The sequence below is a fragment of the Nocardia sp. CWNU-33 genome (genome assembly GCF_046764895.1).
In the GTDB taxonomy this organism is placed as follows: domain Bacteria; phylum Actinomycetota; class Actinomycetes; order Mycobacteriales; family Mycobacteriaceae; genus Nocardia.
In genome coordinates this window covers 171,493-229,046 of the sequence record NZ_JBKOQN010000010.1, presented here as the reverse complement: position 1 = coordinate 229,046, position 57,554 = coordinate 171,493, and the positions used below count along the sequence as shown (strand labels likewise).

Here is a 57,554-nt window from a genome sequence, read left to right as displayed (position 1 = left end):
GCGTTTCGCATTCGGTATCAGCACGAATGGGCTGGGGATGTCCGGGATTCGAGTGGGAGGGTCCGTCAGGCGACGGACGTCGACGTAGTACAGGCCGGTGGCCGAGTGGTGCGGAGCGGGTTCGCCATCGGCGGCATTGCCTTCACGAGCGAAAGATAGGTGCTCTAAGTGGCAGGCAAAAGACTGGTCGGTTGATTAAAAGCGTGGAGCATGTGACGGATTGTATCGCAGATTGTGTTGCCTCGCGCGGGGAGTGATCGGCGTAAACGGGGGTACCCACGGTAGACGCGAGTGCAGAAAGAAGGCGATGACAATGCGCGAGCGAACGATCGACCCACGACCGGTACACCGCAGAGGTACTGGGCTGCTGAGCACACTGCTTCTGGTCTGGTTGGCCATCGGCCTTATCGCCGCAGGTCAGCGCCACTATTTCGATAGCGGCCCGCTCAGTTGCGCAGGCTGGGGCACCATTGCCGTCACCGCCCTCGCAGGCCCACTCAACTACGCGGGTTTGAACCCCACGGTCACCGACTGCCTGTTGCCCCAACCCAGCCAGTAGGTGCCGCCGACACGAGCGCGCCCCCAACCGATCGGATGGGGTCGCGGGAGTCTCGTCGTACCTATCCGGAAGCGGCCGGTACCTCAGCCCGCACAAGATCAAAGCTGGACGGAAAGCACTCGGCCCCGCACCCAGGTTCCTGGGTGCGGGGCCGAGCGGTTGTTTCAGGGGCGGTCGGCTCAGCCGACCAGGACCGGCTCCTTGTCCACCCCGACGGACTGCTGCTGCAGTTCACGCAGCTTCGAGCCCTCGACGTCGATGTCGGGCAGGATCCGGTCGAGCCACTTCGGCATCCACCAGGACCACTTGCCCATCAGCACCAGCAGCGACGGGATCAGAATCATTCGGACGATGAACGCGTCGAGCAGCACACCCACCGCGAGCGCGAAGCCGAACGACTTCGCCGTGGCATCGGATTCCAGCAGGAACGAGCCGAACACCGAGATCATGATGACCGCGGCCGCGGTGACCACGCGGGCACCGTGGTGGTAGCCGCTGACCATCGCGTCCTTGGGGGACTTGCCGTGCACGAACTCCTCGCGCATCCGGGTCACCAAGAACACCTGGTAGTCCATGGCGAGGCCGAACACAAGACCGATCAACATGATGGGCAGGAAGCTGATGATCGGGTGCGGGTCGTCGATCAGCCCGAACTTGCCCTCCTGGAAGATCAGCACCGTCGCACCGAAGGTCGCCGCCATGGAGAGCAGGAACCCGAGCGCGGCCGTCAGCGGCACCAGGATCGAGCGGAACACCAGGATCAGCAGCAGGAACGCAGCGCCCGCGACGATTGCGAGATACGGCACGATCTTGCCGAGTAGCACATGGTCGACGTCGGCGAAGATCGCGGTGGTGCCGGTGATGCCGTATTCCATGCCGTACTCGGATTTCAGCGATCCCTCGGCGTCGCGAGCGTCGCTGACCAGATCCTTGGTGGCCTGATTGTTCGGGCCCGACTTCGGCACCCCGTTGAGCAGTGCACCGGCCTTGTCCTCGCCGCTCCACTGCGGCTCGGTCACGTAGTCCATGCCGGAGTAGGACGCGAGCTTGTTGCGCAGTGCGTTGACCGCATCCACGCGGCGGTCGGCAGGCACGTTGGTGAGGTCGGCGGCGACGTTCAGCACGCCGTTGCTGCCTTCCCCGAAGCCCTCGGTGCGCAGCTCGTACGCCTTTCGGACAGTCGAGGTTTTCGGCATGCTGTCATCGCCGGGCAGGCCGAGGTTCAGGCCGGCCGCGGGCGCGGCGAGCAGGCCGAGGACGACGACGCTGAGGAGCAGCGTGACGGCGGGTGCCTTGCCGATGAGCCTGCCGAAGCGCTGGCCGTTGCTGATCGAGGTGTCGTCTTCCGGATCGTGCTTGGCGACGAACGGCAGCTTGGGCTTGAACAGGAACCGGCCGAACGCGCCGAGCAGTGCCGGCATCAGCGTGATGGCGGTCAGCACCGCGAACGCGGCGGCGATCGCGCCACCCAGACCCATGAAGGTGAGGAACTCGACGCCGACGATGCTCAAACCGCCGAGCGCGATGATCACGGTGAGACCCGCGAACACCACCGCAGAGCCTGCGGTGCCGAGCGCAGTGCCTGCGGCCTCTTCCGGCGAATCCTGTACCGCCAGTTCATGTTTGTATCTGGAGACGATGAAAAGCGCGTAGTCGATCGACAGCGCGATACCGATCATCGAGGCGAGGAAGGTGGTGAAGCTCGGAACCTCGATCACCGAGGTGCCGAGGAAAATCAGCGAGGTGGCCGCGCCGAGGCCGACGATCGCGGTGATGATCGGGACGAAGGCGGCGACGATGGCACCGAACGCGACGATCATGACAATGAGCGCGATGCCCATGCCGATCTGCTCGGACTTGCCGCTCGGCCCCTCTTGCTTCGTCGCGATCGAGCCGCTCATCTCGACGGTGAGTCCGGCGTTGCGCGCGTCATCGGCCACGTTGTAGGCCGCGGTGCGCTGCTCGTCGGTGACGTCGGTGAACTTCTTGATCGAGAACGGCACGCTCATGAACGCGACCGAATCGGGCGCGGTCTTGCTCAGCACATTCAGCGGAGCGCCGCTGCACTGCGACGGATCGGGGTTGGCCAGGCAGCCCATCTTCTCGGCCGCTTCGATCGGGTTCGCGACCGGCTTGCTGTGGTCGACGATATCCAGGCCGCTGAGCTTGGCGATGAACGCGTCCACTGCCGCACGGTTGGCCGGGTCGGTCAGCTTCTGCCCGGCGGGCGCGCCGATCACATACGTTCCGGTGACGGCGTCGAACTTGAAGGCGTCGGAGGCGCCGGGAAAGTGCTTGTCGAGGATGTCATTTGCGCGCGCGGACGGTAGCTGCGGCATGCTGAAGTCGTTGCTCATCGGCTCCTTCAGCTGCGCCCCGAGGCCGCCGAGGAGGACGAAGAGGATGAGCCAGACCGGAAGCACTATCCATTTCCGGCGGAAAGCGAACTTTCCCCATCTATACAGATAAACGGACACGAGGGATTCTCCTAGCGATGACTGGGGGCGTGCTGGTTCTCGGCCTGTAGACAACGCTCGCGGGGTGCCCTGCCGCCCCCGCCTCCACTGACGCTTTCTGCCTACCGTGCGGTAGGTAGACTACCTATTGCCTAAGCGGAGGTACAACCTCAATTTTGATGGCAACGTTAGCTCAGCGCACGAGTGATGAGAGGATCAGCCAATGGCAGTCCGTGCCGCGTCCGACACCGTTACCGCAGGTGGAGGGACTAAAATTGCGATTCGCGACGCTGCGGTGCGGCTGTTCGGAGCCAAAGGATTCGAGCAGACGAGCCTGCGCGAGGTCGCAGATGCGGTAGGAATCACAAAGGCATCCCTCTACTATCACTACGCTTCGAAGCTCGATTTGCTCCTCGCGATCGTCGATCCGATCGTCGATCACATGCGCGCGGTCGTCGAAGACATCGACGCGGTGCCACACAATGCGGAGGGCGTGCGCGCCGTGCTGCGCACCTATCTGCGCGGCATGATTCGCAACCGCGACGCCGGGGCGCTGTGCGTGCGCGACACCGTGGCGATCATCAACGCCATGGCCGACCGGTACCCCGACATGATGGATTCGAATCAACGCCTGCGCTCCTGGCTGGCCGGGCCGGACGCGGACGACGAGGCGATGCTGCGCGCCTGCGCGGCGTTGGAAGTGCTCGGGGTGGCCTTGCTATCCAAGGAGTTCGTGCCGGGCGCCGCCGACTCCCTGCTGGAATCGACACTGCTGGACGCGGCCACCTGTGTATTGACTGCTTGCGGTACCGCGTAGATTCGACCAGGTCATCGGAGAGTTCAGGGAGTTGGTGCTGTGCACATCACCGCGAAGGTCGATTACGCGGTGCGGACCTTGCTCGAGATCGCCCGCGCGCCGCGGGTGAGCCAGGCCCAGCGGGCGGCCGTCCCGGCTCTCGATGCGACCCCGCTCGCGCAGGCAGGACCGGTGGTCGCGGCGGCCGCTGTGGTCAAGGCCGATGTCATCGCGACCGCGCAGCGCATTCCACCGAAGGTGCTGGAAACCGTCCTCGCCGAGCTGCGCAGGGCCGATCTGGTGATCAGCAGGCGCGGCCCCGACGGCGGCTACTGGCTGGCCCGCCCGGCCGCCGAGATCTCCATCGCCGACGTGATCAGGGCCATCGAGGGCCCGCTCGCATCGGTGCGTGGTGAGCGTCCGGAAGATGTGAACTATCCGGGCGCGGCCGAGCCGTTGCAGCGGGTGTGGATCGCGCTGCGGGTGAATATTCGCGCGGTGCTGGAAAATGTCTCTATCGAGGACATCGCGCAGGACGAGCTGCCCGGATTCGTCGAGGCACTGACCGAGGACTCCGGCGCGTGGGCGCGCAGGTAAAGCGCACGGAGGCGGTACATTCCCGCAGGTCGATAATCACTGCGACCTGCCTCCCTGTTTGCAGGTAGCCTGCCAAGCATCATGTTGATCAGATTGCTGCGTACATTTCTATCTCCCTACCGGGCGCAATTGACGGGGGTCGTTGTCCTGCAACTGATCTCCGTCATCGCGATGTTGTACCTGCCCAGTCTGAACGCCGATCTGATCGACAACGGTGTCACCAAAGGTGATATCGGCTACATCTGGACCACCGGGCTATGGATGCTCGCGGTGAGCTGTGTGCAGATTGTCGCGTCCGCGTTTTCGGTCTATCTCGGCGCGCAGGCCGCGATGGCCGCGGGGCGAGATCTGCGTGGCGCCGTGCTGCACCGGGTCGGCACTTTCTCCGCCCGCGAGGTCGGGATGTTCGGTGCGCCGTCGCTGATCACCCGCACCACCAACGATGTGCAGCAGGTTCAGCTGCTCATCGTGATGTCCGCGACCATCCTGGTGATGGCGCCGATCATGTGTGTCGGCGGCGTGGTGATGGCGCTGCGCGAGGACCTCGGCCTGTCCTGGCTGCTGCTTATCGCGGTGCCCGCACTCGCCATCTCGATGGGCTTCATCGTCGCGCGGATGGTGCCCGGCTTCCGCGCCATGCAGACCAAGATCGACGAGGTGAACCGGGTACTGCGCGAGCAGATCACCGGTATCCGCGTGGTGCGCGCGTTCGTCAGGGAGCGGCAGGAGACCTGGCGCTTCGGCGTCGCCAACACCGAGCTGACCGACACCGCGCTGCATGTCGGCAGGCTGGCGGCGCTGATGTTCCCGCTGGTGATGCTGATCAGCAATGTCACCGCCGTAGCGGTGATCTGGTTCGGCGGCCACGCGATCGACGCGGGGACCATGCAGATCGGTTCGCTCACCGCGATGCTGTCCTACATCATGCAGATCCTGATGGCCGTCATGATGGCCTCGTTCCTCGCCATGATGGCGCCGCGCGCCGCGGTCTCGGCCGACCGGATCGGTGCGGTGCTGGAGACCGAATCCTCGGTATTGCCGCCGCGACTGCCGCAGCAGTTCAAGGGTGACCCCGGATCGATCGACATCGCGTTCGCCGAGTTCGCCTTTCCCGGCGCCGAGAAGCCGGTGCTGCGCGCCATCAAATTCACGGTGGCACCCGGCACAACCACCGCGATCGTCGGATCCACCGGTGCGGGCAAGACGACCCTGCTCAATCTGATTCCCCGGCTGATCGACGTGACCGACGGCGCGGTCTACGTCGGTGCGACCGATGTCCGTCACATCGACCTCGAACTGCTGCGTCAGCAGATCGGCCTGGTACCGCAAAAGGCGTACCTGTTCTCCGGGACGATCGCCAGCAATCTCCGTTACGGCAATCCGGACGCTACCGACGAGGACCTGTGGCGGGCCCTGGAAATCGCGCAGGCCGACGACTTCGTGCGGGATATGCCCTTGGGGCTGGAGGCGCCGGTCGCCCAGGGCGGCACCACCGTCTCGGGTGGTCAACGGCAGCGTCTCGCCATCGCCAGAGCGCTGGTGAAAAAGCCGCGGATCTACCTGTTCGACGATTCGTTCTCCGCGCTGGACGTCGCCACCGATGCCAGGCTGCGCGAAGCGCTCCGGCCGGAGACCAGGGACGCATCGGTAATCATTGTGGCGCAACGGATTTCCACGATCCGCGACGCCGACCAGATCGTAGTGCTCGAGGACGGTGCAATGGCCGGGATCGGCACCCACGAACAGTTGATGCGTGACTGTCCGGAATATCAGGAAATCGTCGCGTCGCAGCTCAGCGCGGAGGAGGTGCGATGAGGCCAGGAATGCCGAATCCCGGTGCGCCGGATGCCAAGGCGAAGTCCTTCAAGCCGTCGTTGCAACGGCTGCTCGCCCGCCTTGCCCCGGAACGGGTGTACGTCGTGGTGATCGTGCTGCTCGTCATCACCGCGGTGGTGCTCAATACGCTCGGTCCGTACATCATGGGCAAGGCGACCAACCTGGTCTTCGACGGTGTGGTCGGCAAGCAGCTGCCCGAGGGCATCAGCAAAGACCAGGCGGTCGAGTCGCTGCGGGCCAAGGGGGACAACACCTTTGCCGACATGCTCGGCGCGATGGACGTCACCCCCGGTGTCGGCGTCGACTTCGACGCCGTCGGCAAGGTGCTGATCCTGGTGCTGCTGCTCTACATCGGCGCGGCGGTGTTCGGCTGGTTGCAGGGCTTCCTGCTCAACATCGTCATCAACCGCACGGTGAAGCGGCTGCGCAGCGATGTCGAGGACAAGCTGCATCGACTTCCCTTGAGCTACTTCGATTCCGCGCCGCGCGGCGATGTGCTCAGCCGGGTCACCAATGACGTCGACAATGTCTCGACGAGCCTGCAGCAGACCATGAGTCAGCTGCTGACCTCGGTGTTCTCGGTGCTCGGCATCCTGATCATGATGTTCTGGATCTCGCCGCTGCTCGCGGTGATCGCGTTGCTCACCGTCCCGGCGGCCATCGTCGTCACCGCGCAGATCGCCAAACGATCCAAGCCGCACTTCGTGAACCAGTGGAAGTACACCGGCATGGTGAACGCCCAGGTCGAGGAGGCCTTCACCGGCCACGAGATCGTCACGGCGTTCGGTCGCAGCCGCGAGGTCGGCGCCGAGTTCGACAAGCGCAACGACGACCTCTTCGACGCGAGCTTCAAGGCGCAGTTCATCTCCGGACTGATCATGCCTGCCATCATGTTTCTCGGGAACGTGAACTTCGTGCTGGTGGCGCTGGTCGGCGGTCTTCGAGTGGCGACGGGCAACATCTCCCTCGGTGAGGTGCAGGCGTTCATCCAGTACTCCCGGCAGTTCAGCCAGCCGCTGACCCAGATCGGCGCGATGGCCAACCTGTTGCAGTCTGGCGTGGCCTCGGCCGAACGGATCTTCGAGATCCTCGACGCCGACGAGCAATCGCCGGACCCGGTGATGGACAACGCCCGTCCGGTCGATCGCGGCCGAGTGGAGTTCGAGGCCGTCTCGTTCCGCTACGAACCGGAGACCCCGATCATCGAACGGCTGTCGCTGGTCGCCGAGCCGGGACACGTGGTTGCCATCGTCGGCCCGACCGGCGCAGGCAAGACCACGCTGGTGAACCTATTGATGCGGTTCTACGAACTGGACGCCGGCACCATCACGATCGACGACGTCGACATCACCGAGATCACCCGCGACCACCTGCGTGCCCGCATCGGCATGGTGCTGCAGGACACCTGGCTGTTCAAGGGCACCATTCGGGAGAACATCGCCTACGGCAATCCGAATGCGAGCGAGGAGGATATTCTCGCCGCCGCCCGCGCCGCCTACGTCGACCGCTTCGTGCACGCGTTGCCGCATGGCTACGACACGGTGATCGACGAGGAGGGTTCGGGGGTGAGTGCGGGCGAGAAGCAGCTCATCACCATTGCTCGCGCCTTCCTGGCGAAGCCGTCCATCCTGGTGCTCGACGAGGCGACCAGCTCGGTGGACACCCGCACCGAGTCGCTCGTGCAGCACGCAACCGCCGCGCTGCGCCGCGACCGCACCAGCTTCGTCATCGCGCACCGCTTGTCCACCATTCGCGATGCCGACCTGATCGTCGTCATGGAGGCGGGCCGCATCGTCGAACACGGCACCCATGAGCGTCTACTCGAAGAGCGCGGCGCCTACTACCGCCTCTACAACGCCCAGTTCGCAGCGGCCGCCGCCGATGCGTGACCGCCACTGCGTGTGATGTGCCGGACGTGGGGTGCCTCGCCGGTAGTCCTCGCGGACCGGCGGTTATCGTCCGGCCGACGTGCGGCGACGGTCACTCGACGCCGCCTGAGAGGATGGCAGCGTGTCCACACCCGAATCCTTCTCCTTCACCGTCACCAACCGCCTCGATGACGGGCGGCACGGTCGGTCGGGCGTGATCAGCACACCGCACGGCTCGATCGCGACGCCCGCGTTCATCCCGGTCGGCACCAAGGCGACGGTGAAGGCGGTGCTGCCCGAGACCATGAAGGAGCTCGGCGCGCAGGCGCTGCTCGCCAACGCCTACCACCTGTACCTGCAGCCCGGTTCGGACATCGTCGACGAGGCGGGCGGGCTCAGCAAGTTCATGAACTGGCCGGGCCCCACGTTCACCGACAGCGGCGGATTCCAGGTGATGTCGCTGGGGGTCGGCTTCAAGAAGGTGCTCGCGATGGAGGCGGTCGACGTGCGCAGCGACGACGTCATCGCCAAGGGCAAGGAACGGCTGGCGACCGTCGATGACGACGGCGTCACCTTCCGTTCCCATCTGGACGGTGCCAAGCATCGGTTCACGCCCGAGGTGTCGATGGGCATCCAGCATCAGCTCGGCGCGGACATCATGTTCGCCTTCGACGAGCTGACCACCCTGCTCAATACTCGTGGCTACCAAGAGAAGTCGCTGCAGCGCACGCACGAGTGGGCGCAGCGCTGCATCGAGGAGCACGAGCGGCTGACCGCGGCGCGCACCCATCGCCCGTATCAGGCGTTGTTCGCGGTGATCCAGGGCGCGCAGTACGAAGATCTGCGCCGCAAGGCCTGCCGCGAGCTGGAATCGATTCGGGGCAGCGCCGGAACGGGTTTCGACGGCTACGGCATCGGCGGTGCGCTGGAGAAGCACAACCTCGGGGCCATCGTCGGCTGGTGCTGCGACGAACTGCCCGAGGACAAGCCGCGTCACATGCTGGGCATCAGCGAGCCGGAGGACATCTTCACCGCTGTGGAAAACGGTGCCGACACCTTCGACTGCGTGAACCCGTCCCGGGTCGCCCGCAATGCCGCCATCTACGTCGCCGAGGGGCGATTCAATATCAATACCGCCAGGTTCCGTCGCGATTTCACACCGATCGACGACACCTGCGACTGCTACACCTGCGCCCATTACACGCGCGCCTACATCCATCACCTGTTCAAGGCGAAGGAGATGCTCGCCTCGACGCTGTGCACAATCCACAACGAGCGCTACACGATTCGATTGGTCGACCGCATCAGGGACAGCATCGAGGGCGGTTACTTCGACGACTACAAGGCGGCGACCCTCGGTGTCTGGAAGGGCCGCATCGCGACCCCGTGAGCCCCGGCGCCGACCGGCGCCGACGCTGGGGCGACGGGGCGCGAATCAGACGTGCAGCGGGTCGGATTCCCGTGGCGCATAGCTCGGTTCGTGCTTCTTGAGCACTGCGATTGTTCGATAGGTGATCGGCATGACGAGCACCTCGCACAGCGTCTTCCACACGAATCCGACAATGACGTAATTCACGAACTGGCGCCAGCTGTCGATGCCGATCGCGGAGGCCGCGATCGAGCAGAAGATCAAGGTGTCGGCCAGCTCGCCGACGATGGTGGAGCCGATCAACCTGGCCCACAGGTGCTTCTCCCTGGTGCGTTCCTTGATCAAGACCAGCGTCGCCGAGTTGAGCAGCTGGCCGACGAAATATCCGGCGAGGCCGGCGGCCACCAGCTGCGGCGTGGTGCCGATGACGGTGCGGAACGCCTCCTGGTTCTCGTAGAACACCGCGGCGGGCAGCCGGATGGCGATGCTGAAGCACAGGACGGTCAGCAGCAGGGCGCCGAAACCGTAGTAGATGGCCCGGCGGGTGGCGCGGAAGCCGTACACCTCGCTGAGCACATCGCCGAGGATGTAGGCCAGTGGGAAGAGGAAGAAGGCGCCGTCGGTGGAGATCGGCAGTATCTCCACGGGCCCGAGCTGCACCGAATGATCGGTGAAGAACTGGACGCCTTTTGTTGCGCAGATGTTGGAAATGATCAGCGTTGCGGTGAACAACGCCACGATGGGTGCGTAGTAACCCCGCGCGACCTGGGCGAATGCCGCATGGTCGGGCGCGGGGCGCCCAGACTCTTCGTGTTCTTCGGTTTTGCTCGACTCACTCACGCGCTTCATCCAACCAGGTTGTGCACGACGGGCTGCCGACTTCGGCCGGACTGCGTGCGGCTGTACCCATTAGTCTGTAGCAATGACGAATCCCGGCGATTCCGACGAGTGGTGGAAGCAATACGGCGGCGAAGGCGTGTCGCCGGAAGCTGGCGCACCGAGCTCGGTACCGCAATATCCGACCGCTGAACCGTCCGGATATCCGTCGGCTCCGCAGTACCCGCAGCAGTCCGCTCCGCAATATCCGCAGCAGTCGGCTCCGCAGTACCCGCAGCAGCCCGCGCCGCAGCTGACACCGCCGCCGCAGCCGCAGTACCCGAGTTACCAGACACCGCCGCCGGTCGCGCAGCCGTATCCGCAGCCGGCCAACTACGGCTACCAGCCCTACGGCTATCCCCAGCCACAAGGCACGAGCGGTCTGGCCATCGGCGCGCTGATCTCGTCCCTGGCCGGGTTCGTCACCTGTGGCATCGGGTCGATCGTCGGGATCATCCTCGGCGCCATCGCGTTGAATCAGATCAAGCAGTCCGGTCAGGAAGGCCGTGGCATGGCGCTCGCGGGCATCTGGGTCGGTCTCGGCGCCATTTTGCTGTCGGTGCTGTGGTTCGTTTTCGTGATCATCGCAGGTAGCGCCTGAACGTCGAACTCTCCGAAAACGTCAGGGGCGCACCCGCTATCGGGTGCGCCCCTGACGTATGTCGTGGTCGTGCGAGGCGGTGTCAGCTCTTGACGACCTGGGTGCCGCCGGCGAACTTGTCGTGCCAGCCCTGCTTGTTCGGGTCCTGCGAGGTGGAGATGATCATGTAGATGATCAGGCCGAGCGAGATCAGGCCACCGACGCACGGGATGATCGACGCCGCGACGTAGATGTTGCGCTTGAGCGAGGTCTCGGGATCGATCTTCGCCGCACCACCGGGCGCGAGGACCTTGAGTCCGAGCATCTTCTTGCCGAGGGTGGTGCCCTGCGTGGTCTCCATGCCGACGAAGTAGCCGAGCAGTGCCAGCGAAACCACCGCGCCGTTGATGAACTGGCCGGTGTTGCTGAAGCCGAAGATCAGCAGAATGATGATGGAGACCGGGATTCCGACGATCAGGTGGTCGATGACACGGGCACCGATCCTGGTCCCGATGTCACCGGGCTGTCCGCCGTAACCGCCTTGCTGCCCGCTGTACTGCGGCTGCTGCGGATAGGGCTGACCGTAGGGGTCCTGGCCGTACTGAGGCTGCTGGCCGTACTGCGGCGGCTGCTGCTGCCCGTACTGTGGCTGCTGGCCGTACTGCGGCGGCTGCTGCCCGTACTGGGGTGGCTGCTGCTGGCCATAGGGATCCTGGGGCGGCTGCTGCCCGTACTGGGGCTGCTGGCCGTACTGCGGCGGCTGCTGCCCGTACGGATCCGGCTGGCCGCCTTGCGGATACTGCTGCCCGCCTTGCGGATGCTTATTGGGGTCGTACCCACCGCTTGTCATATTCAGTCCTCGTCAGTAGATCGGTCGAGTGCGTACGTTACGGACATCGGCTGCGTTGCAACAACCCATTCTCGTCGAGTATCCACGGTTCGTCGGGCAGATTGGCGGGTGTGAAACCGGTGAGGACCTCGACCGGCGACAACGGCGGATATCCGAGCGAACAGGCCAGCGCCGCGGCGACCTGCTCGGGCGTGTTGCCCAGTGCGAGTTGATCGGCGAGTGTCACCGCGCCGTCGCGTTTGGCCAGCCGAATTCCGTCCTCGTTCAACACCAGCGGCACATGCGCGTACTGGGGAACGGGCAGCTCGAGCAGCGTTGCGAGATACGCCTGCCGCGGTGTGGACGACAGCAGATCGTCGCCGCGCACCACCTGATCCACGCCTTGCGCCGCGTCGTCGACCACGACGGCGAGGTTGTAGGCGGGCGTGCCGTCGCCGCGGCGCAGCACGACATCGTCCACCTGGCCGCGGTAGCGTCCGTGTAGTTCATCGACGATCTCGAACTCCGTCACCGCGGCGCGCAGTCGCAGCGCGGCGGGTCTGCCGTTGGCGTGGTGTTCGGCACGTTCGGTCTTGCTCAGCGCGCGGCAGGTGCCGGGATATGCGCCCATCGGCCCGTGCGGTGCGGTCGCGGCCTGCTGTATTTCCCTTCTGGTGCAATAGCATTCGTACACAAGCCCGGCCTCGGTCAGCCGATCGATGGCCGCCTGGTAGCGGGGCAGCCGCTCGGATTGCCTGATCACCGGTCCGTCCCAATCGAGACCGATCGCGGCCAGATCGGCCAGCTGCCGCGCCTGTGCGCCGGGGCGCACCCGATCCAGGTCTTCTACGCGCATCAAAAACCGCCTGCCCGATGCGCGGGCGAACAGCCAGGCCAGCAGTGCGGTGCGCAGGTTTCCGAGGTGCAGATCGCCCGACGGGCTCGGTGCGTACCGGCCCGCGCCTGTCACTGCATTTGGAAAGCGCACATTTGTCATCGTAGGCGGCGTGGTCAGCCCAGTAGCTGTGGCTTGAGCCGGTCGGCAGGGATCGGCGTTTCGGAATCCAGTTCGACGAGCAGGGCCTCGGCGTGCGCGATCAAGCCCGACCGGTCGATTCCATAGAGCGCGTCGGTATCCGCTTCGCCGCTATCGTCCGGTTGGTAGGCGCTGAGCCGGGTCACGGCGCGGGCGAGCAGCGTACGCGCGCCCTTGGGATTGCCGCGCTGGATGTGCGTTAGACCGACCGCGTATTGCGCGAGACCCTGCCACAGCATCCGCTCGGCGAACGGTCCGTTCTTCCATGCGGCCTCCAATACCTCGTGTGCGTTGAATGCCAGGCCCTCATCCAGCAGTTGCTGAGCGTACGAAAGAGTTTGCTGAGGAGGCAGATTCAGGTCATCCGGAATTCGCGGTATACCGGGGCTGCCAGGGGGTAGCGGGCGCCCGAACCTGTCGCGTGGGCGAGGATTGCGGGCACGACCTGCCTCGTCGCGGGGGCGTTCGACCATGCCCCCATGATCCACGGCCTGTTGCGAAGCTGTCGAGGGAAGGGCGCCCTTGGTGATTAATTGACGGATCACGGAGTAATCACATCGGTGCAAAAGTTAGCGATGTACCTGTTGTCCGAATGAAAGTCACCGACTGGCAATGTCTCCGCAACATTTCATCTTCGCAAGATTGGCAAATGCGATGATTGAACCGGCAAGAGATCGGCAAATTATCGATGAACCTGCTAGTCTTTAGCCCGCGGGGGCAACCCCGGGGGTGTATTCCACCTCGAGCGCAGTGCGATCACGACGCACCGTGAAAGCGGCGCGCTACCACTAGGCGCACCACGGGATTCGGCGTTCCTGCCGAGTGCCGGTGCTAGTTAGAGCGATGTCAGAAGAATTCTCGTTCTCGACGCAGCAAAGGAGCTAGTGCCGTGGAGGTTGACTTTACGGGCGCTGTGTGGCGCAAGAGCACACACAGTGGTCCCGACGGGAACTGCGTGGAAGTTGCATTTCTCGTCGACGGCAACGTAGCGGTTCGCGATACCAAGAACAACGGACGTGGTCCGGCGCTGGCATTCGCGCCGGGTGCGTGGGACGCATTCCTAACGGGAGTAGCAGCGGGGGAGTTCGGTCGCGCTTAACCGAAGTCGCGTCGAACCGGCCAGGACGGGCCCCGAGTCGAAAAGGACTTGGGGCCTTCGCGCTGCTCAGGGCTGATGTGCACACGCGGTGCCAACTCAGTGCGACCGGTGGCCGTTGCCCTCGTGGCCGTTGACCTGGTCCTGATACCGCCGCAGCACGGCGAGTTGCTTGCGCTCTTCCTCGTGCTCGACCGCCAGGTTGCGCTCGGACTCCGGCCGGGGGTCGGCGCGTAGGAAGGCGCCGGTGCCTGGTTGGCCCGCCGCGCCGAGCTTGCTCATTTTCTTTGGTACCGGCGCACCTTGATACTCCAAGGGAATCGGATGGCCGTGCTCGTCCACCGGGCCGAGCGGCTGATGGATTTCGATGTACTCGCCGTGCGGAAGCCGCTTGATCACGCCGGTTTCCACGCCGTGTTCCAGCACGGCCCGGTCGCTGCGCTGCAGGCCGAGGCAGATCCGGTATGCGACGAAGTACGCGATCGGAGGCGCGATCAGGATGCCGATCCGGCCGATCCAGGTGGTCGCGTTGAGGGAGATGTCGAACTTGTAGGCGAGGATGTCATTGACGCACGAGAGGGTCAGCACCACATAGAAGGCGATCACCATGGCGCCGATTGCGGTGCGCACCGGTACATCTCGCGGCCGCTGCAACAGGTTGTGGGAGACCGTGTCTCTGCTCAGCCGCTTCTCGATCCACGGGTAGGTGATGAGCAGCGTGAACACCAGTCCCATGATCAGCGCGCCCCAGACCGGTGCCGGCACCGTGTAGCGGCCGAGATACAGCTCCCACGGCGGTATCAGGCGCATCATGCCGTCGGTCCACATCATGTAGAAGTCCGGCTGTGAACCCGCGGAGACTTGAGAAGGGTTGTAGGGGCCCATATTCCAGATCGGATTGATCTGCAGCAGGCCGCCCATGATCGCCACGATGCCGAGGGTGAAGGCAAAGAAGGCACCTTGGTCCAGCGAGAAGACGGGCACAATGCGGGTGCCGACCACGTTGCGCTCGGTGCGACTCGGCCCGGGGAACTGGGTGTGCTTCTGGTACCAGACCAGCGCGATATGCGCGGCGATCAGCGCGAGGATGATGCCGGGGAACAGCAGGACGTGTGCGATGTACAGGCGCGGGATGATGATGTTGCCCGGATAGTCGCCGCCGAACATCAGCCAGTGCATCCAGGTGCCGATGATCGGTATGCCCAGCGTGATCGAGGAGAAGGCCGCACGCAGACCGGTGCCGGACAGGAGATCGTCGGGCAGTGAGTAGCCGAAGTATCCCTCGAACATCGCCAGGATGAGCAGCAGCGAGCCGATGACCCAGTTGGCCTCGCGCGGCTTGCGGAACGCACCGGTGAAGAAGATGCGGAAAAGATGCACGATGATCGACGCCGCGAACAGCAGCGCGGCCCAGTGGTGGACCTGGCGGACGAACAGGCCGCCGCGCACCTCGAAGGAGATGTTCAACGCGGTCTCGTAGGCCCGCGACATGGTCACGCCGCGTAGCGGCTGGTAGGCGCCGTTGTAGACGACCTCGGTCATCGATGGGTCGAAGAACAGGGTCAGGTAGACGCCCGACAGCAGCAGGATGATGAAGCTGTAGAGGGCGATCTCACCGAGCAGGAACGACCAGTGGGTCGGAAAGACCTTGTTGATCGACCGTTTGACGAATGCCGCAGCCCGGTATCGCTCGTCCGCGGCATCGGTTTGCGCGCTGAGCTTGCGACTTATCTGACCAGCCATGATCGACACCCCGCCCCTTGGGTGAGTGGGATTTTGTTCTACTACAGAAGGTAGCAGAGGATCTGGTCGGAATCGATAGGTTTCATCGAACGTCGCTGCGGAACAAGATCATTCAGCGCTTGCCCGCCCGCTCCGGCCGCCGCGAACAACAGCCGATATCGTTCGACGAGTGAGTTCGATAGCACCCCAGGACGCGACGATGTATTGGCTGTCGAGGCGCACTCACAATGATCTGTTCCTGCTGTATTGCTTCGCCGACTCCGGCCGTCCGGCCGCGGAGCTGCGTGCGCTGGTCGCCGGGCGCAGCGCGCACATACCCGACTTGCGTCTTCGCTTACGCGAAGTGCCTGCGGATCTGGACTATCCATCGTGGATACCCTGTGATTTCGCCGCCGAGCAATTCATGGAACACCTACCGCCGGAATCGAATTGGCCGACTGTGTTGAAGGTGCTCGGCAAACTACTCGGCACCGTCCTGGACGCGACGGTGCGCCCCTGGCGATTGCACCTTTTCCGTGACGTCATCGGAGTGCCGGGTCGGCTGCCCGATGCGGGTCCCGCGACAGTGGTGGTGCTCCAGATGTCGCACGCCCTGGCCGATGGGCGACGGGCCGCGCAGATCGCCCGCGCGCTGTTCTCGGAGTCCGTTGCCACCGACCAGGAGCGCGCCGGCTCCACACCACGCATGCCGCTGCGGAGGTGGGCGCCGGCCGGATCTGTGCTGCTCGATTCCGCTCGGACGGCTGCCGTGCTCGGGTTGCTGCGCACGCCCATCCAGGTGCTGCGGACCGCCGTGCGCGGCTATCACGCCTACCGGTCGCAGCAGGAGCTGGCCGAACTCACCGCCACCGGGCAGGTGCCCGCACCGGGGCCGGGCTTTACGCCCAGCCTGGTCAACCCCGCGACGGAGGTCGGCGATTCGGATCATCGAGTGCGCATGATCGTTTGCACGCCGGATCAGTTGCGCATCCCCGACCGGACGGTGACCGTGGTTGTTTTGACCGCGATATCGCTCGCGCTCACGCGCTACCTCGAATCGCGCGGTGCACAGGTGGACCGGCTGGGCGCGCAGGTGCCGATGGCGCTACCGGGGGTGTCCACACCCCGCAACAACTACCGCAGCCTCGGCGTCGACCTCTTCGTCGCCGAACCCGATATCCGCCTGCGCTCGCGTCGCATCGCCGATGCGCTGGGTGACCGGATGGCCCGCGCCGGGCATCCGCTGCTTGCCGCGCAAGACCGAGTCACCGCCGTCGTCCCCGCGGCACTATTGCGTCGCGACATCGATCGCTACCCGCTCGACACCGTCCCCGACTCGATCGCGGGCCACACCGTGGTCTCCAGCGTCCACCGCGGCCCCGCCGATCTCACTTTCGGCGGCGGCCGAGTCCTGTTCACCGCGGGTTTCCCCGCACTCGGCTCGGTCATGCACCTGACCCACGGCGTGCACGGCCTCAGCGAGGATGCCGAGGGTCGTGGCGCGACGATCACGATTTCGATCCACGCCGACGTGGCGGCGCTGCCGGATATCGATGTCTACTCGGACCTGCTGGTCGCAGCGTTGCGTGAGATAGCGCAAGCGCACGAGGTGGCCGACGAAGCCGGCTGATTCGGAATCCGGCAAGGTAGGCGACCAGACCGAACTGCTGGATCCCCTCTGCCGCATCATCTTTCACTGGGTGTTGCGCCCCGGGGCGACGTGAACGTCGCGACGCCGGTGAACAGCTGGGCCACCGAGATCGTGACGAGTGTTTTCGGCCGCTGATTCGTCGATATCGAGGTCCTGCCGCAGCATGGTGCCGGCGACCGGCAACCGGTCCATATATTCAGGGCGGGGCCTGTCGTTGAAATGCGCCCTCAGCTATCTGTGGGACCAGCCGTTGGGAGACATGGGGCTCCCGCCATAGTTCCAGCCATAGTTCTCGCCCTGCTTACCGCCCTGATTCTCGCTGTGCTTCTCGCCTTTGCTCCAGCCCTGGTCCCAGCCGTGGCCGCATTCTTCGTCCTCGCTGTCGCTCTCTTTTTCCTTCATCAAGCCCCATTGGCTGTCGCGATTGCACCATAGGTCGTCACTGTGACATCGAGGGTAATTCGTTTGCACCACACCGGGTGTGAGCATTGGTGCCGCTATGGCAGGAATCGCTACCGCCAGTGTTGGAATCGCCGCCGCGGCTCCCGCCAGCGCAATATTCGCAAGTAACCGGCATGTGCCGGTGCTGTGGGTCCTGTTGATAATCATGATGCCTACTTCCGGCGAGTTCGTCGCGCGGACCAGCTCGCCGATTGTCGAGCTCATTGACATTCCCCGACTTCCTGATTTTAAGACCGCGCCACCTGTCATCGCCAGCACTGCGCGATTCTGTTTATTTTCGGCACTGTGCCGGATCGCGGACCGGCCGCCCGCATTACTGATTTCCAGAAATTCGGAAATGAACGACAATGGTGGTATGACGACCGTGCTGCTGGGCGGCGACGTCATGCTGGGCCGCGGGGTGGACCAGATTCTGCCGCATCCCGGCGATCCGAGGCTGCGCGAACGATACGTCGACGATGCACGGACATATGTGGAGTTGGCCGAACGTGCGAACGGCCTCTTTATCCGCCCGGTGGATTTCCGCCGTCCGTGGGGTGCTGTCCTGCCGATCCTCGCGCAGTTCGACCCCGACGTGCGGTTGATCAACCTGGAAACCGCGATCACCGCCGACGGCGCATTCGACCCTGCCAAAGGCATCCACTACCGGATGAGCCCGGACAACCTGCCGGTGTTGACCGTTGTCGCACCGGTCGTGTGCGCACTGGCCAACAACCACATCCTCGACTTCGGTATCGAAGGCCTGGCCGACACACTCGAAGCGCTCGATTCCGCGGGTATCCACCACGCCGGAGCGGGTGCGGATCTCGATAACGCCCTGGTCCCGGCGATATCAGAACTCGAGGGCGGACGTCGGGCGGTGATCGTCTCGGTCGCGGCGGGATCGAGCGGGGTTCCGGACTACTGGGCCGCATGTCATGATCGTCCAGGGCTGTGGTGGGTCGGCAATTCGCCGAGTGTTCGTGCCGCCGACGAGGTGGCGGCAAATGTTTTGGCGCATAAGCGTGTTCGCGATATCGCTATCGTCTCCATACATTGGGGACCCAACTGGGGCTACGGGGTGGCACTGAGCGAAACGCAGTTTGCACATCGGTTGATCGATGCCGGCGTCGACCTGGTGCACGGGCATTCCGCACACCATCCGCGGCCGATCGAAATCTATCGAGGCAAACCGATTCTGTACGGGTGCGGCGATGTCATCGACGACTACGAGGGCATTCATGGCCATGAGCGGTACCGCACCGATCTTCGTCTGCTGTATCTGGTGACGATCGATATCGATGCGGTCGAAGTGCAAATGATTCCGCTGCGGGTTCGGCGCATGCGCCTCGAATCGGCCGCGCGCAGCGAATCCCGATGGCTGTGCGAGACCATCGAGCACATAAGCCGCAGCTTCGGCACACGCGTGGCGATGCGGCACGACGACCTACCCGTGGTATTCAAGGACGCGAAACGCTGAGCTCGAGCACCCTTCAGCACAGCGATCTTGACGTGTACCCTTGGCAAGCGGATGACGCAATTGCGATAGGTGTCACATTGCCGCCGGTGTTTCCCACCTGCGGGATCGTCGGCCAGCCGCTCCAGCGGCGGGCCATAGCCTGGTGTGCGCCGTATGTAATCACCCGGTCGGGAGATATCGGATCTGTCGCAACGGAGACCTCATGAGTTCACCGAACCGATTCGACGAACTTCAACATCGCGTCGCAGACATCGCTCCAGTGTTCCGTACCCCGCTGGATTCCCCGTACGAGATCTCGAACGCATTGTTTGCCGCTCTCCGTCACGTCCTGCACGACGTCGGCGGACAGCCGGATATGCCGGTCGAATACCAGGAAAAAGTCGAAGAACCCTGGGAGATGAACACTTACGTCACCTGCGAATGCCTCGGCTGGCGTGGCGTGTGGAATTCCGAGGAACGCCGTCGAGCCGAGAACGACCTCGGCGCGACGCTGTACTTCGGTCTGCCCTATTACGCACGTTGGGCGACTGTCGCCGCGAAGTACCTGATCAACAAGGGTTTGATCACCCCCGACGAGCTGTCGGCGAAATTGGACGAGGTACGCGCACGGATGGAGGCGCGGACATGACCAGGAAGTACGAGATCGGCGATCGCGTTCGGGTTCGGGACAAGACGTCGATGTTCCACACTCGCACCCAGGCGTACACCCGCGGGCGCACGGGTGTTGTCGTCGAACACCGGCCCGAGTGGGTGATTCCGGAGGACGAGGCATGGGGCCGCGACGACGGCCGCGTCGAACCGTTCTACGTGGTGCGGTTCCGCCAGATAGATCTGTGGCCCAAATACACCGGCTTCGCCGTCGACACCCTGGAGACGGAGGTCTCCGAGCGTTGGCTCGAGCCCGCAGAGGAGGATGCCAAGTGAGTCGGACCCACGATCACGGGGCGCACGCAGCGATCCAGACGACCGGAGAGATCAGCGAGTTCGAGGTCTTGGAGACGGCGATTCGCGAACTCGCCATCGAAAAGGGCCTCTTCTCGCAGGAAGATCACCGACGCTTCTCCGAGTGGGCCGAATCGGTCGGTCCGCACGGCGGATCGAAATTGGTCGCGAAGGCGTGGATGGATCCAGATTTCAAGGCGCGCCTGCTCGCCGACGGTACCGAGACGTGCAAGGAGGTCGGCATCGACTGGCGTGACCCGACCGGCTCCGGAACGCCGAGCGACTACACCTACTTCTACGTGCTGGAGAACACACCCGAGGTGCACAACGTGATCGTGTGCACGCTGTGTTCGTGCTACCCGCGCCCGGTTCTGGGTATGTCTCCGGACTGGTATCGCACCCCCAATTACCGTCGGCGCCTCGTGCGTTGGCCCCGCGAGGTGCTCGCCGAATTCGGCCTGCACTTTCCGCCCGACGTCGAGGTCCGGGTGCACGACTCGAACCAGAAGTCTCGGTTTATGGTGATGCCGATGCGGCCCGAAGGCACCGAGGGCTGGACGGAAGAGCAACTGGCGGCCATCGTCACTCGGGACACGATGATCGGCGTGGCATTGCCGCAGGTCGACTGGACCGCGCAGGCGCCGCCGGACCAGGCCGAGGCCGCCACGGGACGAGGTGGTCGGCAGTGACAAGCGGTCCGTACGAGGTTCTCCTGCACACATTGGACCCCGAGTCGCACCGGGAGAGCTCGCTTCCCGAACTCGACCGCAAGCCGGACCCATGGGAGTCGAGCATGCAGGCGACGTGCGAATGCCTGTCCTGGCGCGGCACATTGGACAACCTGGAACGCCGCCATGTCGAGGATGCACTCGGCGAGACGATCTACCACGGCTTCCCCGTGCGAACCCGATCGGTAGTCGTGACGGCCCACACGCTGATGGATCGCGGACTGATCACCCCGGAGGAGTTGCAGGCGCGAATGGAGGTGATTCGGGCGCGGTTCAACCGGGAGTAGCGATGATGCCCGCCCGCACCGACAACACGGCTCGAGAAATAGTCCGATCATGACTCGTCCAACCGCTGCTGCATCGTGGGGTGCGCAATGTCGATCGCCGACAACGTTCGAAAGCCAACGGTGCTTATCCTCGGCGCCGGCTTCGGCGGGCTGGAGCTCGCCGCTTGCCTGTCGGAGTCACTGCCCGAGGCGGGCGTAGAACTCATCGACCACAACGATGGGTTCACGTTCGGTTTCACCAAACTGGACATCCTTTTTCGCGGTCGGACACCGGAATCCGTCCGCATCAGCTACGCCGATCTCGCCTGTCCCGGCGTCGAGTTCCGACAGGAATCGGTGACGTCGATCGACCCGCAGACCCGCCGTGTCGTCACCGATGCCGCCAGCTATGAACCGGACTTCCTCGTTGTCGCGTTGGGCACCGATTACGACCCGGCCGCCACCCCGGGGTTCATCGAGGACGGCCACGAGTACTACTCGATCCAAGGAGCTTGCCGACTCCGCGATCGACTGGCCCTTTTCGACGGCGGAACCATTGTGACCGCGGTGTTGAGTGTGCCGTTCCAGTGCCCGCCCGCACCCTACGAGGGCGCGATGCTCTTGCACGAGCTGCTGACGCGGCGTGGCCTTCGCGACCGCACCCGAATGCACATGCTTACCCCCATGGACTCACCGATTCCCGTCTCCGCGGACACCTCTGCCGCGCTCGTCGAGGCGCTCGCCCGACGGGGGATCGACTACTCCCCGGGAACGCGGGTCCATGCGCTCGACCCGAAGCAGCATGTCGCGGCTACCGACGCCGGTGACCTCGCCTACGACCTGTTCATCGGCATCCCGACGCACTGTGTTCCGCCCGTGGTCGAGGCATCCGGGCTGACCGTCGGCGGCGCCGACGGCTGGATCCACGTCGACCCGCGCACGCTCGCCACCCGGTATCCGGGCGTCTACGCGATCGGTGACTGCGCGGACGCGCCGGTCCCACGAGCCGGCGTGTTCGCCGAGGATGCCGCCCGCACGGTGGCAGCGCACATCGGTGCACGGTTGCACGGCACGCCCGATCCCGAGAAGTATCTCGGCCGCGGCTCCTGCTACATCGAATTCGGGGACGGCCTCGTCGGCAAGGTCGACGCCGACTTCCTTTCCGGGCCCACTCCGATCGCACCGTTCGACCCGCCCTCGGCCGAACTCGCGATCGAGAAAGCCGAATTCGCCGCCACGCGGATTCGGCGCTGGTTTCACCTCGTGAGCCGAATGGCGCCGACGGGCTGCTCGAGCCGCCCACCGGAGACCTCGCTCGGAAACACCCCCACACAGAACAGTCCCCGGTAGTCTCCATCGAATCCATGAACTTCAGCCGTCGCTCGAAGCTCCGGTATTCGATTGGCTTGCCGGGGGCCTGGCCAGATCCTGGAAAAAGGGTCAACGCCTACGACAGACGTCTCTGCCGACAGTGCGGCTCTCTCCGGTGTTCCGGTGTAATGATTAGTCTCCTCCGGATTTGCGTCCAGTCAATACCCTGTACGCCCTGAATATGGCCATATCTTTCGGCCGAACGATCGGCTTGCGGACGTCAGCCGTCGGCGTCGGCGATCACTGGCAACGCTGGGCGCTGGGCCTGCCGAGCAGCTCGCCGAGATCGCTCTTCGTGCGGGTCGGGAAGTCACCCGCGATAGTGGAGTACGTCGAGACCACAGATGGGATCTGTCAGCCGGGAGGGCTGCCGGGAGTCGGGATCTCACAGCGCTTGCTGACGCTGACCCTGCGCCGACTCGAACGCGACGGTCTCGTCGATCCGACGGTGTCCCGACCGTCCCGCTCGGTCGGGTACGCGCTGACAACCACGGGGCACAGCTGACCTTCGTGCTCGGGGCCCGTCGCCGAATGGGCGGCCGAACACCGCAATGACGTGGTGCGGCGCTCGCGAAGGGCTTTGCGAAGTGCTGACCTGGACGCGATATTTGCGTTTCATTAACGGCCGCACCTCGATTCGATGATCGGCATGGTCGCCGAGCGCCAATCGACGGTTGCCAAAATTTCGCTGGCGAGTGGGCCCTGAGTCGGGGTGTCTTGTGAATCTGCTGGTACGAAAGACAAACTGACTCGAAGCCCTCGCTGCATGTGGAATTTCCGTCTCTGGAGCTAACGTTCAGGTACCGGTCCGGATGCATCGGAAGATTGGCAGTTCTTAACGGTAAAAATGATTGCCGGCCTCATAGGCTGGGCTGATGGTGCAGCCGACTCCATGGCAAGCAAACAAGATTCGCTATCGGAAGGTCGATACGCCGAGCACTGTACAACGCATTGTCTCGCAGCGCAGGGAAGAAGTCGGGAAGGTTTTGGCATCGCTTCGAGGGAACTGGGGTTACCTGTGCGCCGCGGTCGGGAGCATCATCACGTTCCGCATGCTGTTCAAACCGTGGCTTACCGCTTCCGGCACCGACGGCCAGATCAGCGCCGATCCGTTCGGTGGGCTTCAGATATCCACATCACTGGCGAGCCTCTGGTCCGGATCGCCGCCGCCCGCTGCGGATGTCAACGGCACCTGGGGCGTTCTCGCCAGCACGGCCAGCGCCGTGACCGTCTTCGCCGTACTGGTGAACCTTCGGGCACGCACCAAGGTGCTTTCCTATGTCGCGGTGGGTTCTTCGGTAACGCTGGCGCTTCTCATAGTCGTCGTGGTGGCCCATTTGAACAGCAAAGCGGCCGAAGTGAAACGCATGGTCGGATACGGATCCGCCCGGGATGCGGGTACTCAGGTCGGGCTACTGGTTCGCTGGGCTACCGGCAACGGCCAATATCCGGTGCCTGGCATGCGTCAGGTCGCCTATGCCACCGCGAGTCTCACGACCTGGGCATGGCTCGCCGGTGCCATCTCCCTCATCTCGGCCCTGATCGCCATCGCCCAGTGGATTCGAGCGCGAACCACCGGACCAGCGGCCTGACAGTCGCGGCACCGAACCATCGCACGTGCGTGTGGAACCGCCGAACACATTGCCGCACTGCTCAACTCGCCTTCATCCCGTCGGATGTTTCGCAACCGCTGGTGTTGCCGTCGCTGTCGCGCGCACTCGGCTGGGACGGTTGAGAGCGAGACGTCTGCCGCCTGATCCGTTGGCGCGCTGCGGAAACTCGGTGCAACCGTTTGGGCCTTGCCCGCGTCCAAGAGAAGTAGACCATCATTTGGTGGCCGTATCGGGGCGAGTGAGGGCAGGCAGATGTGGAACAGCGATGACGTCGTTGTCAATCCGGACCGGGTACGCGCGCACGCCGGGCAGGTCGAATCGACGCTCGAGAATGTCAGCAAAGCGAAGGAGGCCGCGGACTACCTGGCCAAGGTGGATGACGGTTACGGGTCGTTGGTGGGGTGGCTTGCGGGTTTGATGGTGGATTCGCTGCACGATCGGATCACCTCGAGCCTGAAGCAGATTGTCGAAACGACTGAGACGCTGCCGAAAACGCTGCGTCACTGCGCAGATGTCTTCGACAACCTCGAGGCGAGTCGCAAGGCCGAGATCGAGCGTCAGCAGAGCCAGATCAACTAGATAGGGGAAGCGCATGGTTTTCAACGACGCCGCGGCGCCGGAAGGCAACGACCTGCTCGACTCGAAAGTCGACGAACGCAACGTATATTTCCAGGACAAGCCCCTGATGCCCACGCTGACCAGCGAGGGCGCCGAACCAGGCCTCCTCAAAGGAACGCCGCTGGGCGATGCGTGGGAAGCCGTCGGCGCGGTCAAGGCGGCCGTCGGCGGCGAGGATACCGGCACGAACCTGTACGGTGCGGCGCTCAAAGCCTCCGCAGCCGCCTCCGGCGTCGTGGACGTGCTGGAATTTCGGAAGAATCTTGCGCTGGGCGTCCCGCTGGCGAAGTTGGATCCTTTCAACATCGTGGGCGGGCTGCTGATGGGCTGGATGCTCGAGAATGTCGAACCGCTGCGCAAGGCACTCGACTGGGTCACCGGTAACCCGGACATGGTCAAGGCGTACTCCGAATCCTGGACGAAAATCTCGACAGCGCTGAGCGAGGCCGCGAAAACGTGGAACACGGAACTCGAAAAGGGCGTCAGCGACTGGGCCGGCGCTGCCAGCGACGCCTACAAAGCCAAGGCGGACGCGTTCATGGCCGACATCGAGGCCCAGGCCTCGCTCGCCGACTCGCTGAGCAAAGTGAATGCCGCGCTCGGTAACCTCGTCGAGGGGGTTCGCGGCGTCGTGACCGAAATTCTGAACACCTTGGCCGGGATCCTGGTCGAGGCCGCCGCCATCATCATTGCCTCGGGTGGCACCGCGTCCTTTGCCGCGATTGTCCGCGCGACCACCGGCATCTCGACCGGGGCCATGAGCATATCCAACGCACTGGCTCACCTGGCGACGGAGACGTCGACGATTCTCGGTATGGTGCCGAATGTCATCCAGATCGTGCAGGGCGCGTCCCGAGCCGGGATCACGGCGTTGACCGCGTGAGGCTGCTCGGTCGATCGTGACCGCCGGTGGTGCGGTGCGGTGCTATTCGGCGCTCGCCTCGCGAATGTGCCTGTCGACGAGGGAAAGCGAGTGTTCCGGCAAATAGCCGCCGCGGCGGAACCGATCCAACCCGGGTTCGGTGCCGAGTTCTGATCGCAGCCCGGGATTGCGCAGGTAGAACATGAGCTGGTGGTAGACCCGGGTGGGGTCGGTGCGGAGAGCCTTGTGGGCGATGTCGATGGTCCGGTAGCCGGTATCGGCATCGCCGGTGACAAGGGTGGTGGCGTTGATTCGGCTGGCGAACCTGCTGGTGCCCTCTCGATAGCAACGGGCGCCGATTGCCGAGATGTCGTGCCAGGCAACGGTGGTGGGGTCGTCGCCGTAATTGATCGTGATGTGACGTGCAGTCAGTTGTATGCCGGTGTTGTCGGTGTTTACTCTGCGTCGATAGGTGCCGGCGAAGAGAAGGAGGGCGACCATACCGGGCAAGGCCAGCAGGAAGAAAGCCGCGATTCCGGTCGACAAGTCGTGGTTGAACGATGCGATGAGCTGCCACAGTCCGACCCCGAGCAGGAGTACCCCGACCGCCCCCGTTGCGAAAGTAGCGATTCGGGAAGGGAGCTGCACCGGCAGCACAAGCGCATTACCGGTGTCGGTGGAGCGGATGTCAGCGGCCGTCGGAGCTTCTCGTGGACAGACCGACCATCCCCAGCCGGCGAACGGGGCGACCCAGACCAAGAACATGAGCAAGGGCGGGACAAGCCCGGGCCACACCGATTCCCGATTTGTCACAATTGCCCACATCCCGGCCAGCACCATCGGGAGGGGGACCAACGCCATCACGAACGGCACTACCGCATAACGGTACGCGCCGAACGCCTTTCGATCCCAGTCCGCCGGCAGCGGCAACTCGGACGAACTCCGGTATCTACCCACGACAACTCCTCCTGGCAGCGGTTACCCATGGTCTACACCAGCCAGGACTACTTGCTGAAATACTCGTCGTCCTCGTCCGGTTCATCCGGCGTGACGACCTGATCGCGATCGGTGTGGGTCGGTTTACGCCGGGTTCCGGTTGCCTGTCCTGTCTTTGGCGGCCGGAGTGGGTGGGGATCCGGGGCACGGCCTCGGAGGTCCAGCACCACTACTCTTGCTCCGGGTAGATGGTCCGCCCCTCCTTGATGGTCTCGAGCACCTGGATGTTCTTGATCTCGTCCGGCTCGACTGCGAGCGGATTGCGGCTCAGCACAACGAAGTCGGCCAGCTTACCCACGGTGATCGAGCCTTTGGTCGCCTCCTCGAAGTACTGGTGAGCGGCGTGCAGCGTGGTCGCCTTGATGGCGTCGAGCGCCGAAACCCGCTGCTGCTCGCCCAGCACATGTCCGCTGCGGGTGACCCGGGTGACCTGGCTGGCCAGCACCGCTATCGAGCTGGGCAGCGCCACCGGCGCATCATGGTGCGAGGTGTAGCGCAGCCCCCGCCGCAATGCGGATGCGGCAGGCGAGATTCGGGCCGCGCGCCGTTCGCCGAGCACAGTTTCCCGGTACCAGTCGCCCCAGTAGAAGGTGTGCATGGAGAAGAACGACGGAATCACGCCCAACTCCTGCATGGCATCGAGCTGATCCTCCCGCGCGGTTTGCGCATGGATCGCCACCGGCCGCGGATCAATGGGCCGATAACGTGTGGTGGCCTGACGCAACGCGGTGATGAACTGGTCGAGAGCGGCATCGCCGTTGACATGCGCCAGGATCTGCCACCCTTTGCTGTATGCGTCGCCGACCGCGTCCAACACTGTGTCGTCCGACATCGCCGGATACCCCCGGTACTTCGGGTCCTTGCCCTCTGGGGGCGTCAGGTACGGCTGGGTCAGCCAGGCGGTCCGCCCTTGCGGCGACCCGTCGAGCCCCAGCTTCAGCCCGCCGATCCGCAGTCTGCTCTTGTACTGCGGCCCCGGCGCCTCTTCGAGCTTCGCGGCCAGCGAACTGTCCGGGTAGGCGACCACATCGATATCGAACAGGCCATCATCGGCGGCCGCTCGCAGCGCGTCCAGATCCGTCGTCGTCATTACCCGGCCGTCCTGCGCGGTCGTGAATCCGAACGCAGCCATCGCCCGCTGACCGAGCTCGATCAGCCGGCGGCGCTCCTTTTCGTCGAAGTCCTCTGCCGACTTCCCCCACGCCGCAAAGAAGGCAGTCTCCTCCAGTACCCCATTGGGCACCAGGGTTCCAGGCCAGCGCCGGATCACCCCGCCCTCGGGATCTTCGGAGCTCTCGTCATACCCGAGCAGCTCGAGGCCCTTGCTGTTGACAGCCCCCAGATGGCTGGATTGGTGGATCACCAGCACCGGCCGCTCTACCGAAACGGCGTCCAGATCATCACGGGTCGGATGCGCGAGGCCCGCCAATTGGGCATCGTCATAACCGAATCCGATGATCCAAGTCCACGCCTTCCCAGTCTCGGTGTCGGTCCACGCCTTTAGCGCGGCCTGCAGCGCAGCGATGTCGTTGACCTCGCCATCGGGCGCGGGCAGCAGATTCGCCGTGCCTGCCTGGAACCCGGTCAGTGACAGATGGCTGTGTGCGTCGACGAACCCGGGCAGCAGCGTCCGGCCGCGCAGATTCACCAGCCGCGTATCGTCACCGGCCTGCGCCAACACATCGGTCAGGTCCCCGACGGCCGCGATTCGACCACCCTTCACAGCGACCGCCTCCGCGCTGGGCCGGGCGTCGTCGACGGTGACGATATCCCCGCCGAAGTAGATGGTGTCAACTGCCGTGTTGGAAACGATCTCGGTCATGATTCCTCCGGAGTTGGTCGCGAAGCAATCTCCCAAGTATCGAACGGATTCCCGGCGCACACAGGTCAATTGACGGATCGGTCAGCGGGCCGGCAGGATGGCCGGCCCTGCCAGCTCGACTCCACCATCGACGGCCGGGCGGTGAAGATCGCGTCGACGGTCGCCGAGCACACCGCCGATCATTTGTCGCACCTGCCGGGAGGGCCGGTCACTGACGGGGCGTCCTGTCGGGCCGCACCGCCGATGATCCCGTGCACAGACCGGTGCCTGTTAGTCGCCACTTACCCGCTGTGACCAGGCCGAACACCGTGTCAGTTGGCGTGTCAGGTCGGCATCAGGTCGGTGTCGACCACGCTGGCGACAGTACTCATGTGAACAGCACAGCAATTGCCACTTCCGGGCTGCGGCAGCCATACGGCCACAAGACGATCCTCGATGGCTTCGATCTGACTATCGGTGCCGGCTCCTACCCGATGCTGCGCACGGAATGGCTCGACCGACTCGCCCGCGTGATGCAGTATCTGCGCGGTGATCACGCCTTCGCCCAGCTGATCCGCTTCGCCCTGGTCGGTGGCTCCAGCAACATTGCCTATGTGCTGCTGTTCATGGCCATGAACGGGTTCGGCCCGTTGGTCGCCAATATCGCCGGCTCGATCGTCAGCACGGTGATCGCGAACGAACTGCACCGGCAACTCACCTTCCGCGCGGCCGGACGGGTCGGCTGGTTCACCGCGCAGTGGGAAGGCGGCGGGCTGGCGCTGATCGGCCTGCTGATCAGCACGGCGGCGCTGGCCGGTCTCGAGTTCTGGGCACCCGGCCTCGGCGAGATCGCACAGGCGGGCGCCATGATCGCCCTCATGGCGGCGGTCGGCGGTATGCGCTTCCTGGCACTGCGCGGCTTCGTCTTCCGCGAAGGTCTGTAAGACACCTCGAATCAGCCCCCGGCGTCAAATCTCCTGGTGCTATTGAACGCAAGCGCTACAGGATGTTCCAGGTGATCGGCACGTTTGCTGCTGACGCCTACGAGGCTACGCCGCCGATGCCAACACTCAATGGCGTAATGCAGAGGTTCGGCATACTCGCCGAGTCCACAGAGATCATGTTACTTGTCAACACAATCCGCGGGCGAACACCATGCTCTTGTCGCCTCCGAGGTCGTGCACGACCACCTGTCGCCCGGTTTTGCCGTCCCATTCGGTGTAATGCTCGTTCCCGGCATCGGCCTGCAGCGAATCCGCTACGCCGCTGCCCTGCCAGTACTGGCTCTTCCAGTTGCTCGGCACTCCAGCCTGGAATTCGCCGAGATGCGAATTCGCTTTGAACGAGTCCAGATCGGCGCGCGGTAGCTCGGCGACCACCTCGACGGTCTGATCGCCACCGCCGGCCATGGCGCTCTTGGTTGCGATGACTTTCGCGCTGTCCGGGAAGTGGATACCGCCACATTCCCCGATCTTCTCGACATCCGAAGGGTCGCTACCACAACCCGTGAGCACTAGCAGGCCGGCCAGCGCCGACGCCCAACCGACGCGTACGCAGGCTTGGCTCCGGATGTGCCCCATCAAAGATCCCCCGACCACGTGTAGTCACCCAGCGATTCGGTGTTGCCACGCGCTTTGAAACTGCGCGCCCACCCCGCTTCCTCCAGCTGCCGCATATCGTGGTTGAGACCTTTCTTGACCGCCAATTCGGGATCCGAAGACCACCAGTCGACAGTCTTGTCGAAATCGTACAAGTCATAGACGTAGATGCGATATCGTATGTCGGCCTTCAGCTTGTCATCTGATTTCTGCACAGTGGTGTCGCTGCCGACCGCAACCGAGAAGGTGCCCAGCGCCAGCGTGACATCGGAGTCGTCGGTGACCGAAACCGGTTCCCACGGAGCGGTGATTTCCTGCACGGCGCCTCCACGGTCTCCGTTTCGCCTGGCCTCACCCTTGATCCAATTCAACTGACTTTCGGCGGCGCTTTTGATGGCTTGCGTTTTGACGATCTGCGCGACGTTGACCGAACGGATGATGTATTCGTAGTCAGCGCCATGATTGGCCAGGTACTGGTCGAGGAGATCCCCGGCGAAGTCGTAGCCCTTGTGATCGAAGTAGAGCTGCACGGATGGGGCCGTCGTCGTGCTGATGAGCCCTGCTTCGGATCGGTTGAGAATGCTGCGATCGGAGCCGAACTGCGGGTGACTGGACGGAATCGACGGATCAGCCGGCGGATGCAATGCTGTTCTCCCACCAGATGTTGTTCCCATATCCGTACCGGAGCGTACCCACGTCGATAACCACTTTGTCGGGAACCTCGAATTCGCTTGCGTTGTACGCAAGTACGCTGTGGCCCGGTGTGTAGTCCAACGCTGTGGAGATGCGTTCGAGCATCGTGTTCAGCGCCCCTTTCCTGGACTCGGCTGATTTCTTCAGTGTGTCGACCGCGGAGGTGATTTCCGATCTGATCGATTCCCGCATCGGGCCGTTGATCAGTTGCGCCCAGTCCCCGAGCGGGAGTGTGAAATTGAGGAAGGTCATGGGCTGTGCGAGTCCGCCGACGAGCCCCATGGTCTGGTTGAAGACCTGCCGGTCGAGAACCGCGCCGCCGTTCTCGACGATCTTCGAGATCGTCTCCAGGTCGATGCTCCGCCCGGCGATCGATTGACCGAGGCTGTTCGCGCTGGTACCTAATGCCTGTGCTGCATCGCCCGACCAGAGACTTTGCAACCAGCGGGTGCCGGAGGTGAGGTTCTCCGAGGTGACATAGTCGTTGATGCCGAGCAGCCCGATACGTTTCCCGATGGCTTGTAGCGCTTCCCAATCCGCTTCCAGCGGGACGAGGTAGTCGGCGGCGGGTTTGATGCCGATCGCCTGGCTCAACGCTTCGTCGTATTTGCTGATCGATGTGATGCCCGTGGTCACGACCTGGCGGGTCGCATACTGCTCCTCCTGAATATCCGACAGGCTGGGCAGCTGCAAACCACTGAACCGCTTGACACCTTCAGCGCTACTGGATCCGGACGCGCCCGTGTCACCGAGCCCGGTTACGGCAGCCGCCGTCAGCTGATTCGCCGAGTTACCATCTGTCGCTTGGTATTTTGTGCTCGCCGTGGAGAGGTTTTCCCCGAGCGCGCCGATAGCGGCCAGATCCTTCTGATGTGCCGAAGAGATCGCAGTCTTGAACTTCTCGATCGATGGCGCCAGCGTGGCCATGAGTCCCGTTGTCCCGGTCGGCAGAGTGACCCATGGCAGCAAACGCGAGGCGTTTGTCGTGAAGTTCGTGCCGAGGTCTTGCAGGTCCAACTCGAACCCCGCAAGACCAGACACATCAACCGTGAAGTCGGCCATGGTCCCCACCCCAATCCTCTGGTTCGTAGCGTAGCCGGTGAGCCGGGTAATGCCCAGCGCTGCAAGAGGATTAGCCAAGGGTCGGTCGCCGGCCCGGTGCGGTGCAGCTGGTGGCGGGGATGACCGTTGGGGGCGTCGATCAGCCATTCCGGTCACCGAATCATGATGAGTGACGGGCGGTCGGGGACCCGCAGGCATCAGTTCGATCCGGCCGCGCCCTGGGGTGCGCATTCGCCGGCGGACGAGCACGACATCGTGTCGCCGCCATGCATGGGGCTGTCGCAGAGGTCCTCGCGGGCGTCGACGCGGCCGTAGCAGTTGAACCAGTCGGCGGAGTTGTGCACCGACAGGGAGGCGCCGAGTTCCTCACGACAGCACCACTGCGGTCGGTGGCAACCTCGCTCCACCCAATAGGGGAGACGATCCCCTATCCCGAGGTTTGTTGACGCGGTCAACACGCCCTCTGCCTGCGGAAACGACTGTAAGAGGCTATGAAAACCGCCCTGAACAGGACTTATGGTCAACAATGCTGAGCGTTTGCCGTCACGGATAGGTCATGACGAAAAACGCCTCTGACCAGCCGGTAAGATCTGGTCAGAGGCGTTTGCCGTGGCGGAGGATAGGGGATTTGAACCCCTGAGGGCGTTAACCCAACCCGCGTTCCAGGCGAGCGCCATAGGCCACTAGGCGAATCCTCCGTGGAGCAGCATAGCGGGTGCCCCCCGTCGGTCGCCAAATGGGCCTGCTGGGGAGCTATTTTCGCAGGCCTGCCATGACCTGGCGGGCCTGCGCCTCGGCGGCGGCGGCGACTGCGGACCGGTCGATCGAGGTCTTCGAGTAGATGCTGATCTCGACCTGGAGGGAGAGATTGCTGTCCAGCACGCCGATTGTGTAGTCCAGCGAGTTGAAGGATGTGGACGTGTCCTCGCGGTAGGCGAAGTACGCCTCTTCGCCGAGTCCGCTCACAGCGCCGGAGCTCCGTCCGGTGCCCGAGGTACCGGTGTCGATGTCCTTCCAGATGTTGTAATGCGGCGACCCGTACTTGCTCGCGAAGTCCGCGTCCATGGTCAGTGACGCGCTGTTGATGCTGGTGCCCTCGTACTTGGCATCGCAGTTCAGCGAACCGCCGCCGTAGTCGCTGTCGGGCTGGTCCTCGGTGTGCGTGAGTTCCTTCTGGGTGGGCGCCCACCGTGCGAGGACCGAAGGCGTGATGAGGCTGCACGAGTCCGTCACCTTGTCCATGGCGTAATCGCCGGTCCATGACTTGCTGTCGCCGCCGATGCTCTTCGCCGCGACGACCAGGCCGCCGATCAGGGCGATGACCACGACCAGCGCGGCGATGCCGCCGATGATCCACCCCGTGTTGCTCCGCCGCCGCGGGGGCGTACCTGGGTAGCCGGCGCCGTAGACGGGCGCCTGTGGATAACTGGGCGGTCCAGGGGGTGGGGGAGCGGGCTGTGCGTATTGCGGCTGTGCATAGGGCTGCTGTGGCGACGCGTACTGCTGTTGCGGTGGCGTGTACGGCTGCTGCGGTGGGTACGGCCCTGGTGGCGGTGCGTAGGGCTGCGGTGGCGGCGTGTAGGCGTCGAACTGTCCTGGTACCCGGACCATCGTCGGGTCGGCGCCCGACGAAGATCCGGAGCTGTCGCTGGTGGTCGGAGCTTCCCACCACTGGGGTGTCGGCTCCGCGTCGCTGGACGCCGCCGGTGCCGGCACCTCGTGGCCGCCGTGCGGCGGATTCTTGTCTGTCACCTGTCGATCCCCTCGTACGGTGGGGAAGCCCCTCCGATATTGGAAAGATCGTAACCAGTGCTCGCGAGTGCGCGCGGGCCCCGGATGGTGGGGTGTGATCGAGGAGCCGCTACACTGGCCAACGGATCCCGCGCGGCGCGCATCCTGTGAACTCCCCCAGGGCCGGAAGGCAGCAAGGGTCAACGGGCTCTGCCGGGTGCGCGGGGTCCCCTTAATTTCAGCGCTCGGCGGGTCCACGATCCCGAGCCGCTTATCCACTCCAATTCGGAGCAACCGCCGGGTAACGTGAACAGCGGTCCGCCGGCGGTCATACGGACAACGGCCGGACGTCACCACTCGCCCCTTTTGCTGCTTCGAAAGGCTGCCCAGGATGCCCCGGCAAACGCAGATCGGTTTGATGAGCCACGCGGAGCTCGTGTCGGAACACGAGACCCAACACGCGAATTACGCGACGCTCGGGACCGAGAAGCTCACGCTGGACCTGACGAGGGGAAAACCCTCGCCGGAACAACTCGACTTGTCCGCGGAGCTGCTTTCCCTGCCCGGTGCCGGCGACTTCCGTGACGGCACCGGCACCGACTGCCGCAACTATGGTGGGCTGCACGGACTCCCGGAGCTGCGCGCCATCTTCGGTGAGCTGCTCGGCATTCCGGTGGACAACCTGATAGCGGGCAACAACGCCAGCCTGGAGCTGATGCACGACGTCATCACCTACGCGATGCTGTACGGCACGCCCGAGTCGAAACAGCGCTGGGCGGCCGAGCCCACGGTGAAGTTCCTGTGTCCGAGCCCCGGCTACGACCGGCACTTCGCGATCACCGAGGCGCTCGGGTTCGAGATGATCCCGGTCCCGATGAACCACAACGGCCCCGATACCCACACCATCGCAGAGCTTTTGGCGAACGACCCGCAGATCAAGGGGCTGTGGGCAGTGCCGAACTATGCCAACCCGACCGGTGTGGTGTTCTCCGAAGAGGTTGTTCGGGAACTGGTTTCGATGCCCGCCGCCGCGCCGGACTTCCGATTGTTCTGGGACAACGCCTATGCGGTGCATCCACTGACCGACACCGCCGCCCCGGTCATCGACGTGCTCGGACTGGCCGCCGCGGCCGGAAACCCCAACCGCCCCATCGTCTTCGCCTCCACCTCCAAGATCACCTTCGCGGGTGCGGGAGTCAGTTTCCTCGGCGCCTCGACGGCGAACCTGGATTGGTACCTCGGGCACGCGTCGAAGAAGAGCATCGGCCCGGACAAGATCAACCAACTGCGGCACCTGCGCTTCTTCAAGGACGCCGACGGTGTGCGTGCCCACATGCAGAAGCACCGCGCCATCCTCGAACCGAAGTTCGCGCTGGTGCTGCGGATTCTCGAGGACCGGCTCGGCGCATCGAAGGTAGCGTCCTGGACCGAACCCAAGGGGGGCTACTTCATCAGCCTCGATGTGCTCGAAGGCACCGCGGCCAGGGTGATCGCGCTTGCCAAGGACGCCGGGATTGCGCTGACCGCGGCGGGTTCGGCGTTCCCCTACCGGAATGATCCGGAGGACAAAAACATTCGAATCGCGCCGAGCTTCCCGAAGGAAGCCGAACTCGAGAAGGCGATGGACGGCCTCGCGACCTGTGTGCTGCTGGCCGCCACCGAGAAGCTCCTCGGCAAGTAGCCCGCAACGACAGCGGGCGCCCACCGAATCCGGTGGGCGCCCGCTGTCGCGTTCCCGTGGGTCAGAGCGGCTTGTGGGCCAGCACGGCGAACATGGTCACCGACAGATGGATATCGCCGCTCTCGGCGCCCGCCTCGAGGTCGGCGATCAGTTGATCGCGCTGCGCCTCGGTGATGACGCCGCGCGCCACCGCCATTGCCGAGATCCGATTGACCAGCGCACCGGCGCCGACGCTGCGGTCCTGTACCAGCGCATGGGAGCCGATCTCATCGATGACCAGGCCTGCCTTGGTCAGCAGTCCGGGCAGCAGCCGGCCCGACAGCGGGTTGGTCGTCGCCGAGAGCAGGGTGTCGACGACCTCCCTGACCACCTGACGATTGCCGGGATGCACGATCGCGGTGCCCCAATCGCTGTCCACCACCACAACCCGGCCGCCGGGACGTAGCACCCTCGCGATCTCGTTGGCGGCGCGGATCGGCGCGGTCAGATGTTGGAAGACCCGCTCGCACAGCGCCGCATCGAAACTGTCGGCGCCGAAGGGCAGGCCGTAGGCATCGCCGGAATGGAATTTGGCGGTCGACTCGGCCTGGGCCGCGCGGCGTTCGGCGGCAGCGAGCAGGTGCGGGTCGGGTTCGACGCCGATCGCGGTTCCGGTCGGTCCGACCGCGTCCGCGAAGGCGAGCACTTCCGATCCGGAGCCGGAGCCGATGTCGACCGCGCGCTCGCCCGGCTGCAGTGCGAGTGCGTCGTGGGCCCAGGTCCGGAGTCTCCGGATGCCGGGCAGTGCCGCATGTAGATCGCGTACATCGACCAACTGATCCTGACCCGCGCTGTCGAAGCGGTCCGGGCGCAATCCGTGCGAATCCATTGGCCCGATTCCGTCCCTCGGTTCGGCCGTCGTCTGAGGCATGGCCGAGAGCCTACGCGGGGGCTTACCACATCGCACGGCAGGTCTGTGAGGTGCATCACGATCGAGGGCTTCCGCTGATCCGGGTGGCCGAGACCACGCGCGGTCGGTTGATGAGATGATCGAGGACGAGTCGATCGTGGCGTCGAAGACCGGGAAAGGAAGTCCGTGACTGTGAAGCTGTGCCTCGCGCAGGACCCGGAGGCGGACGAGTTGTTGTCGGAGAGTTCGTTCGCGCTGCTGGTCGGCATGCTGCTCGATCAACAGTTTCCACTCGAGCACGCGTTCCGCGGTCCGAAGAAGATCGCCGACCGGATGGGTGGGTTCGACATCCACCGGATCGCCGAGGCCGATTCCGCCGAGTTCGAGGAACTCTGTGCGACGCCGCCGGCGATTCACCGCTACGGCCGGTCGATGGCACGCCGGACCCAGGAGCTCGCCAAGTATGTGCTGGAGCACTACGACGGCGACGTCGAGGCGATCTGGACTGCGGGCGACCCGGACGGCAAAGAGGTGCGCAAGCGCCTGAACGCCTTGCCCGGATACGGCGATCAGAAGGCGCGGATCTTCCTCGCCCTGCTCGGCAAGCAGCTCGGAGTGCGTCCGAAAGGCTGGGAAGCGGCGGCGGGGGCCTACTCGGAGCAGGGTTCGCGCCGGTCCGCCGCCGACATCGTCGATGCCGAGTCGCTATTGGAAGTGCGCGCGTTCAAGAAGCAGGCCAAGGCTGCCGCGAAGGCGAAGTAGTTTCCATTCTGTTCGCTCCAGGTTTGCCTATTTGGAATCTGTCTGCGTTTTTCCCTCGTCCCCTCGTGATTTCTCGTCGATGCTTTGCCCTCGGAAGCTCCACCTGAGATGAGGGATTGCAGTACATGAGGATGAGGAAGCTAGCCGTTGTCGCGGCGCTGGTGACCATCGCGACCGGGGTTGCTTCGGGCACCTCCGGCGCGGCGCCGGCGGCGACCGAACAGACCGGCGACGCAATCAATTTCACCGCCCAGACCACCGAAACGCAGTCGATCGTGACCATCGATGCCGGCTCGCTCGTCGTCGAGGACGACGCACTGAAGATCAAGGCCGCCGACGGCACTGTTGTCGCAGGCACACCGCTGAAGTTCCGCATCGACGAGTTCGAGTTCCCGATCGCGACCGAAATCTCCGGCCGCACGGCGACTCTCACTCCGCAGATCGATGCGGCCAAGGCGGTCTACAAGCCGGTTGCCCTGCCGTATGAGGACAAGGCGCCGTGGAAGACCGAGTACGACCGTGAGCTGGCCGCCTGGACCCGGCTGACGAGCACCATCTCTATGGGTGCGACTGTCGGCACCCTGGTCGGCGGGCTCGGCGGCGCGGCCATCGGCTGCGTCCTCGGCGGCATCCTGGCCGGCACGGTCGCCCTCGGCACCATCGTCGGCTTGTTCGGGCCGTTCCTCCCCGCGGCTGCTGTCGGCTGCATTGCGGGTGTTGCCCTGGTCGGTGCGGTCGGTACCGTGCTGGGTCAGATCTTCATCACGGCTCCGGTGGCGATCGGTGCGGTGATTCAGTACTTCACCACCATCAACCAGCCGTTCAACGCGCCGGCTGCCCCCGCCGCACCTGCTGCTCCGGCTCCGGCCAAGTAGGTCGCTGCGCGCAACCGACATCCGCGGTCGTCACCGGCGCGGAAACAGGCCCCACCCGGTTCTCGACCGGGTGGGGCCTTTCGCCGTGGTCGGTCCGACCAGTCGGTTCTTCGGGCCACCGACGGATCGCAACCGTCGCCGCGTCCAGCCGGGCAGAATCCGGGTGCCGATGATGCGGGCGTCGCGAACTCCGGCCGCCACCCGGGTTCCCATTCCTGGATAGGGCGAGTACCTCCCGACCACTAGCCTGGGGAAGCCGTGTGGCCTTCTGCCATAAAGGAGTGCGCGATGTCTGTGTCGGCTTCCGTTGACACCACCGAGCTTTCGCGGCGAACCTTCGCCAAGGCTGCCGCAGCCGTGGCCTCCGCGGTGGTGCCGGGGCTTGTAAGCTGTGGCAACCCCGCCACCTCCAGTGGACGGACCGCCATTACCTTCGCTTGCGCAAAGTTCTTCGCCCAGAAGGAAATTGGCCAGATCGTCGACGAGTACAACAGCTCGCAGAGTCAGGTGTACGTGGAGTTGCGGGAGCTGCCCACCCCCAACCAGAGCACACAGGTTCACCAACAGCTGGTGCGATCGCTGTCCCAACGCAGCGGCGACATCGACGTCTATACCGCAGACATTGTCTGGATCGCCGAGTTCGCGCATGCTGGATGGTCGGCCCCACTCGACAGCTACGTAGATCTCCCGACGCGCGCACAGTACTTTCCCGGCGCGGTCGACGCGTGTACATACATGAATGAATTGCATGCACTGCCTTGGTATCTCGACGCGGGAATGCTGTATTACCGCAAAGATCTGTTGCAGGCGGCGAACATCGAGGTTCCGGCCGCCTGGTCCGACCTCGTCGCCGCCGCCCAGTTGTTGCTGGACAAGTCGGCAGTGGTCAACGGCTTCGCCTGGCAGGGTAGGCAGCAGGAGATCGTGGTATGCAACCTTGTGGAATTCATTGGTTCGAACGGGGGCTCGATCCTCGGCCCCGATGGCCGGACGGTAACCCTCGCCGACCCGGCCGCGGTCGCTGCAGTCCAGTTCATGGTCGACACCTTCAATAGGTACAAAATCAGCCCACGCGACGTACAGTCCTGGGACGAGGTGCCCAGCGAACTACCGTTCCTCGGTGGCCGCGCAGCCTTTCTCCGCAACTGGTCATACGTATGGAACAACGCCCAGAATCCGTCGACGTCTCAGGTGGCTGGGAAGGTGGCGGTCACCAAGCTGCCCGCATTTCCCGGCGGAACGAGCACGTCGTGCCTGGGTGGATATCAGCTCGGCATGAACGCGGCAAGCACGAAGAAGAGTGCGGCAATCGACTTCTTGACCTGGATGTCGAGTCCGGGAACGCAATTGATCTGCGCGTCCCAACTCGGTCTGGCGCCCAGCCGCCCTGCGGTATACAACGATCCGGAGCTCGCCCGGTCGAATCCGTTCATGGTGTTGTTGCGCGATGTCTTCACCGCGGGCGTGTCACGCCCGAAAACCCCGAAGTACGCGCAGGTCAGCCTGGCGCTGCAGGCCGGGGTGTCCGCTGCGCTCGCCACCGGCGATGTGGCATCGCATCTGCAAGCAACCGGTAGCCGAATTGCGGAGATACTGAGCTGAAAGCTGTTGTGCGAATAGTCAGCTCACGATTGGTTCGAGATTGGCGCGGCTCGATTGCGCTAGTGTCACCAATGCTTGCCACCGTTTTCGTGGTTTCTCTGATTCCGGTGGCACGCACCATATGGATGTCCTTGCGCGACACCAACTTGGTGGAAGGCGCCGATCACTTCACGGGCATGGCCAACTACCGACGCTTGCAGGGCGATAGCCTGTTCTGGCAAGCGTGGTGGCAGACTATCGAATTCGCCGCCGTGACAACGTTTGTTGAGACATTGTTAGGCATCGCCATCGCCCTCGTGCTCGATGTCAGGTTCCGTGGGCGCGGCCTCGTGTGCGCAATTGTCCTGGTGCCGTGGGCGATTCCCACAATCGTGACGGGGCGGATGTTCAACTGGTTGTTCGATCAGGGCGGGATTGTCAACTATCTTCTGGTTCAAACCCATGTGGTTGTCGCGCCGATCAGTTTCCTGGGCTCCACCACCCTGGCTATGCCAACCCTGATGGTGGCCGATATCTGGAAGACCACCCCGTTCATGGCACTGTTGCTGCTGGCCGGGTTGCAGACCTGCCCTCCCCAGCTGGAAGAGGCCGCTCGCCTGGACGGCGTTTCAACATGGGGCTATTTCTGGTGGATCCGGCTGCCGTTGTTGCTGCCGAGCCTGCTGGTGGCGGCTCTGTTGCGGGCGCTGGACGCCGTGCGCGTCTTCGACCTGCCGTACGCGGTGACCGGTGGCGGACCCGCCAGCACTACCGAGACGCTGTCGACCTACGCCTACAACACGCTGTTCTCCGGTCTCGATATCGGTCAAGGCTCGGCGATCGCCACCACTACGTTCATCACGGAGGTCGGGATCGCCGGTGTCTTCGGGATTTTTATCCTGCGACAGATCCGTCGGGACGGCCGGTCGTGAGTCGCAAGCCGATCGCGCCGTTGCGTCGCTGGGGATTTATCCTGTTGGTATGCGCCATCGTTGGATGGTCGCTGTTCCCGTTCGCCTGGCAAGTCGTCACTTCGTTCGAGCCCGACCGCAACCTTGCCGAGTTCACCCCCCACTGGCTGCCGATATCGGACGGAACCCTCCAGCACTACCGAAACGTGTTCGGCACAAAGCGCTTCACCCAGTACATGCGCAACAGTCTGATCGTCGCCGCCTGCGCCACCGCCGTGGCGCTGGTCTTCGCCACGGCCGCCGCCTACGTGGTGACACAGCGGCGAAGGTCCGGCCGCGGCGCGATCGTCGCCGGCGTCCTATGCGTGTCGGTGTTCCCCCAGGTCGCGATCGTGACCCCGATCTACCAGGCGTTGCTGCGGCTGCAACTGCTCAACTCCTATGCCGGACTGGCAGCCGTTTACGCCGGACTGTCGCTGCCGCTGATATTCGTTGTCGTCGCGAATCACTTCCGCACCATTCCCCACGAAATCTACGACGCAGCGCGACTCGATGGCGCGGGACCGATACGTACGCTGTGGTCGATCACCGTCCCGCTTGCTGCTCCCGGAATCGTGCCCGCTGCCTTGCTCGGATTCATTGCGTCGTGGAATGAGTTTCTACTCGCCCTGTCCTTGGTCTCGAGCCCTACCCGTCAAACCGCTCCAGTGGGGATCGCGAACTTCACCGGCATGTACTCGATTCCTTGGGGTGATATCGCCGCCGCGGCAGTCACGACCACTACACCGCTGGTGATACTCGTCCTGGTCTGCCAACGACGCATTGTCGCAGGCCTGACGGCGGCGGCGACGGGCTGACCGCCGCCGCCCGGCCCGTTCACCACGATCAATCACCCGTTCAACGCACCGGCCGCACCTGCTCTGGCTCCGGCCGAGTAGTTCGCTCCGCGCAACCGGCATCCACGGTCGTCACCGCCGCGGAAACAGACCTCGCCCGGTTCTCGACCGGGTGGGGCCTTTCGCTGTGCCTCGTCCGACCAGGCGGTTTGTGCACCTGCATTAGATGCGTTGACATTTAATGCGTATGCATCTAAATTTACCGGCGTGACTATGACAGCTACCGCCCCAGAGGCGTTGAACACCGCATCAACCGATCACGTCCCAGGTCGTTGGGGTCCCAAGCTGTGGGCCGTGCTGTTCGTGGCGGGCCTGGCGATGTTCCTCGACGCACTCGACGTGTCGATGGTCGGCGTCGCACTCCCGTCCATCGGATCGGAACTCGGGCTGAACACCGAGAGCCTGCAGTGGATCGTCAACGGCTACATCCTCGGCTACGGCGGCCTGCTGCTGCTGGGTGGCAGGGCCGCCGATCTGCTCGGACGCCGCCAGGTCTTCCTGACCGCGTTGGTGGTCTTCGGTGTGGCCTCGCTGGCAGGCGGACTCGTCGACGACGGCGCGCTGCTCATCGCGAGTCGCATCGTCAAGGGCGTCGCCGCCGCGTTCACCGCACCGGCTGCCCTGTCGATCATCACCACCACCTTCAAAGAAGGTCATGATCGCAACCGTGCGCTGTCGATCTTCACGGTCTTCGGCGCCACCGGATACGCCTCCGGGTTGATCGTTTCGGGTCTGCTCACCGGCATCGATTGGCGGCTGACCTTCTACGTGCCGGTCGTTGTCGTCGCCGCAGTCGTCGTCACCGCCTACATCGTGGTGCCGCGCAACATCGAAAAGGAAAATGGCCGCATCGACTTCGCGGGCGCCGCACTGCTGACCGGTGGCATGCTCGCCGCCGTCTACACGATCGTCACCGCACCCGAAAAGGGCCTCACCGCAAGCGTGCTCGCTACCGCCGTCGTCGCCGTCGCGCTGCTCAGCGCGTTCTTCGTGGTGGAGAACAAGGTCGCCCATCCACTGGTCCGGCTGAGCATCTTCAAGGTCAAGTCGATCGTGCGGGCCAATCTGGCCGCGCTGGCAATCTTCGGTTCCTACATCAGCTTCCAGACGATCGTCTCGCTGTACTTGCAGAACACCCTCGGCTGGGAGCCGCTGAAGATGGCGCTCGCGCTGGCTCCGGCGGGCATCATCGTGGCGATCCTGTCGCCGGTCGCGGGCAAGCTCATCGACCGCTACGGCACGACTCCGATGATCATCGCCTCGATGGCCTCGTTCGTGCTCGGCTACCTCTGGTTCATCGCCTTCGGCGGCAGCGCGGACCCGACCTACGTCGTCGACTACCTGCCTGCCTTCCTGTTGCTCGGCCTCGGCTTTGCGCTCGGCTTCTCCTCGGTCATGGTCCAGGCCACCGAGGGCATCGCCGACCATGAGCAGGGCCTGGCCTCGGGTCTGGTGCAGACCTCCGGTCAGATCGGCGGGGCGGTCGTGCTCGCCGTCGTCACCGGTCTGATCAGCGGTGGCGCTGCAACCAGCATCGCCCAGTACCGGCCCGGCCTGTACCTGGTCACCGTGGTCGCGCTGATCGGACTCGCCGCCTCGGCCACCGCACTGCTGGCCCGCCGTCAGGTGGTCGCCGAAGCCGCGTAAGGGGAAAGCAAGTCACCCGATGGGGTCGCCGTATCGGCGGCCCCATTCGGCATTTCTGGACCCTTCGTGCGCTGGGCCACAGGGGATCGGAACCCGGTGTGGGCCAAGGATTTCGGAGCGCGCTACTATGTTGGGATTCGCCCGAGCTGTCGAGGGGGCTTGGTGGGCGGCGATTTCGGTGTTAACTTTGATCCCATGTCTACTAGCCGCCCGACCGCACTGCGGGTCACTTACGTGACCGCCGCACTGGGTCTGCGGCTGCCGCTGACGCGGGAACTGTGTCGTTCCTGCCGCTGCAGCTGAGCGATTCTTCGTACTCGCGCGCTGCCTCGTCGCCACACATGTAGGCACGTCCCGTAGTTACGGGACTTCGGCAAGGAATCTTCATATGTCCCTCACTCTCGAGCGACCCCTCTCCCGGGTTGCGAACGGTCGTGTTCGTGTTCAGCGGCCCGTTGTCGCACCGGAACTCCGCATCGCCGACAATCCGGCGGCAGCCGTGCTACGCGCCGCGACCGGTGGTCCGGTTTCCCGCGACAATGCCGCGCGCACAACGGGTTTGAGCATCGCGACGGTCAACCGTCAGGTGTCCGCGCTGCTCGCCGCGGGCCTGCTGCGGGAACGTCCCGACCTGACCGCCTCAGGTGCGGTGGGGCGTCCGCGGGTGCCTTTCGAGATCGACCACGAGGCGTACCTGACCCTCGGCATTCACATCGGCGCCGCAGCCACCAAGATCATCGCGGCCGATTTGCGCGGGCGGATCCTCGGTGGACTTGCCATCGCCACCCCGCAGACCGGTCAGGACTTCGCGACCACGACCGTCGCCCGCAGCGCCAAGGCTTTCCTGCAGCGCTGGCACCGGCGCAAGGCGCTGTGGGCCGGTGTCGCGATCGGCGGTCGGGTCGACCCGCTCACCGGCGTGGTCGACCACCCCAAGCTGGAATGGAAGGGCGCACAGATCGGCTCGGTGCTCGGCGAGGTGCTCGAGCTGCCGGTTTCGGTCGCGCCGCATGTGGAGGCCATGGCGGCTTCTGAGCTGCTGCTTCCGACTCCCGACCAGCGTGACGCGCGCGGCGCCGGATCCGAACGCGGCAGCAGCCTGTACTTCTACGTCCGCGAAACCGCCGGTGTCGCAGTCACATTGGACGGCCGTGTGCACACGCCGAGCAACGGGCCCGGCTCGATCGCGCACCTGCCGACCGGCTCCGATGTCGTGTGCCCCTGCGGCCGGCGCGGCTGCCTCGAGGTGACGGTCGGTGACCGGTCGCTGCACGCGAGGGCCGTCGGACGCGGGATCATTCCGGCTTACAACGGCACCGCGGGTTCGACCATCGCCGATCTGTACCGGGCCGCCGAGGCGGGTTCCGAGCCGGCCGAGGAACTGCTTGCGGAGCGGGCGACCACGCTCGGCCAGACCGTGGCGCTGGTCCGGGACATGCTCAACCCGGACCGGGTGATTCTGGGCGGTCAGGCCTTCACCGGCTACCGCCCGGCCGTGACCCACGTGGCGCGCGCCTTCCAACAGTCCTCGACCCTGCCGCCCACCGACATCCGAATCAGCGGATTCGGCGGCAAGGTCCAGGAATTCGCGGCTGTGGTCACCTCGCTCAGCGCGCTCTACGCGGATCCGCTGTCCGCGATGCGCCGCACCGTGACTGTGGACTGATCGCTGGGACGACCGATCGCTAGGAGCTGACGGCCGGGCCATGAGCCCGGCCGGCGGTGTGCTCCGCCGGCTTGCCCTGACCTACCTGTTGCCGCCCGAAGTGCTGAAGAGTCCTTCGAGCGCGGTGATGAAGAATGGGAAGTGGCCTGCGAAGCGCTGGAGGTTGTGGTCGCGTTCGAAGCTGCCGAACCAATAGAGGCCGGGTTGGGAGTCCGCGGCGGGGTTCAGGTCACGGAAGGCGCGGATCCAGTTGTCGGCGCGGCCGCTGATCACGGTGAAGGGGAGCGCCCTGGAGAACACGAGTTCCTGGTCGGCGGGCGGAATCTGTTCGCGCACAGTCACATCGAGGCCGCGTTGCAGTGCGCGGACCTGCCCGGCGAGCGCGCGGCCCGGTGCGGTGCGGGCAGGCAGGTAGCGGGGCAGCAGCAAGGTCGCGATGCCGGCGAGCAGGATGGCGACGCCGACCAGGGCGTGGCCGGAGGTGGCGGCGAGTGCGATGGTCGTCGCGATGCCCGCAACGATCAGGCCACCGCCGAGCCAGGTCGTCGGACCGAGGCCGGACCGTGCGATGAACGCGCCGCGGGCAACCGCGTCGGCGAGCATGGCGGTGCGGACCGGCTGGGCCTGCACGCGGCCGGGCGCGCGAAGTTCGGTGATGGTGACCGAGTCCGTGCCCGCGGGCAGCAGGGTCTGGTAGACCGCCTTCTCGTAGTCGCGCAGTTGGTCGTCGGGAGCGTTGACCCGGTTGATCCGCCAGTCGGAGTCGCCGATCGGAGTGATCCACAGATAGCGTCGCACCGCGAGATCCACCACCGTGGCTGCGATGTCGGCGGGATCGGCGTGTTCGTCGAGCACCAGGCCTGCTTCGCCGGGCAGGATGCCGTCGGGGGAGGTGAACTGCACCCGGTCGCCCTCGCGCAGCAGCGGATCGATAGTGTTCGATCCGGTTCCGGCAGCGGCATTTTCGCGTCGCGCCCGCAGCACGAAGGCGGCAAGTCCGGCCAGCGCGAGCAGTAGCACTCCGAAGGCGACGAGAACCGGTGTGGTGACAGCGAACGGGCCGGATTCGCCGCCGCCGCGGACGTCGGCGTTGGACGGGACCGTGCCGGGCGGCAGCTGCAATGTCAGATCGATGGTGTCGCCCTTGTGCAGATCGGTCTGCTCCCAGAAGAGCACCCCGTCCGCCTCGATGTGCAGGTCGGAGCACTGTCTGAGGTTCCCGGGCGAGCCGAGTTTGCAGTCTACGATGCCCATTTCGTAGGACGGGCTGATCAACGATGCGCTGATCGAGGCGACATCGGCATTGATTATGCCCAGCCAGCGGAAGACCTGGGTGCCCGGCGCATCACTGACTGTGTTGTGGATCGCGTAGGTGAAGGTGGAATCGCCTGGTTTCGCGTCGATGGTGAACTGATCGTTCGCGACCGTCGCGGTGCCGGAGCCCTTGGTGTCGACATCGGTGACCTTGAAGACGCGTTCGACGTCCGCGCCGACCTTGAGCCGCAGCGGCAGCGACATCTTGAACTCGCCGTCGGCAGGCACGACCACCTGCTCGACGACCTCGAGCACGCCCTGCGTGCTGAGTTTCAGATCGGCGGTGATGTGCACACCATCGGGCTCGGGCTGAGCGTGGGCAAACGGAGCGGCCGCAATCATTCCCGCGGTTGCGAGAATCAGCGCTGCGGCCCTAGCAGCGGCGCCCCCCCGAAAAGTCAGCATGGCTGCCTACTCTAGACAAGTTGCTATTCTGCGTCAGCGGCTGTCGGCGATCATGAGATGAGGGGGTACGGGGGAGTGACACAACCACCGTACGGTTATCGACCGGTTCCGCCTGGTGGGCGTCCGGTTCCGCCGCCGCCCGGCTATGGGCCCCCGCCCGGATACGGCCCACCGCCCGGCTATCAACCGCCTCCGGGATATGGCCCGCCGCCCGCATACGGTCCGCCCCCTGGTTATCCGCCGCCCGGATTCCGCCCGCCTATGCCGCCGCCGATGCCCTACGGCCCACCCGGCCGTCCGCCCGGCCCGCCCCGTAAACGTGGCGGTGGTTTGACGGCGCTGCTGCTGGTCATCGTGTTCCTGGTGGCGGGTTCCCTGGTGCGCTACGCGATTTCGACGGGTAGGCACAGCGCCGAGTCGTCGGGACCCACGCCCAGCTTGACCTTCACGCCGGATCCCAGTGGCGCGGCAGGCCGCGCGGAGACAGGGACCAACCCGCTGCTGACCGATCCGAGCTCGACCCTGGTTCCCGCGCGCTGCAACTACTCGCCGTGGGGCACCCAGGTGGACACGGCACGCAAGTTCTTCGAGTCGGCCGCGGGCTGCCTGGAGGCGGCATGGAAACCGGTGCTGGCCAAGTCGAATCTGCCGTTTCAGCCGCCTGCGCTCAATGTCAGCGCGACGACCTCGGGCATCACCACGCCGTGCACCGGAACCACCAGTAATTTCGCGGCCTTCTACTGCCCGGCGAACAAGACCATCTACATGCCGATCAGCCAGCTGCAGACCGAGCTGTTCAAAGACAACTGGGTGGTCTACCTTTCGGTGTTCGCGCACGAGTACGGCCATCATGTCCAGGCCATGTCGGGAATCCTGCGCAAAGCCAACAGTGAGCGGGTCGACGCGGGTGCGCGCAGCGAAAAGGGTCTGGAGCTCTCGCGCCGAGTCGAGTTGCAGGCCAACTGTTTCGACGGCATGTACATGGCGTCCGCGTCCGGCGGTGGCTCGCTGACCGGCAACCAGATCAGCCTTGCCAAGCGGGATGCGCACGGCCGCGGCGATCAGCGCGGCGATATGCGCGATCACGGCACCGCGGAGAACGGCGGCGCTTGGTTCGAGACCGGTGTGGATAAAAACCGTGCGGCACAGTGCAATACGTTCACCGCTCCGGCTGGTGCGGTGAGCTGACAACGGCGTACGGCGACACGGGCCCGGCGGCGGCACCTGCTGGTCGCCCGTGGACCGGTGTCGTCACAACACCGGTCCGATGCGGCAGCCAGGTGCCTGCGTTCTCGCGGGTCAGCGGTCCCGGCCTTCGGCGCCGCCGTGCGGGTGGCCGAAGTGTCCCTCACCGAACCGGCGCGGCGCATGTCCGTGCACGCCTTCGGCATACGCGGTCTCGGCGTGCAGTGCGAAGTCGATGCCCGCGGTCTCGTCTTCCTTGGTCACCCGGAAGCCGATGACACGGTCGATGCCTTTGCCGAGTGCGAAGGTCACACCGAACGCGTACGCCGCGACCACGAGCACGCCGACGAGTTGCTTGCCGAGCTGGGTCGCACCACCGCCGTAGAGCAGGCCCTCGACGCCGCCGGTCATCACCTGGTTGGCGAGCAGGCCGATCAGCAGCGTGCCGACGACACCACCGACGAAGTGCACGCCGACCACATCGAGCGAGTCGTCATAGCCCGCCTTGAACTTCCAGCCGACCGCGAACGAACACACCACACCGGCCGTGAGCCCGACGATCAGCGCGCCGAGGGTGTTCACCGAACCACACGACGGGGTGATGGCGACCAAACCTGCCACCACGCCGGAGGCCGCACCGAAGGTGGTCGGCCGCCCGTCCCTGATCTGTTCGACCGCGAGCCAGCCGAGCATGCCGAGGCAGCCCGCGACCAGTGTGTTCAGGAACACCGCTGCCGCGACACCATTGGCGGACAGTGCCGATCCGGCATTGAAGCCGAACCAGCCGAACCACAGCAGACCCGCGCCGAGCAGCACGAAGGGCAGGTTGTGCGGACGCATCTGATCAATCCGGAATCCGATGCGCGGGCCGAGCACGATTGCCAGCGCGAGCGCGGACGCACCAGAAGCGATCTCCACGACAAGCCCACCCGCGTAGTCGAGTGCACCGAAGGAGGCCAGCCAGCCGTCCGGACCCCACACCCAGTGCGCGATCGGCACGTACACCACCAGCGCCCACAACGGCACGAACGCCATCCAGCCGGAGAACTTCGCGCGGTCCGCGATCGCACCACTGACCAGTGCCGCGGTCAGGATGGCGAAGGTCAGCTGAAAGGTGGCGAACAGCAGCTCGGGAACCGAACCGTGCACGGTGTTCGGGTCGATGCCTGTCATGCCGAAGTGGCCGAGGTTGCCGATCAGGCCGCCGCCCGCGTCCTCGCTGAAGGCCAGGCTGTAGCCGGCGAGCAACCAGACCACGGTCACCAGTGGGATGGCGATGAAGTTCATCATCAGCATGTTGAGTACGCCGGTCGAGCGCACCATCCCGCCGTAGAAAATGGCCAGGGCCGGTGTCATCAGCAGCACAAGTGCAGTGCTGATGAGCAGCCAGGCGGTGGCCGCGGGATCGATGGTTGAAGACACGGGTAACTCCTTTCACGCAGGAATGCGTTGCAAGGAAATTACCGAATGGTCACGGTCCGGCCGCGCACCACCAGGTGTTTTAGCCGAGCGCGGCCCGTGGATCAGCGTTTCGGCTTGCGGGCGAGCGCTCGCGCACCGCGACGGCCCGGCACCGGGAGGTCCTCGCAGACCGCCATCCACTCGGCGGTGGTGAGCCACAGCTGCTGGGTGCGCGCGTCGGCGGTGTCGTGGAAGACCCGGCGGCCGCGGTCGTCACGCAGATCGTGGGCGAGGACCGACCAGCGCGGCGGGCGGCCGTGCTCGGTCAGGTGCTCGTCGAGGAAGCCCGCGACCAGGGTGCCGATGGTGTTGACCGGGCGTAGCGACACTCGGTTGCCGTACTTGGCGGAGTGGAAACGTCGTGCCGCGCACAGTGATCCTGGCTCGGCATTCGAGGCGATCCAGCCGGCGCGCTGAGCGCGCTCGATCAGCCAGAGGTGCTTCACCGCGCCGGGTGCGATGTCGCCGATTCGGTCCCTGATCAGGGCCATCACCGGCTCGGACTGCAACACGTCGCGCCGGATGGGGCCGGTGCCGTGTGCGGTCCAGTGGTCGTGGGCCAGCTGGGCGAGGACACGGCCGAAATCGTCGATGCTGCGCTGGGCGCGGCGGCCGAGACGTTCGATGCGCTCGGCTTCGCGTCGCATCTCGTTCTGTGCGGTGAGGGTCCGGATGGCAGCCATGGTCGGCACCTGGCCGCGCTCGAGTAGTTCCAGGATCGCTGCGGCGGTCGCCGGGTCGGCGGCGGCGGCCACCGGCAGCGAGTCGCGCTTGATCGCGAAATCCTGTGGGCTGATCGCCCGGCTCAGCAGGTCGACGGCCGTGTGGTTGTCGGCGAAGTCGGTGCTCGAAAGCCAGGCGGCGGCGATGTCGTCACAAGACGGCACGGGGAAACGGCCCTCCGGTGGAAGCGTCAGTGTTCGGCGAACTGCCTGCGGATTCCAGGTTGTGCCCCGGTCGGGATGAGGGACCGGCCGGGGCCACCAACCTGATGAAGGTTTGGCTACCGAAGTTGCCGATAACCACGGTAGCCAGCCGATAGCGTCGATGTCACTCGAGTTGATGGTTTCGTTATCTCCACAAACGGGCGGAAAACCGGGGCGTGAGTTCAACTAATGCTTGCCAAGAGGGGTGGTCAAGCGACAAGGTGTCGGATTCGACCCCCGCTCGGCGGGCGATTGCTCTCCCGTTGCCACCTTCATCGCTGATCATCCGGGCGGAAATAATCTTCGTGCATCTTGTGATCTATGTCACGTTTTGGGTCATGGGTTGGCGGCTGCCGCGCCGCGCCGGGTGCGTGCGCCTGCGGGAATGTTCTTTGTCGGTGCGCGCCGGTAACCTCTGGCCGTGGCTCTGTACCGGAAGTACCGACCGGCAACATTCGCTGAGGTGGTGGGCCAGGAGCACGTCACCGACCCACTGAGCACCGCCCTCGACACCGGCCGGATCAGTCATGCCTACCTATTCTCCGGCCCGCGTGGCTGTGGCAAGACGTCCTCGGCCCGCATTCTCGCGCGCTCGCTGAACTGTGTGCAGGGCCCGACCTCGACGCCGTGTGGTGTGTGCCCCTCCTGTGTAGCGCTCGGCCCCGGCGGCCCGGGGAACCTCGACGTGATCGAGCTGGACGCCGCGAGCCACGGCGGTGTCGACGACACTCGTGAACTGCGTGACCGTGCCTTCTATGCGCCCGCCGAGTCCCGGTACCGGGTATTCATCGTCGACGAGGCGCACATGGTCACCACCGCGGGTTTCAACGCGCTGCTGAAGATCGTCGAGGAGCCGCCCGCGCACCTGATCTTCATCTTCGCCACCACTGAGCCGGAAAAGGTGCTGCCGACCATCCGCTCCCGGACCCATCACTACCCGTTCCGGCTGCTGCCGCCCGCGACTATGCGTGGACTGCTCGGAAAGATCTGTGAGCAGGAGAACGTCCCGGTCGACGAGGCGGTGTATCCGCTGGTGATCCGCGCGGGCGGCGGCTCGCCGCGCGACAGCCTGAGCGTGCTCGACCAGCTGCTGGCCGGCGCGGGCCCCGAAGGCGTCACCTATCCGAGGGCGGTCTCGCTGCTCGGCGTCACCGATGTCGCGCTGATCGATGACGCCATCGATGCCCTGACCGTCGGTGACGGTGCGGCCCTGTTCGGCACCGTCGACCGGGTCATGGAGGCCGGCCACGATCCCCGCCGCTTCGCCGTCGACCTGCTGGAACGCCTGCGTGACCTGATCCTGCTCCGCGCCGTCCCCGACGCCGCTGATCGCGGCCTCGTCTCCGGACCGGGCGATGTGCTCGAGCGCATGCGCGACCAAGCGCAGCGTCTCGGTCCTGCCACCCTGGCTCGCCATGCCGAACTGCTGCACGAAGGTCTCGGTGAGATGCGTGGTGCGACCGCGCCCCGGCTGTTACTTGAAATCGTCTGTGCCCGAATGCTGTTGCCCTCGGTATCGGATGCCGAATCGGCGACCCTGCAGCGAATCGAGCAGCTCGAGCGCGGCATTGCCGGTGGCGTGGTCCCGCAGGCGACAGGTGCAGGCGTCGCCTCGCCGAGCCCCGCGCCCGCCTCGGCGCCGGTCGCGCCTACGCAGGGCTCGGCCGCGGAGCCACCGCGTCGCCGCGGGGCGGAACTGCTGGCGGCGGCACGACGGGAGACTCGTGCCTCGAGCGAAGGCTCCGGAGTCGCCGATCCGAATGCCGCCGCGGGCCGGAATGCGCCCCCGCAATCGACCGCGCAGGCTCCCGCTGCCACGCAGTCGGCTCCGCCGGCTCAGCACACTCCGGTCCCCGACTCGACTTCTGTCGTTGAACCCGCTTCCGGCACTGGGCAAATCCCGGCCGCCGGACGTACCCCGGGCCCGGGAGAAGCCCCGGGTGCTGAGCAGGTTGCGAGCACTGAGCACGTAGCGGACGCTGGGCGCATCGCGAACGCTGCGTCGGCTCCGATCGCTCAGGCGACCCCCGTTGCCGCGGCTGCTCCGGTTGCCGAGCCCGCCCCGGCAGTTGAGCCGCCGCCGGGCGGCCAGACCTCAGTCGCTGGGCAAACCTCTGCAGCTGGGAGCGCATCAGCTGGTGGGCAGGTCTCCGGCGCTGGGCGAATCCCAGCCGCTGGAGATGCTTCGGTTCCTGGGCAGGCCTCGGTCGCTGGGCGGACCTCGGTTGCCGCTCACGCTCCGGACGCTGCCCCGGCCCCGGCCGCAGAGTCTACGGAATCCGCAGCAGTGCAACAGATTTCGATGCCAGCGGCAACGGGCCGTGAGGAAGTCGATCCGGAATCTGCTGCGTCAGCGCAGGCTCCGGCGGCTGCCCCGGTACAGCAGGACGCCGATCTGTTGCGGGCGGTCGAGGCGGCTTGGGCGGATATTCGCGCGAAGGTGCGGGAGTTCGGGCCCACCGTGCAGGCATTGCTGTCCGGGGCGTCGGTGTCGCGGCTGGAGGGGAACGTGATCGTGTTCGCCCATCAGCACGCGCCGTTGGCGCAGCGCCTGTCCGATCCGCGGAATCTCGCGGCGGTCCGATCTGCGGTGCAGGCCGTGCTCGGCCGCGATCACGAGGTGCGATGGGAGGCCGGCGCGCCCGCGCCGCGACCGGCGGCCACCACGGCCGCGGCAGGTCGCGGGCGGGGTGCGGGCGCCCGCGAAACCGGAAATGCGTCGGCACGTGAACCCGGCGCCGCGACGGGCCGCGGTTCGGATGCCGCCGCGCCGCCGCGATTCTCGCGGCCGAGCCAGGCTCGTGGCGCGGCCGCGGATGCCGCGGGGAGCGGGAGTGGGCAGCGGCCGAGCGATGGTCCCGACGTGCGGTCGCGTGCGGCCGAGGACGACATTCCGCCGCCGGATTTCCCCGATCTACCGGATGACCCGGGGCCGGTGGACTATGCGCCGGTGGATGGGGTGCCGCCACCTGCGACTCCGGAGGAAGAGCGGGAGATGCTGGCCGAGTCGGCAAAGCCGGTGGCCCCCGGCGAGCGGCGCGACCCCGACGAGATCGCTCTCGAATTGCTCAAGAGTGAGCTCGGTGCCACACGGCTGGATGGTTGACAAGCCCCGCCTCGACGACGTTAAGTTAACCGGAGTTCGCACACCACGGTAGTATGAACGGGTGGCCGTGAGCTCCGGTGTGGCGAAGTTCTATGGTATGCCCAGGCGTCTGGGCGTCCGGAATGTTCGTCCGCCGCTGCTTGCCGAGTTTTATACAGCGTCAGGACGGTCGGTCGAAGGATCGGTCGACGAGGTTACCCGCGGCCGCGCCGGATAGGCGGCGCCACCGCAGAGAGCGCTTGGACGGACGGAAGTTCGGCCTTCGCACCCCAAGGAAGGAAACACTCCGATATGACCACAGAGGCCTACATCTACGAGGCCATCCGCACTCCACGTGGCCGCGGCAAGAAGACGGGTTCGCTGCACTCGGTGAAGCCGATCGACCTGACTGTTGGTCTGATCCAGGAGCTGCGTAACCGCTTCCCCAACCTCGAAGAGGACCGGATCTCCGACCTCATCCTCGGTGTTGTCAGCCCGGTCGGCGACCAGGGTATGGACATCGCGCGCACCGCCGTGACCGTGGCGGGCCTGCCCGACACCGTCGGCGGCTTCCAGCTCAACCGCTTCTGCGCCTCCGGCCTCGAGGCCGTGAACCTGGCCGCGCAGAAGGTCCGCTCCGGCTTCGACGACCTGGTCATCGCCGGTGGCGTGGAGTCCATGTCCCGTGTGGCCATGGGCTCCGACGGTGGCGCCTGGGCACTGGACCCGGCCACCAACTACGACACCTACTTCGTTCCGCAGGGTGTTTCCGCCGACCTGATCGCCACCATCGAAGGCTTCAGCCGCGATGATGTCGACGCCTACGCGGTGCGCTCGCAGGAGCTGGCTGCCGCTGCCACCACCGGCGGTTACTTTGCCAAGTCGGTCGTTCCGGTCAAGGACCAGAACGGCATCATCGTGCTGGACAAAGACGAGCACATGCGTCCCGGCACCACCGCAGAGGACCTGGCCAAGCTGAACCCGTCCTTCGCCGTCGTCGGCGAGATGGGTGGCTTCGACGCTGTTGCGCTGCAGAAGTTCCACTTCGTGGAGAAGATCAACCACGTGCACCACGGCGGCAACAGCTCGGGCATCGTCGACGGCGCCGCGCTGGTGCTGGTCGGCACCGAAGAGGCGGGCAAGGCCTCCGGCCTGACCCCGCGTGCGCGCGTCGTCGCCACCGCCACCAGCGGCGCCGACTCCACCATCATGCTGACCGGTCCCACCCCGGCCGCCAAGAAGGCGCTGGCCAAGGCGGGCCTGACCGTCGACGACATCGACCTGGTCGAGATCAACGAGGCGTTCGCCTCCGTGGTGTTGAAGTTCCAGAAGGACCTGAACATCCCGGACGAGAAGCTGAACGTCAACGGCGGCGCCATCGCGATGGGCCACCCGCTCGGCGCCACCGGCGCGATGATCACCGGCACCATGGTCGACGAGCTCGAGCGCCGCAACGGCCGCTATGCGCTGATCACCCTGTGCATCGGTGGCGGCATGGGCGTCGCCACCATCATCGAGCGCGTCTAAACCCCAACCGAGACTTCAGATTCCACAGCGGCGTTCGCGTCAGGCCCGCGGACGCCGCTAATCCACAAGGAGACACAGAGCTGTGAGCGAGACCAACATGATCGGTTGGGAGCAGGATTCGGACGGCATCGTCGTATTGACGATGGACGACCCGAACCAGGGCGCCAACACGATGAACGAGCTGTACAAGAACTCGATGACCGCGACCGTCGAGCGCCTCGAAGCCGAGAAGGACAACATCACCGGTGTGGTGCTGACCTCGGCGAAGAAGACCTTCTTCGCGGGCGGCGACCTGAAGAACATGATGAAGGTCGGCCCGGAAGACGGCCAGGCCCTCATGGACGAGCTCGCCAACATCAAGGGCGCGCTGCGTCGCCTGGAGACCCTCGGCAAGCCGGTCGTCTCCGCGATCAACGGCGCCGCGCTCGGCGGTGGCCTGGAGATCACCCTCGCGACCCACTACCGCATCGCGGCCGACGTGCCCGGCGTGCAGCTCGGCCTCCCCGAGGTCAGCCTCGGCCTGCTGCCGGCCGGTGGCGGTGTCATCCGTACCGTGCGCATGCTCGGCCTCCAGGGCGCGCTGATGCAGGTGCTGTTGCAGGGCAACAAGTACCGCCCGGCGAAGGCCAAGGAAGTCGGACTGATCAACGAGGTCGTCGGCTCGATCGAGGAGCTGGTGCCCGCCGCGAAGGCGTGGATCAAGGCCAACCCCGAGGGCGGCGTGCAGCCCTGGGACAAGAAGGGCTTCAAGATCCCCGGTGGCACTCCGTCCACCCCGGCGTTCGCGGCGAACCTGCCCGCGTTCCCGGCCAACCTGCGCAAGCAGCTCAAGGGCACCAATATGCCTGCGCCGCGGGCGATCCTGTCCGCCGCGGTCGAGGGCGCGCAGGTCGACATCGACAACGCGTCGCTCATCGAGTCGCGCTACTTCGTGCACCTGCTGACCGGCCCGGTCGCGAAGAACATGATTCAGGCGTTCTTCTTCGACCTGCAGTCGATCAACAACGGTGGCTCGCGACCCAAGGATGTTCCGAAGAAGGAGATCCGCAAGGTCGGCGTGCTCGGCGCGGGCATGATGGGCGCGGGCATCGCGTACGTCTCGGCCAAGGCTGGCTACGAGGTCGTGCTGAAGGACGTCACCATCGAGGCGGCCGAGCGCGGCAAGAACTACTCCGAGAAGATCGAGGCCAAGGCCCTCTCGCGTGGCAAGACCACCGAGGAGAAGTCGAAGGCGCTGCTGGACCGGATCAAGCCGTCCGCGGATGCGGCCGACTTCGCCGGTGTCGACTTCGTCATCGAGGCTGTCTTCGAGAACACCGAGCTCAAGCACAAGGTGTTCCAGGAGATCGAGGACATCGTCGACGCGGACGCGCTGCTCGGCTCGAACACCTCCACCCTGCCGATCACCGGTCTCGCGACCGGCGTGAAGCGCCAGGAGGACTTCATCGGCATCCACTTCTTCTCGCCGGTCGACAAGATGCCGCTGGTGGAGATCATCAAGGGTGAGAAGACCTCCGACGAGGCGCTGGCTAGGGTGTTCGACTACACCCTCGCCATCAAGAAGACCCCGATCGTCGTCAACGACAGCCGTGGCTTCTTCACCTCGCGCGTCATCGGCACCTTCGTCAACGAGGCGATCGCCATGCTGACCGAGGGCATCGAGCCTGCGACCATCGAGCAGGCAGGTCTGCAGGCGGGCTACCCGGCCGCGCCGCTGCAGCTGTCGGATGAGCTGAACCTCAAGCTCATGCAGAAGATCGCCAAGGAGACCCTCGAGGCCGCCTCGCACGGCGACGCCACCCTGGGCAAGAAGCGTCACCCGGCCCAGGACGTCATCGACTACCTGGTCGAGCAGGGTCGTCCGGGCCGCCTGGAGAAGGCCGGCTTCTACGACTACGACGAAGACGGCAAGCGCATCGGCATCTTCCAGGGCCTGCGCGATCACTTCAAGACGACCGCCGATTTCACGGTGCCGCTGCAGGATCTGATCGACCGCATGCTCTTCATCGAGGCGATCGAGACCCAGAAGTGCTTCGACGAGGGTGTGCTGATCACCACCGCCGACGCCAATATCGGCTCGATCTTCGGCATCGGTTTCCCGGCCTGGACCGGTGGCGTGCACCAGTTCATCGTCGGCTACCCGGGCGGCCAGGAAGCCTTCGTGGCCCGCGCCGACTACCTCGCCAAGACCTACGGCGAGCGCTTCGAGGTCCCGGCCTCGCTGCGTAAGTAGGCTGCGGCTTCGCAATAACGGCAAAAGCCCGTCATCGCTGCGTGCGGTGGCGGGCTTCGTCGTCTCCGGCAGTGATTTCGGGCGCTGTTCACCTGCCCGGCCGATCGCCTCGATACCGTAGCCGTCGTGGCCAGACGTAGACAAACCCTGTTCGCGGCGACCCTCGCGGTCGCGTGTGTCATTGCACCTGTCGCGAATGCGGCACCCCCGCGGGGCGCACCCGAGCCGGTTGTGTTCGACGCAGCCCCATCCGTGCGGCTGCTCGGTGCGCAGGTCGTGCCGCACAACCTGGACTTCGACGGCACCACTGTCGGTGGCCTGTCCGGTATCGACTTCCAGCCTCGGACCGGCGAATACGTCCTGATCAGTGACGATCGTTCGGAGCAGAATCCGGCGCGGTTCTATACCGCGCGTTTCGGTGTGGACGAGACTGGTGTCGGCCCGGTGACCTTCACCGGGACGCATCCGCTGCGCACTCCGGACGGCGCTGTGTATGCGCCGAAGTCGTTGGACCCCGAGGAAATTCGGGTCGACCCGTGGACCGGTGACTACTTCTGGAGCCAGGAGGGTGAGCGGACCGAGACGGTCCGTGCCGATCCTTCGGTGCAGATCGCGCGATCCGACGGCAGCTTCGCGGGCCGGCTGCCCATTCCGAACAACGAGCGCATGCAACCTGCGGCGGGTCCGCGCCAGAACCTTGCACTGGAAGGTGCGACCTTCGCCGCAGGTGGCGCGCTGTTCGTGACGTCGGTGGAAGGGCCGCTGCTGCAGGATGGTCCGGTCGCGACCACCGCGTCCGGCGCGCTGTCGCGGATCACGGTGCAGGCGCGCTTCGGCCCGCTGCTCGCTCAGTACGCGTACCCGCAGGAGCCGGTGTTCGCGGAGTCTCGGCCGGAACCCGGGCTCGGCATCAACGGTGTTGCTTCGATACTGGCCGCCGACCCGATCGATCCGACGAAATTCCTGGTGCTGGAACGGTCTTTCGTGTTCGGCGTCGGCAATAAGATCAGGATCTACGAGGCCGACATCAGCGCCGC

At 65.2% G+C, this 57,554-nt stretch carries 50 protein-coding genes, 1 tRNA gene and 1 other RNA gene (1 of these 52 running past the window's edge); 34 read left to right on the top strand and 18 right to left on the bottom strand.

All coding sequences use genetic code 11. From position 1 onward, the window contains the following. The first annotated feature begins 313 nt into the window (after nucleotides 1-313). Nucleotides 314-559, top strand: a complete 246-nt coding sequence (locus tag ACLMAL_RS16630) for a hypothetical protein (RefSeq protein ID WP_328408148.1) — start codon at nucleotides 314-316, stop codon at nucleotides 557-559. 179 nt (nucleotides 560-738) lie between these two features. Here ACLMAL_RS16630 and ACLMAL_RS16625 read toward each other — a convergent pair whose 3' ends face one another. Further along, nucleotides 739-3,036, bottom strand: coding sequence for an MMPL family transporter (locus tag ACLMAL_RS16625; protein ID WP_411999867.1), 2,298 nt, complete (start codon nucleotides 3,034-3,036; stop codon nucleotides 739-741). A gap of 202 nt (nucleotides 3,037-3,238) precedes the next feature. Here ACLMAL_RS16625 and ACLMAL_RS16620 point away from each other — a divergent pair, with 202 nt between their 5' ends. From ACLMAL_RS16620 to tgt, 5 genes are all read left to right on the top strand, one after another. Beyond that, on the top strand, nucleotides 3,239-3,832 hold the full coding sequence (locus ACLMAL_RS16620) for a helix-turn-helix domain-containing protein (RefSeq protein ID WP_328408152.1): 594 nt from the start codon (nucleotides 3,239-3,241) through the stop codon (nucleotides 3,830-3,832). 39 nt (nucleotides 3,833-3,871) lie between these two features. Continuing rightward, on the top strand, nucleotides 3,872-4,408 hold the full coding sequence (locus tag ACLMAL_RS16615) for an RrF2 family transcriptional regulator (protein ID WP_411999866.1): 537 nt from the start codon (nucleotides 3,872-3,874) through the stop codon (nucleotides 4,406-4,408). An 81-nt stretch (nucleotides 4,409-4,489) separates the two neighbouring features. Continuing rightward, on the top strand, nucleotides 4,490-6,223 hold the full coding sequence (locus ACLMAL_RS16610) for an ABC transporter ATP-binding protein (RefSeq protein WP_328408156.1): 1,734 nt from the start codon (nucleotides 4,490-4,492) through the stop codon (nucleotides 6,221-6,223). After that, on the top strand, nucleotides 6,220-8,133 hold the full coding sequence (locus ACLMAL_RS16605; protein WP_411999865.1) for an ABC transporter ATP-binding protein: 1,914 nt from the start codon (nucleotides 6,220-6,222) through the stop codon (nucleotides 8,131-8,133). Before ACLMAL_RS16610 ends, ACLMAL_RS16605 begins: the two co-directional genes overlap by 4 nt. Nucleotides 8,134-8,254: 121 nt before the next feature. Further along, nucleotides 8,255-9,502 carry a tRNA guanosine(34) transglycosylase Tgt gene (gene tgt, locus ACLMAL_RS16600; protein WP_411999864.1) on the top strand — a complete coding sequence of 416 codons (1,248 nt, stop codon included), beginning with the start codon at nucleotides 8,255-8,257 and terminating at the stop codon, nucleotides 9,500-9,502. Nucleotides 9,503-9,547: 45 nt separating this feature from the next. Here tgt and ACLMAL_RS16595 read toward each other — a convergent pair whose 3' ends face one another. After that, a complete protein-coding gene (locus tag ACLMAL_RS16595) occupies nucleotides 9,548-10,330 on the bottom strand; it encodes a queuosine precursor transporter (RefSeq protein ID WP_411999863.1) in 783 nt (260 codons plus the stop codon). Between the two features lie 73 nt (nucleotides 10,331-10,403). Here ACLMAL_RS16595 and ACLMAL_RS16590 point away from each other — a divergent pair, with 73 nt between their 5' ends. Beyond that, nucleotides 10,404-10,958, top strand: a complete 555-nt coding sequence (locus tag ACLMAL_RS16590) for a DUF4190 domain-containing protein (RefSeq protein WP_411999862.1) — start codon at nucleotides 10,404-10,406, stop codon at nucleotides 10,956-10,958. A gap of 82 nt (nucleotides 10,959-11,040) precedes the next feature. Here the strand turns inward: ACLMAL_RS16590 and ACLMAL_RS16585 are convergent, their stop codons facing one another. From ACLMAL_RS16585 to ACLMAL_RS16575, 3 genes are read right to left on the bottom strand one after another with little or no spacing between them, the layout of a single operon-like run. After that, complete coding sequence (locus tag ACLMAL_RS16585; protein WP_328408163.1) at nucleotides 11,041-11,787, bottom strand: RDD family protein; 747 nt, start codon at nucleotides 11,785-11,787, stop codon at nucleotides 11,041-11,043. A gap of 37 nt (nucleotides 11,788-11,824) precedes the next feature. Further along, nucleotides 11,825-12,763: a tRNA glutamyl-Q(34) synthetase GluQRS gene (gene gluQRS, locus ACLMAL_RS16580; RefSeq protein ID WP_411999861.1), complete on the bottom strand. Its 939-nt coding sequence runs from the start codon at nucleotides 12,761-12,763 to the stop codon at nucleotides 11,825-11,827. Between the two features lie 14 nt (nucleotides 12,764-12,777). Further along, nucleotides 12,778-13,275 carry a DUF309 domain-containing protein gene (locus ACLMAL_RS16575; RefSeq protein WP_411999860.1) on the bottom strand — a complete coding sequence of 166 codons (498 nt, stop codon included), beginning with the start codon at nucleotides 13,273-13,275 and terminating at the stop codon, nucleotides 12,778-12,780. 416 nt (nucleotides 13,276-13,691) lie between these two features. Here ACLMAL_RS16575 and ACLMAL_RS16570 point away from each other — a divergent pair, with 416 nt between their 5' ends. Beyond that, complete coding sequence (locus ACLMAL_RS16570) at nucleotides 13,692-13,901, top strand: DUF397 domain-containing protein (protein WP_328408169.1); 210 nt, start codon at nucleotides 13,692-13,694, stop codon at nucleotides 13,899-13,901. Between the two features lie 96 nt (nucleotides 13,902-13,997). On the opposite strand, the gene ACLMAL_RS16565 is transcribed toward ACLMAL_RS16570, so the two are convergent. Next, nucleotides 13,998-15,641 (bottom strand): cytochrome b, encoded by a 1,644-nt coding sequence (locus ACLMAL_RS16565; RefSeq protein ID WP_411999859.1) that lies wholly within the window; start codon nucleotides 15,639-15,641, stop codon nucleotides 13,998-14,000. 169 nt (nucleotides 15,642-15,810) lie between these two features. On the opposite strand from ACLMAL_RS16565, the gene ACLMAL_RS16560 reads away from it, so the two are divergent. Beyond that, on the top strand, nucleotides 15,811-17,250 hold the full coding sequence (locus ACLMAL_RS16560; protein WP_411999858.1) for a wax ester/triacylglycerol synthase domain-containing protein: 1,440 nt from the start codon (nucleotides 15,811-15,813) through the stop codon (nucleotides 17,248-17,250). 252 nt (nucleotides 17,251-17,502) lie between these two features. Here the strand turns inward: ACLMAL_RS16560 and ACLMAL_RS16555 are convergent, their stop codons facing one another. Beyond that, nucleotides 17,503-17,673, bottom strand: a complete 171-nt coding sequence (locus ACLMAL_RS16555) for a hypothetical protein (protein ID WP_411999857.1) — start codon at nucleotides 17,671-17,673, stop codon at nucleotides 17,503-17,505. A 397-nt stretch (nucleotides 17,674-18,070) separates the two neighbouring features. Here ACLMAL_RS16555 and ACLMAL_RS16550 point away from each other — a divergent pair, with 397 nt between their 5' ends. From ACLMAL_RS16550 to ACLMAL_RS16505, 10 genes are all read left to right on the top strand, one after another. Then, entirely contained in the window at nucleotides 18,071-19,192 is a 1,122-nt protein-coding gene (locus ACLMAL_RS16550; RefSeq protein ID WP_411999927.1) for a CapA family protein, read from the top strand. 202 nt (nucleotides 19,193-19,394) lie between these two features. Then, complete coding sequence (locus ACLMAL_RS16545; RefSeq protein WP_328408175.1) at nucleotides 19,395-19,820, top strand: hypothetical protein; 426 nt, start codon at nucleotides 19,395-19,397, stop codon at nucleotides 19,818-19,820. After that, nucleotides 19,817-20,116 (top strand): SH3-like domain-containing protein, encoded by a 300-nt coding sequence (locus tag ACLMAL_RS16540; RefSeq protein WP_406235393.1) that lies wholly within the window; start codon nucleotides 19,817-19,819, stop codon nucleotides 20,114-20,116. Before ACLMAL_RS16545 ends, ACLMAL_RS16540 begins: the two co-directional genes overlap by 4 nt. Next, complete coding sequence (scnC, locus tag ACLMAL_RS16535) at nucleotides 20,113-20,823, top strand: thiocyanate hydrolase subunit gamma (protein WP_411999856.1); 711 nt, start codon at nucleotides 20,113-20,115, stop codon at nucleotides 20,821-20,823. The genes ACLMAL_RS16540 and scnC overlap by 4 nt, the downstream gene beginning before the upstream one ends. Beyond that, nucleotides 20,820-21,149 (top strand): ScnB, encoded by a 330-nt coding sequence (locus ACLMAL_RS16530; protein WP_328408180.1) that lies wholly within the window; start codon nucleotides 20,820-20,822, stop codon nucleotides 21,147-21,149. The genes scnC and ACLMAL_RS16530 overlap by 4 nt, the downstream gene beginning before the upstream one ends. Nucleotides 21,150-21,236: 87 nt before the next feature. After that, nucleotides 21,237-22,478 (top strand): NAD(P)/FAD-dependent oxidoreductase, encoded by a 1,242-nt coding sequence (locus ACLMAL_RS16525; RefSeq protein WP_411999855.1) that lies wholly within the window; start codon nucleotides 21,237-21,239, stop codon nucleotides 22,476-22,478. Nucleotides 22,479-22,680: 202 nt separating this feature from the next. Next, the gene (locus tag ACLMAL_RS16520) at nucleotides 22,681-23,004 is read left to right on the top strand and encodes a winged helix-turn-helix transcriptional regulator (protein ID WP_411999854.1); all 324 of its coding nucleotides are present in this window, start codon (nucleotides 22,681-22,683) and stop codon (nucleotides 23,002-23,004) included. A gap of 370 nt (nucleotides 23,005-23,374) precedes the next feature. Further along, nucleotides 23,375-24,091 (top strand): hypothetical protein, encoded by a 717-nt coding sequence (locus ACLMAL_RS16515; RefSeq protein WP_411999853.1) that lies wholly within the window; start codon nucleotides 23,375-23,377, stop codon nucleotides 24,089-24,091. A 273-nt stretch (nucleotides 24,092-24,364) separates the two neighbouring features. Beyond that, a complete protein-coding gene (locus ACLMAL_RS16510; protein ID WP_406235402.1) occupies nucleotides 24,365-24,691 on the top strand; it encodes a type VII secretion target in 327 nt (108 codons plus the stop codon). Between the two features lie 13 nt (nucleotides 24,692-24,704). Next, nucleotides 24,705-25,613, top strand: coding sequence for a WXG100 family type VII secretion target (locus tag ACLMAL_RS16505; protein ID WP_411999852.1), 909 nt, complete (start codon nucleotides 24,705-24,707; stop codon nucleotides 25,611-25,613). Nucleotides 25,614-25,655: 42 nt separating this feature from the next. Here the strand turns inward: ACLMAL_RS16505 and ACLMAL_RS16500 are convergent, their stop codons facing one another. Further along, complete coding sequence (locus tag ACLMAL_RS16500) at nucleotides 25,656-26,549, bottom strand: hypothetical protein (RefSeq protein ID WP_411999851.1); 894 nt, start codon at nucleotides 26,547-26,549, stop codon at nucleotides 25,656-25,658. A gap of 208 nt (nucleotides 26,550-26,757) precedes the next feature. Next, nucleotides 26,758-28,410, bottom strand: coding sequence for an amidohydrolase (locus ACLMAL_RS16495; protein ID WP_411999850.1), 1,653 nt, complete (start codon nucleotides 28,408-28,410; stop codon nucleotides 26,758-26,760). 473 nt (nucleotides 28,411-28,883) lie between these two features. On the opposite strand from ACLMAL_RS16495, the gene ACLMAL_RS16490 reads away from it, so the two are divergent. Beyond that, nucleotides 28,884-29,333, top strand: a complete 450-nt coding sequence (locus tag ACLMAL_RS16490; RefSeq protein WP_411999926.1) for a GtrA family protein — start codon at nucleotides 28,884-28,886, stop codon at nucleotides 29,331-29,333. A 186-nt stretch (nucleotides 29,334-29,519) separates the two neighbouring features. Here ACLMAL_RS16490 and ACLMAL_RS16485 read toward each other — a convergent pair whose 3' ends face one another. From ACLMAL_RS16485 to ACLMAL_RS16465, 5 genes are all read right to left on the bottom strand, one after another. Beyond that, nucleotides 29,520-29,969, bottom strand: coding sequence for a hypothetical protein (locus ACLMAL_RS16485; protein ID WP_411999849.1), 450 nt, complete (start codon nucleotides 29,967-29,969; stop codon nucleotides 29,520-29,522). Further along, on the bottom strand, nucleotides 29,969-30,661 hold the full coding sequence (locus tag ACLMAL_RS16480) for a hypothetical protein (protein WP_411999848.1): 693 nt from the start codon (nucleotides 30,659-30,661) through the stop codon (nucleotides 29,969-29,971). Before ACLMAL_RS16480 ends, ACLMAL_RS16485 begins: the two co-directional genes overlap by 1 nt. Further along, nucleotides 30,615-31,742, bottom strand: a complete 1,128-nt coding sequence (locus ACLMAL_RS16475; protein WP_411999847.1) for a hypothetical protein — start codon at nucleotides 31,740-31,742, stop codon at nucleotides 30,615-30,617. The genes ACLMAL_RS16480 and ACLMAL_RS16475 overlap by 47 nt, the downstream gene beginning before the upstream one ends. 610 nt (nucleotides 31,743-32,352) lie before the next feature. Next, nucleotides 32,353-32,440: transfer RNA gene (locus ACLMAL_RS16470), tRNA-Ser, on the bottom strand. Between the two features lie 55 nt (nucleotides 32,441-32,495). Continuing rightward, nucleotides 32,496-33,494 carry a hypothetical protein gene (locus ACLMAL_RS16465; protein ID WP_411999846.1) on the bottom strand — a complete coding sequence of 333 codons (999 nt, stop codon included), beginning with the start codon at nucleotides 33,492-33,494 and terminating at the stop codon, nucleotides 32,496-32,498. 120 nt (nucleotides 33,495-33,614) lie between these two features. Here ACLMAL_RS16465 and ffs point away from each other — a divergent pair. Both ffs and ACLMAL_RS16455 read left to right on the top strand, forming a co-directional pair. After that, an RNA gene (gene ffs, locus ACLMAL_RS16460) (signal recognition particle sRNA small type) lies at nucleotides 33,615-33,709 on the top strand. A gap of 155 nt (nucleotides 33,710-33,864) precedes the next feature. Beyond that, on the top strand, nucleotides 33,865-35,154 hold the full coding sequence (locus ACLMAL_RS16455; protein ID WP_411999845.1) for an aminotransferase class I/II-fold pyridoxal phosphate-dependent enzyme: 1,290 nt from the start codon (nucleotides 33,865-33,867) through the stop codon (nucleotides 35,152-35,154). A 61-nt stretch (nucleotides 35,155-35,215) separates the two neighbouring features. Here ACLMAL_RS16455 and ACLMAL_RS16450 read toward each other — a convergent pair whose 3' ends face one another. Beyond that, nucleotides 35,216-36,064 (bottom strand): methyltransferase domain-containing protein, encoded by an 849-nt coding sequence (locus ACLMAL_RS16450; RefSeq protein WP_411999844.1) that lies wholly within the window; start codon nucleotides 36,062-36,064, stop codon nucleotides 35,216-35,218. A 165-nt stretch (nucleotides 36,065-36,229) separates the two neighbouring features. On the opposite strand from ACLMAL_RS16450, the gene ACLMAL_RS16445 reads away from it, so the two are divergent. From ACLMAL_RS16445 to ACLMAL_RS16415, 7 genes are all read left to right on the top strand, one after another. Beyond that, nucleotides 36,230-36,805: an HhH-GPD-type base excision DNA repair protein gene (locus ACLMAL_RS16445; RefSeq protein WP_411999843.1), complete on the top strand. Its 576-nt coding sequence runs from the start codon at nucleotides 36,230-36,232 to the stop codon at nucleotides 36,803-36,805. A gap of 125 nt (nucleotides 36,806-36,930) precedes the next feature. Continuing rightward, nucleotides 36,931-37,680, top strand: a complete 750-nt coding sequence (locus ACLMAL_RS16440) for a hypothetical protein (protein WP_411999842.1) — start codon at nucleotides 36,931-36,933, stop codon at nucleotides 37,678-37,680. A 288-nt stretch (nucleotides 37,681-37,968) separates the two neighbouring features. Then, nucleotides 37,969-39,282 (top strand): ABC transporter substrate-binding protein, encoded by a 1,314-nt coding sequence (locus ACLMAL_RS16435; RefSeq protein WP_411999841.1) that lies wholly within the window; start codon nucleotides 37,969-37,971, stop codon nucleotides 39,280-39,282. A 71-nt stretch (nucleotides 39,283-39,353) separates the two neighbouring features. Next, a complete protein-coding gene (locus ACLMAL_RS16430) occupies nucleotides 39,354-40,193 on the top strand; it encodes a carbohydrate ABC transporter permease (protein ID WP_411999840.1) in 840 nt (279 codons plus the stop codon). Further along, a complete protein-coding gene (locus tag ACLMAL_RS16425) occupies nucleotides 40,190-41,029 on the top strand; it encodes a carbohydrate ABC transporter permease (protein ID WP_411999839.1) in 840 nt (279 codons plus the stop codon). Before ACLMAL_RS16430 ends, ACLMAL_RS16425 begins: the two co-directional genes overlap by 4 nt. Before the next feature lie 252 nt (nucleotides 41,030-41,281). Next, nucleotides 41,282-42,715, top strand: coding sequence for an MFS transporter (locus ACLMAL_RS16420; RefSeq protein WP_411999925.1), 1,434 nt, complete (start codon nucleotides 41,282-41,284; stop codon nucleotides 42,713-42,715). Nucleotides 42,716-43,103: 388 nt separating this feature from the next. Then, nucleotides 43,104-44,381 (top strand): ROK family protein, encoded by a 1,278-nt coding sequence (locus tag ACLMAL_RS16415; RefSeq protein ID WP_411999838.1) that lies wholly within the window; start codon nucleotides 43,104-43,106, stop codon nucleotides 44,379-44,381. Nucleotides 44,382-44,462: 81 nt separating this feature from the next. Here ACLMAL_RS16415 and ACLMAL_RS16410 read toward each other — a convergent pair whose 3' ends face one another. Continuing rightward, nucleotides 44,463-46,100 (bottom strand): DUF2207 family protein, encoded by a 1,638-nt coding sequence (locus ACLMAL_RS16410; RefSeq protein ID WP_411999837.1) that lies wholly within the window; start codon nucleotides 46,098-46,100, stop codon nucleotides 44,463-44,465. Between the two features lie 273 nt (nucleotides 46,101-46,373). On the opposite strand from ACLMAL_RS16410, the gene ACLMAL_RS16405 reads away from it, so the two are divergent. Beyond that, nucleotides 46,374-47,288 (top strand): neutral zinc metallopeptidase, encoded by a 915-nt coding sequence (locus ACLMAL_RS16405; RefSeq protein ID WP_411999836.1) that lies wholly within the window; start codon nucleotides 46,374-46,376, stop codon nucleotides 47,286-47,288. 111 nt (nucleotides 47,289-47,399) lie between these two features. Here the strand turns inward: ACLMAL_RS16405 and ACLMAL_RS16400 are convergent, their stop codons facing one another. Both ACLMAL_RS16400 and ACLMAL_RS16395 read right to left on the bottom strand, forming a co-directional pair. Further along, on the bottom strand, nucleotides 47,400-48,641 hold the full coding sequence (locus tag ACLMAL_RS16400) for an ammonium transporter (RefSeq protein ID WP_411999924.1): 1,242 nt from the start codon (nucleotides 48,639-48,641) through the stop codon (nucleotides 47,400-47,402). Nucleotides 48,642-48,808: 167 nt separating this feature from the next. Beyond that, nucleotides 48,809-49,633, bottom strand: a complete 825-nt coding sequence (locus ACLMAL_RS16395) for a hypothetical protein (RefSeq protein WP_411999835.1) — start codon at nucleotides 49,631-49,633, stop codon at nucleotides 48,809-48,811. A 460-nt stretch (nucleotides 49,634-50,093) separates the two neighbouring features. Between ACLMAL_RS16395 and ACLMAL_RS16390 the strand changes: the two genes are divergently transcribed. From ACLMAL_RS16390 to ACLMAL_RS16375, 4 genes are all read left to right on the top strand, one after another. Continuing rightward, complete coding sequence (locus ACLMAL_RS16390) at nucleotides 50,094-52,778, top strand: DNA polymerase III subunit gamma and tau (RefSeq protein ID WP_411999834.1); 2,685 nt, start codon at nucleotides 50,094-50,096, stop codon at nucleotides 52,776-52,778. Between the two features lie 291 nt (nucleotides 52,779-53,069). Continuing rightward, entirely contained in the window at nucleotides 53,070-54,284 is a 1,215-nt protein-coding gene (locus tag ACLMAL_RS16385) for an acetyl-CoA C-acetyltransferase (RefSeq protein WP_411999833.1), read from the top strand. Between the two features lie 82 nt (nucleotides 54,285-54,366). Continuing rightward, entirely contained in the window at nucleotides 54,367-56,517 is a 2,151-nt protein-coding gene (locus tag ACLMAL_RS16380; RefSeq protein WP_411999832.1) for a 3-hydroxyacyl-CoA dehydrogenase NAD-binding domain-containing protein, read from the top strand. Between the two features lie 126 nt (nucleotides 56,518-56,643). After that, a protein-coding gene (locus ACLMAL_RS16375; RefSeq protein ID WP_411999831.1) for an esterase-like activity of phytase family protein crosses the window boundary here: on the top strand, nucleotides 56,644-57,554 show its 5' portion. 217 nt of this gene lie beyond the right edge of the window; the window shows 911 of its 1,128 coding nt (coding positions 1-911); it begins with the start codon at nucleotides 56,644-56,646; its stop codon lies beyond the right edge, outside the window.

Coding starts and splice junctions, on each gene's coding strand:
- ACLMAL_RS16630 (WP_328408148.1), top strand. CDS start 314: ATGCGCGAGCGAACGATCGACCCACGACCGGTACACCGCAGAGGTACT.
- ACLMAL_RS16620 (WP_328408152.1), top strand. CDS start 3,239: ATGGCAGTCCGTGCCGCGTCCGACACCGTTACCGCAGGTGGAGGGACT.
- ACLMAL_RS16610 (WP_328408156.1), top strand. CDS start 4,490: ATGTTGATCAGATTGCTGCGTACATTTCTATCTCCCTACCGGGCGCAA.
- ACLMAL_RS16605 (WP_411999865.1), top strand. CDS start 6,220: ATGAGGCCAGGAATGCCGAATCCCGGTGCGCCGGATGCCAAGGCGAAG.
- ACLMAL_RS16595 (WP_411999863.1), bottom strand. CDS start 10,330: ATGAAGCGCGTGAGTGAGTCGAGCAAAACCGAAGAACACGAAGAGTCT.
- ACLMAL_RS16590 (WP_411999862.1), top strand. CDS start 10,404: ATGACGAATCCCGGCGATTCCGACGAGTGGTGGAAGCAATACGGCGGC.
- ACLMAL_RS16585 (WP_328408163.1), bottom strand. CDS start 11,787: ATGACAAGCGGTGGGTACGACCCCAATAAGCATCCGCAAGGCGGGCAG.
- gluQRS (WP_411999861.1), bottom strand. CDS start 12,763: ATGACAAATGTGCGCTTTCCAAATGCAGTGACAGGCGCGGGCCGGTAC.
- ACLMAL_RS16575 (WP_411999860.1), bottom strand. CDS start 13,275: ATGGTCGAACGCCCCCGCGACGAGGCAGGTCGTGCCCGCAATCCTCGC.
- ACLMAL_RS16565 (WP_411999859.1), bottom strand. CDS start 15,641: ATGGCTGGTCAGATAAGTCGCAAGCTCAGCGCGCAAACCGATGCCGCG.
- ACLMAL_RS16555 (WP_411999857.1), bottom strand. CDS start 17,673: ATGAAGGAAAAAGAGAGCGACAGCGAGGACGAAGAATGCGGCCACGGC.
- ACLMAL_RS16550 (WP_411999927.1), top strand. CDS start 18,071: ATGAACGACAATGGTGGTATGACGACCGTGCTGCTGGGCGGCGACGTC.
- ACLMAL_RS16545 (WP_328408175.1), top strand. CDS start 19,395: ATGAGTTCACCGAACCGATTCGACGAACTTCAACATCGCGTCGCAGAC.
- ACLMAL_RS16540 (WP_406235393.1), top strand. CDS start 19,817: ATGACCAGGAAGTACGAGATCGGCGATCGCGTTCGGGTTCGGGACAAG.
- ACLMAL_RS16525 (WP_411999855.1), top strand. CDS start 21,237: ATGTCGATCGCCGACAACGTTCGAAAGCCAACGGTGCTTATCCTCGGC.
- ACLMAL_RS16520 (WP_411999854.1), top strand. CDS start 22,681: ATGGCCATATCTTTCGGCCGAACGATCGGCTTGCGGACGTCAGCCGTC.
- ACLMAL_RS16515 (WP_411999853.1), top strand. CDS start 23,375: ATGGTGCAGCCGACTCCATGGCAAGCAAACAAGATTCGCTATCGGAAG.
- ACLMAL_RS16510 (WP_406235402.1), top strand. CDS start 24,365: ATGTGGAACAGCGATGACGTCGTTGTCAATCCGGACCGGGTACGCGCG.
- ACLMAL_RS16505 (WP_411999852.1), top strand. CDS start 24,705: ATGGTTTTCAACGACGCCGCGGCGCCGGAAGGCAACGACCTGCTCGAC.
- ACLMAL_RS16495 (WP_411999850.1), bottom strand. CDS start 28,410: ATGACCGAGATCGTTTCCAACACGGCAGTTGACACCATCTACTTCGGC.
- ACLMAL_RS16490 (WP_411999926.1), top strand. CDS start 28,884: ATGCTGCGCACGGAATGGCTCGACCGACTCGCCCGCGTGATGCAGTAT.
- ACLMAL_RS16485 (WP_411999849.1), bottom strand. CDS start 29,969: ATGGGGCACATCCGGAGCCAAGCCTGCGTACGCGTCGGTTGGGCGTCG.
- ACLMAL_RS16480 (WP_411999848.1), bottom strand. CDS start 30,661: ATGGGAACAACATCTGGTGGGAGAACAGCATTGCATCCGCCGGCTGAT.
- ACLMAL_RS16475 (WP_411999847.1), bottom strand. CDS start 31,742: ATGGCCGACTTCACGGTTGATGTGTCTGGTCTTGCGGGGTTCGAGTTG.
- ACLMAL_RS16455 (WP_411999845.1), top strand. CDS start 33,865: ATGCCCCGGCAAACGCAGATCGGTTTGATGAGCCACGCGGAGCTCGTG.
- ACLMAL_RS16450 (WP_411999844.1), bottom strand. CDS start 36,064: ATGCCTCAGACGACGGCCGAACCGAGGGACGGAATCGGGCCAATGGAT.
- ACLMAL_RS16440 (WP_411999842.1), top strand. CDS start 36,931: ATGAGGATGAGGAAGCTAGCCGTTGTCGCGGCGCTGGTGACCATCGCG.
- ACLMAL_RS16435 (WP_411999841.1), top strand. CDS start 37,969: ATGTCTGTGTCGGCTTCCGTTGACACCACCGAGCTTTCGCGGCGAACC.
- ACLMAL_RS16430 (WP_411999840.1), top strand. CDS start 39,354: ATGCTTGCCACCGTTTTCGTGGTTTCTCTGATTCCGGTGGCACGCACC.
- ACLMAL_RS16420 (WP_411999925.1), top strand. CDS start 41,282: ATGACAGCTACCGCCCCAGAGGCGTTGAACACCGCATCAACCGATCAC.
- ACLMAL_RS16415 (WP_411999838.1), top strand. CDS start 43,104: ATGTCCCTCACTCTCGAGCGACCCCTCTCCCGGGTTGCGAACGGTCGT.
- ACLMAL_RS16410 (WP_411999837.1), bottom strand. CDS start 46,100: ATGCTGACTTTTCGGGGGGGCGCCGCTGCTAGGGCCGCAGCGCTGATT.
- ACLMAL_RS16405 (WP_411999836.1), top strand. CDS start 46,374: ATGCCCTACGGCCCACCCGGCCGTCCGCCCGGCCCGCCCCGTAAACGT.
- ACLMAL_RS16400 (WP_411999924.1), bottom strand. CDS start 48,641: ATGACACCGGCCCTGGCCATTTTCTACGGCGGGATGGTGCGCTCGACC.
- ACLMAL_RS16385 (WP_411999833.1), top strand. CDS start 53,070: ATGACCACAGAGGCCTACATCTACGAGGCCATCCGCACTCCACGTGGC.